This is a genomic window from Sphingomonas sp., from assembly GCF_031361285.1.
Lineage (GTDB): Bacteria > Pseudomonadota > Alphaproteobacteria > Sphingomonadales > Sphingomonadaceae > Sphingomicrobium.
The window spans coordinates 1-53,928 of the sequence record NZ_JANMCO010000064.1 but is presented as its reverse complement, the minus strand read 5'-3'; the positions used below and the strand labels follow the sequence as shown (position 1 = coordinate 53,928).

63 protein-coding genes are annotated in these 53,928 nt (G+C 64.7%); 45 read left to right on the top strand and 18 right to left on the bottom strand.

The window, feature by feature from the left end; translation table 11 throughout:
* Position 1: 1 nt before the first annotated feature.
* The 4 genes from RMO25_RS06720 to RMO25_RS06705 form a co-directional block, all read right to left on the bottom strand.
* On the bottom strand, positions 2-229 hold the full coding sequence (locus RMO25_RS06720) for a PF20097 family protein (protein ID WP_309661830.1): 228 nt from the start codon (positions 227-229) through the stop codon (positions 2-4).
* Positions 226-729: a translation initiation factor IF-3 gene (gene infC, locus RMO25_RS06715; protein ID WP_309661829.1), complete on the bottom strand. Its 504-nt coding sequence runs from the start codon at positions 727-729 to the stop codon at positions 226-228. The genes RMO25_RS06720 and infC overlap by 4 nt, the downstream gene beginning before the upstream one ends.
* A gap of 163 nt (positions 730-892) precedes the next feature.
* Complete coding sequence (gene thrS, locus RMO25_RS06710) at positions 893-2,890, bottom strand: threonine--tRNA ligase (protein ID WP_309661828.1); 1,998 nt, start codon at positions 2,888-2,890, stop codon at positions 893-895.
* Positions 2,891-2,901: 11 nt separating this feature from the next.
* On the bottom strand, positions 2,902-3,498 hold the full coding sequence (locus RMO25_RS06705) for a hypothetical protein (RefSeq protein WP_309661827.1): 597 nt from the start codon (positions 3,496-3,498) through the stop codon (positions 2,902-2,904).
* Positions 3,499-3,563: 65 nt separating this feature from the next.
* Here RMO25_RS06705 and RMO25_RS06700 point away from each other — a divergent pair, with 65 nt between their 5' ends.
* The 3 genes from RMO25_RS06700 (at position 3,564) to RMO25_RS06690 (ending at position 5,108) form a co-directional block, all read left to right on the top strand.
* On the top strand, positions 3,564-4,208 hold the full coding sequence (locus tag RMO25_RS06700) for a hypothetical protein (RefSeq protein WP_309661826.1): 645 nt from the start codon (positions 3,564-3,566) through the stop codon (positions 4,206-4,208).
* A 274-nt stretch (positions 4,209-4,482) separates the two neighbouring features.
* Positions 4,483-4,893 carry a hypothetical protein gene (locus RMO25_RS06695; RefSeq protein ID WP_309661825.1) on the top strand — a complete coding sequence of 137 codons (411 nt, stop codon included), beginning with the start codon at positions 4,483-4,485 and terminating at the stop codon, positions 4,891-4,893.
* Positions 4,893-5,108, top strand: coding sequence for a helix-turn-helix transcriptional regulator (locus tag RMO25_RS06690; RefSeq protein WP_309661824.1), 216 nt, complete (start codon positions 4,893-4,895; stop codon positions 5,106-5,108). The genes RMO25_RS06695 and RMO25_RS06690 overlap by 1 nt, the downstream gene beginning before the upstream one ends.
* A gap of 138 nt (positions 5,109-5,246) precedes the next feature.
* Here RMO25_RS06690 and RMO25_RS06685 read toward each other — a convergent pair whose 3' ends face one another.
* Positions 5,247-6,194, bottom strand: a complete 948-nt coding sequence (locus tag RMO25_RS06685; protein ID WP_309661823.1) for an aldo/keto reductase family protein — start codon at positions 6,192-6,194, stop codon at positions 5,247-5,249.
* Positions 6,195-6,330: 136 nt separating this feature from the next.
* On the bottom strand, positions 6,331-7,215 hold the full coding sequence (locus RMO25_RS06680; RefSeq protein ID WP_309661822.1) for an outer membrane beta-barrel protein: 885 nt from the start codon (positions 7,213-7,215) through the stop codon (positions 6,331-6,333).
* 159 nt (positions 7,216-7,374) lie between these two features.
* Here RMO25_RS06680 and RMO25_RS06675 point away from each other — a divergent pair, with 159 nt between their 5' ends.
* Complete coding sequence (locus RMO25_RS06675) at positions 7,375-8,127, top strand: alpha/beta hydrolase (protein ID WP_309661821.1); 753 nt, start codon at positions 7,375-7,377, stop codon at positions 8,125-8,127.
* A complete protein-coding gene (locus tag RMO25_RS06670) occupies positions 8,124-8,816 on the top strand; it encodes a hypothetical protein (RefSeq protein WP_309661820.1) in 693 nt (230 codons plus the stop codon). Before RMO25_RS06675 ends, RMO25_RS06670 begins: the two co-directional genes overlap by 4 nt.
* On the opposite strand, the gene RMO25_RS06665 is transcribed toward RMO25_RS06670, so the two are convergent.
* Positions 8,813-9,559, bottom strand: coding sequence for an SIMPL domain-containing protein (locus RMO25_RS06665; protein WP_309661819.1), 747 nt, complete (start codon positions 9,557-9,559; stop codon positions 8,813-8,815). The genes RMO25_RS06670 and RMO25_RS06665 overlap by 4 nt on opposite strands.
* Before the next feature lie 107 nt (positions 9,560-9,666).
* On the opposite strand from RMO25_RS06665, the gene RMO25_RS06660 reads away from it, so the two are divergent.
* The 4 genes from RMO25_RS06660 to RMO25_RS06645 are packed head-to-tail and all read left to right on the top strand — an operon-like array spanning position 9,667 to position 11,745.
* A complete protein-coding gene (locus tag RMO25_RS06660) occupies positions 9,667-10,080 on the top strand; it encodes a VOC family protein (protein WP_309661818.1) in 414 nt (137 codons plus the stop codon).
* On the top strand, positions 10,080-10,799 hold the full coding sequence (gloB, locus tag RMO25_RS06655) for a hydroxyacylglutathione hydrolase (protein ID WP_309661817.1): 720 nt from the start codon (positions 10,080-10,082) through the stop codon (positions 10,797-10,799). The genes RMO25_RS06660 and gloB overlap by 1 nt, the downstream gene beginning before the upstream one ends.
* Positions 10,800-10,850: 51 nt before the next feature.
* Complete coding sequence (locus tag RMO25_RS06650; protein WP_309661816.1) at positions 10,851-11,255, top strand: hypothetical protein; 405 nt, start codon at positions 10,851-10,853, stop codon at positions 11,253-11,255.
* A gap of 34 nt (positions 11,256-11,289) precedes the next feature.
* Positions 11,290-11,745: a hypothetical protein gene (locus tag RMO25_RS06645; RefSeq protein ID WP_309661815.1), complete on the top strand. Its 456-nt coding sequence runs from the start codon at positions 11,290-11,292 to the stop codon at positions 11,743-11,745.
* Here RMO25_RS06645 and RMO25_RS06640 read toward each other — a convergent pair whose 3' ends face one another.
* On the bottom strand, positions 11,746-13,491 hold the full coding sequence (locus RMO25_RS06640; RefSeq protein ID WP_309661814.1) for an AMP-dependent synthetase/ligase: 1,746 nt from the start codon (positions 13,489-13,491) through the stop codon (positions 11,746-11,748).
* A 92-nt stretch (positions 13,492-13,583) separates the two neighbouring features.
* Between RMO25_RS06640 and ggt the strand changes: the two genes are divergently transcribed.
* Positions 13,584-15,296, top strand: coding sequence for a gamma-glutamyltransferase (ggt, locus tag RMO25_RS06635; RefSeq protein ID WP_309661813.1), 1,713 nt, complete (start codon positions 13,584-13,586; stop codon positions 15,294-15,296).
* Here ggt and RMO25_RS06630 read toward each other — a convergent pair.
* The gene (locus RMO25_RS06630) at positions 15,293-16,327 is read right to left on the bottom strand and encodes a quinone-dependent dihydroorotate dehydrogenase (RefSeq protein ID WP_309661812.1); all 1,035 of its coding nucleotides are present in this window, start codon (positions 16,325-16,327) and stop codon (positions 15,293-15,295) included. The two genes, ggt and RMO25_RS06630, sit on opposite strands and share 4 nt — an antisense overlap.
* A gap of 70 nt (positions 16,328-16,397) precedes the next feature.
* Between RMO25_RS06630 and RMO25_RS06625 the strand changes: the two genes are divergently transcribed.
* Genes RMO25_RS06625 through mddA form a run of 10 tightly spaced genes read left to right on the top strand, consistent with a single transcriptional unit; the run spans position 16,398 to position 23,070 of the window.
* Positions 16,398-16,823 carry an Rrf2 family transcriptional regulator gene (locus RMO25_RS06625; protein ID WP_309661811.1) on the top strand — a complete coding sequence of 142 codons (426 nt, stop codon included), beginning with the start codon at positions 16,398-16,400 and terminating at the stop codon, positions 16,821-16,823.
* Complete coding sequence (gene sufB, locus RMO25_RS06620; RefSeq protein WP_309661810.1) at positions 16,820-18,295, top strand: Fe-S cluster assembly protein SufB; 1,476 nt, start codon at positions 16,820-16,822, stop codon at positions 18,293-18,295. Before RMO25_RS06625 ends, sufB begins: the two co-directional genes overlap by 4 nt.
* Positions 18,292-18,501 carry a hypothetical protein gene (locus tag RMO25_RS06615; RefSeq protein ID WP_309661809.1) on the top strand — a complete coding sequence of 70 codons (210 nt, stop codon included), beginning with the start codon at positions 18,292-18,294 and terminating at the stop codon, positions 18,499-18,501. Before sufB ends, RMO25_RS06615 begins: the two co-directional genes overlap by 4 nt.
* Positions 18,494-19,237, top strand: a complete 744-nt coding sequence (sufC, locus tag RMO25_RS06610) for a Fe-S cluster assembly ATPase SufC (RefSeq protein ID WP_309661808.1) — start codon at positions 18,494-18,496, stop codon at positions 19,235-19,237. Before RMO25_RS06615 ends, sufC begins: the two co-directional genes overlap by 8 nt.
* On the top strand, positions 19,234-19,968 hold the full coding sequence (locus RMO25_RS06605) for a SufD family Fe-S cluster assembly protein (RefSeq protein WP_309661807.1): 735 nt from the start codon (positions 19,234-19,236) through the stop codon (positions 19,966-19,968). The genes sufC and RMO25_RS06605 overlap by 4 nt, the downstream gene beginning before the upstream one ends.
* Positions 19,965-21,167 carry a cysteine desulfurase gene (locus RMO25_RS06600; protein WP_309661806.1) on the top strand — a complete coding sequence of 401 codons (1,203 nt, stop codon included), beginning with the start codon at positions 19,965-19,967 and terminating at the stop codon, positions 21,165-21,167. The genes RMO25_RS06605 and RMO25_RS06600 overlap by 4 nt, the downstream gene beginning before the upstream one ends.
* 1 nt (position 21,168) lies before the next feature.
* On the top strand, positions 21,169-21,624 hold the full coding sequence (locus RMO25_RS06595; RefSeq protein WP_309661805.1) for an SUF system Fe-S cluster assembly protein: 456 nt from the start codon (positions 21,169-21,171) through the stop codon (positions 21,622-21,624).
* Positions 21,621-21,980, top strand: a complete 360-nt coding sequence (locus RMO25_RS06590) for an iron-sulfur cluster assembly accessory protein (protein WP_309661804.1) — start codon at positions 21,621-21,623, stop codon at positions 21,978-21,980. Before RMO25_RS06595 ends, RMO25_RS06590 begins: the two co-directional genes overlap by 4 nt.
* A 48-nt stretch (positions 21,981-22,028) precedes the next feature.
* The gene (locus RMO25_RS06585; RefSeq protein ID WP_309661803.1) at positions 22,029-22,304 is read left to right on the top strand and encodes a hypothetical protein; all 276 of its coding nucleotides are present in this window, start codon (positions 22,029-22,031) and stop codon (positions 22,302-22,304) included.
* Positions 22,305-22,332: 28 nt separating this feature from the next.
* A complete protein-coding gene (gene mddA / locus RMO25_RS06580) occupies positions 22,333-23,070 on the top strand; it encodes a methanethiol S-methyltransferase (RefSeq protein WP_309661802.1) in 738 nt (245 codons plus the stop codon).
* 9 nt (positions 23,071-23,079) lie between these two features.
* Here mddA and RMO25_RS06575 read toward each other — a convergent pair whose 3' ends face one another.
* A complete protein-coding gene (locus RMO25_RS06575; protein ID WP_309661801.1) occupies positions 23,080-25,389 on the bottom strand; it encodes a S8 family peptidase in 2,310 nt (769 codons plus the stop codon).
* 113 nt (positions 25,390-25,502) lie between these two features.
* Between RMO25_RS06575 and RMO25_RS06570 the strand changes: the two genes are divergently transcribed.
* The 3 genes from RMO25_RS06570 to RMO25_RS06560 all read left to right on the top strand — a co-directional run bounded on the left by RMO25_RS06570 (position 25,503) and on the right by RMO25_RS06560 (position 28,086).
* Complete coding sequence (locus tag RMO25_RS06570) at positions 25,503-26,186, top strand: pyrimidine 5'-nucleotidase (protein ID WP_309661800.1); 684 nt, start codon at positions 25,503-25,505, stop codon at positions 26,184-26,186.
* A complete protein-coding gene (gene dapD, locus RMO25_RS06565) occupies positions 26,183-27,007 on the top strand; it encodes a 2,3,4,5-tetrahydropyridine-2,6-dicarboxylate N-succinyltransferase (protein ID WP_309661799.1) in 825 nt (274 codons plus the stop codon). The genes RMO25_RS06570 and dapD overlap by 4 nt, the downstream gene beginning before the upstream one ends.
* A gap of 74 nt (positions 27,008-27,081) precedes the next feature.
* A complete protein-coding gene (locus RMO25_RS06560) occupies positions 27,082-28,086 on the top strand; it encodes a DMT family transporter (RefSeq protein ID WP_309661798.1) in 1,005 nt (334 codons plus the stop codon).
* Here the strand turns inward: RMO25_RS06560 and RMO25_RS06555 are convergent.
* The gene (locus tag RMO25_RS06555) at positions 28,055-28,639 is read right to left on the bottom strand and encodes a TlpA disulfide reductase family protein (RefSeq protein WP_309661797.1); all 585 of its coding nucleotides are present in this window, start codon (positions 28,637-28,639) and stop codon (positions 28,055-28,057) included. The genes RMO25_RS06560 and RMO25_RS06555 overlap by 32 nt on opposite strands.
* A gap of 4 nt (positions 28,640-28,643) precedes the next feature.
* Between RMO25_RS06555 and argH the strand changes: the two genes are divergently transcribed.
* From argH to RMO25_RS06540, 3 genes are read left to right on the top strand one after another with little or no spacing between them, the layout of a single operon-like run.
* On the top strand, positions 28,644-30,014 hold the full coding sequence (gene argH, locus RMO25_RS06550) for an argininosuccinate lyase (protein WP_309661796.1): 1,371 nt from the start codon (positions 28,644-28,646) through the stop codon (positions 30,012-30,014).
* The gene (locus RMO25_RS06545) at positions 30,011-30,337 is read left to right on the top strand and encodes a hypothetical protein (protein WP_309661795.1); all 327 of its coding nucleotides are present in this window, start codon (positions 30,011-30,013) and stop codon (positions 30,335-30,337) included. Before argH ends, RMO25_RS06545 begins: the two co-directional genes overlap by 4 nt.
* Positions 30,334-31,194: a UTP--glucose-1-phosphate uridylyltransferase gene (locus RMO25_RS06540; RefSeq protein WP_309661794.1), complete on the top strand. Its 861-nt coding sequence runs from the start codon at positions 30,334-30,336 to the stop codon at positions 31,192-31,194. Before RMO25_RS06545 ends, RMO25_RS06540 begins: the two co-directional genes overlap by 4 nt.
* Here the strand turns inward: RMO25_RS06540 and RMO25_RS06535 are convergent.
* Together RMO25_RS06535 and RMO25_RS06530 are read right to left on the bottom strand one after the other, a co-directional pair.
* Positions 31,191-31,757: a response regulator gene (locus RMO25_RS06535; RefSeq protein WP_309661793.1), complete on the bottom strand. Its 567-nt coding sequence runs from the start codon at positions 31,755-31,757 to the stop codon at positions 31,191-31,193. The genes RMO25_RS06540 and RMO25_RS06535 overlap by 4 nt on opposite strands.
* Positions 31,758-31,811: 54 nt before the next feature.
* A complete protein-coding gene (locus tag RMO25_RS06530; protein WP_309661792.1) occupies positions 31,812-32,378 on the bottom strand; it encodes an HNH endonuclease in 567 nt (188 codons plus the stop codon).
* A gap of 203 nt (positions 32,379-32,581) precedes the next feature.
* On the opposite strand from RMO25_RS06530, the gene gluQRS reads away from it, so the two are divergent.
* The 9 genes from gluQRS to RMO25_RS06485 are packed head-to-tail and all read left to right on the top strand — an operon-like array spanning position 32,582 to position 38,884.
* Entirely contained in the window at positions 32,582-33,430 is an 849-nt protein-coding gene (gluQRS, locus tag RMO25_RS06525) for a tRNA glutamyl-Q(34) synthetase GluQRS (protein WP_309661791.1), read from the top strand.
* Between the two features lie 10 nt (positions 33,431-33,440).
* A complete protein-coding gene (locus RMO25_RS06520; protein ID WP_309661790.1) occupies positions 33,441-33,650 on the top strand; it encodes an HIG1 domain-containing protein in 210 nt (69 codons plus the stop codon).
* A gap of 2 nt (positions 33,651-33,652) precedes the next feature.
* Positions 33,653-34,222: a cob(I)yrinic acid a,c-diamide adenosyltransferase gene (locus tag RMO25_RS06515; protein WP_309661854.1), complete on the top strand. Its 570-nt coding sequence runs from the start codon at positions 33,653-33,655 to the stop codon at positions 34,220-34,222.
* Positions 34,198-35,433, top strand: a complete 1,236-nt coding sequence (egtB, locus tag RMO25_RS06510; protein WP_309661789.1) for an ergothioneine biosynthesis protein EgtB — start codon at positions 34,198-34,200, stop codon at positions 35,431-35,433. The genes RMO25_RS06515 and egtB overlap by 25 nt, the downstream gene beginning before the upstream one ends.
* Positions 35,417-36,376 carry an L-histidine N(alpha)-methyltransferase gene (egtD, locus tag RMO25_RS06505; protein ID WP_309661788.1) on the top strand — a complete coding sequence of 320 codons (960 nt, stop codon included), beginning with the start codon at positions 35,417-35,419 and terminating at the stop codon, positions 36,374-36,376. The genes egtB and egtD overlap by 17 nt, the downstream gene beginning before the upstream one ends.
* Positions 36,377-36,411: 35 nt before the next feature.
* Positions 36,412-36,714, top strand: coding sequence for a YggT family protein (locus RMO25_RS06500; protein WP_309661787.1), 303 nt, complete (start codon positions 36,412-36,414; stop codon positions 36,712-36,714).
* Entirely contained in the window at positions 36,711-37,598 is an 888-nt protein-coding gene (folD, locus tag RMO25_RS06495) for a bifunctional methylenetetrahydrofolate dehydrogenase/methenyltetrahydrofolate cyclohydrolase FolD (protein ID WP_309661786.1), read from the top strand. Before RMO25_RS06500 ends, folD begins: the two co-directional genes overlap by 4 nt.
* Positions 37,595-38,230: a hypothetical protein gene (locus RMO25_RS06490; RefSeq protein ID WP_309661785.1), complete on the top strand. Its 636-nt coding sequence runs from the start codon at positions 37,595-37,597 to the stop codon at positions 38,228-38,230. The genes folD and RMO25_RS06490 overlap by 4 nt, the downstream gene beginning before the upstream one ends.
* A 24-nt stretch (positions 38,231-38,254) precedes the next feature.
* Positions 38,255-38,884 (top strand): MarC family protein, encoded by a 630-nt coding sequence (locus RMO25_RS06485; protein WP_309661784.1) that lies wholly within the window; start codon positions 38,255-38,257, stop codon positions 38,882-38,884.
* 7 nt (positions 38,885-38,891) lie between these two features.
* Here the strand turns inward: RMO25_RS06485 and RMO25_RS06480 are convergent, their stop codons facing one another.
* The gene (locus RMO25_RS06480; protein WP_309661783.1) at positions 38,892-40,691 is read right to left on the bottom strand and encodes an AcrB/AcrD/AcrF family protein; all 1,800 of its coding nucleotides are present in this window, start codon (positions 40,689-40,691) and stop codon (positions 38,892-38,894) included.
* A gap of 85 nt (positions 40,692-40,776) precedes the next feature.
* Between RMO25_RS06480 and RMO25_RS06475 the strand changes: the two genes are divergently transcribed.
* From RMO25_RS06475 to RMO25_RS06465, 3 genes are read left to right on the top strand one after another with little or no spacing between them, the layout of a single operon-like run.
* Positions 40,777-41,187, top strand: coding sequence for a GtrA family protein (locus RMO25_RS06475; protein ID WP_309661782.1), 411 nt, complete (start codon positions 40,777-40,779; stop codon positions 41,185-41,187).
* Positions 41,184-42,134 (top strand): glycosyltransferase family 2 protein, encoded by a 951-nt coding sequence (locus RMO25_RS06470; protein WP_309661781.1) that lies wholly within the window; start codon positions 41,184-41,186, stop codon positions 42,132-42,134. Before RMO25_RS06475 ends, RMO25_RS06470 begins: the two co-directional genes overlap by 4 nt.
* Positions 42,134-42,892 (top strand): class I SAM-dependent methyltransferase, encoded by a 759-nt coding sequence (locus RMO25_RS06465; protein WP_309661780.1) that lies wholly within the window; start codon positions 42,134-42,136, stop codon positions 42,890-42,892. Before RMO25_RS06470 ends, RMO25_RS06465 begins: the two co-directional genes overlap by 1 nt.
* Here the strand turns inward: RMO25_RS06465 and RMO25_RS06460 are convergent.
* Positions 42,858-44,417, bottom strand: coding sequence for a hypothetical protein (locus RMO25_RS06460; protein ID WP_309661779.1), 1,560 nt, complete (start codon positions 44,415-44,417; stop codon positions 42,858-42,860). The two genes, RMO25_RS06465 and RMO25_RS06460, sit on opposite strands and share 35 nt — an antisense overlap.
* A 149-nt stretch (positions 44,418-44,566) precedes the next feature.
* Between RMO25_RS06460 and RMO25_RS06455 the strand changes: the two genes are divergently transcribed.
* Positions 44,567-45,229, top strand: a complete 663-nt coding sequence (locus RMO25_RS06455; protein ID WP_309661778.1) for an EF-hand domain-containing protein — start codon at positions 44,567-44,569, stop codon at positions 45,227-45,229.
* 53 nt (positions 45,230-45,282) lie between these two features.
* Here RMO25_RS06455 and RMO25_RS06450 read toward each other — a convergent pair whose 3' ends face one another.
* From RMO25_RS06450 to RMO25_RS06440, 3 genes are read right to left on the bottom strand one after another with little or no spacing between them, the layout of a single operon-like run.
* Complete coding sequence (locus tag RMO25_RS06450) at positions 45,283-46,506, bottom strand: cyclopropane-fatty-acyl-phospholipid synthase family protein (RefSeq protein ID WP_309661777.1); 1,224 nt, start codon at positions 46,504-46,506, stop codon at positions 45,283-45,285.
* A 27-nt stretch (positions 46,507-46,533) separates the two neighbouring features.
* On the bottom strand, positions 46,534-47,721 hold the full coding sequence (gene rlmN, locus RMO25_RS06445) for a 23S rRNA (adenine(2503)-C(2))-methyltransferase RlmN (protein WP_309661776.1): 1,188 nt from the start codon (positions 47,719-47,721) through the stop codon (positions 46,534-46,536).
* Positions 47,722-47,748: 27 nt separating this feature from the next.
* Positions 47,749-48,228, bottom strand: coding sequence for a hypothetical protein (locus RMO25_RS06440; RefSeq protein WP_309661775.1), 480 nt, complete (start codon positions 48,226-48,228; stop codon positions 47,749-47,751).
* Between the two features lie 132 nt (positions 48,229-48,360).
* On the opposite strand from RMO25_RS06440, the gene RMO25_RS06435 reads away from it, so the two are divergent.
* The 6 genes from RMO25_RS06435 to RMO25_RS06410 all read left to right on the top strand — a co-directional run.
* The gene (locus RMO25_RS06435; RefSeq protein ID WP_309661774.1) at positions 48,361-48,588 is read left to right on the top strand and encodes a hypothetical protein; all 228 of its coding nucleotides are present in this window, start codon (positions 48,361-48,363) and stop codon (positions 48,586-48,588) included.
* A 159-nt stretch (positions 48,589-48,747) separates the two neighbouring features.
* Positions 48,748-50,136: a glycosyl transferase family protein gene (locus RMO25_RS06430; RefSeq protein ID WP_405051855.1), complete on the top strand. Its 1,389-nt coding sequence runs from the start codon at positions 48,748-48,750 to the stop codon at positions 50,134-50,136.
* Entirely contained in the window at positions 50,133-51,263 is a 1,131-nt protein-coding gene (locus tag RMO25_RS06425; protein WP_309661773.1) for a hypothetical protein, read from the top strand. The genes RMO25_RS06430 and RMO25_RS06425 overlap by 4 nt, the downstream gene beginning before the upstream one ends.
* Positions 51,264-51,332: 69 nt before the next feature.
* A complete protein-coding gene (locus tag RMO25_RS06420; protein ID WP_309661772.1) occupies positions 51,333-52,241 on the top strand; it encodes a sulfite exporter TauE/SafE family protein in 909 nt (302 codons plus the stop codon).
* Positions 52,238-53,008, top strand: a complete 771-nt coding sequence (locus RMO25_RS06415; RefSeq protein ID WP_309661771.1) for a TIGR02186 family protein — start codon at positions 52,238-52,240, stop codon at positions 53,006-53,008. The genes RMO25_RS06420 and RMO25_RS06415 overlap by 4 nt, the downstream gene beginning before the upstream one ends.
* Before the next feature lie 63 nt (positions 53,009-53,071).
* A partial coding sequence (locus RMO25_RS06410) for an ATP-binding protein (protein ID WP_309661770.1) occupies positions 53,072-53,928 on the top strand: 857 nt, incomplete at its 3' end.

The window sequence follows — 53,928 nt, the reverse complement described above, 5'->3', positions numbered from 1 at the left end:
CTCAGCCCGCGGCGTAACTTTCGAGATAATTGCAACGCCGGCAGCGGTAAGTTGCGACCTTGATTTGGTCGAGACCGCGCAGTTTGAGACCGGTCCAGATGCTCGTTCGCGGCTGTCCCGCCACCCACTTCGGCACCGTTCTTGTGCCGTGGCCTTGGTCGATAATATAACCGGGCTCCATGCCCGCCGAACAGCGCGGGCAAGTCAACGACCGGTTGGGTTCGCTCACTTCGGCGCCAGCACCATCAGCATCTGGCGGCCTTCCATGCGGGGATGCGCTTCGACCTTGGCCAATGCTTCGGTCTGTTCCTGGACCCGGCGGAGCACTGCCATGCCCAATTCGCCGTGCGCCATCTCGCGGCCGCGGAAGCGCATCGTCACCTTGACCTTGTCGCCATCCTCGAGGAACTCGACGACCTTCTTCATCTTGGTGTCATAGTCATGATCGTCGATGTTGGGACGCATTTTGATCTCCTTGATCTCCTGCGTCTTCTGCTTCTTGCGCTGCTCGTTGGCCTTTTTCTGCGCTTCATATTTGAAGCGGCCGATATCGAGGAATTTGGCGACTGGCGGATCGGCGTTGGGAGAGATCTCGACCAGGTCGAGGCCAACTTCGGCGGCCTGCTCGGCGGCTTCGCGCGTATACATCACGCCGAGGTTCTCACCGTTTTCGTCAATCACTCGCACTTTGGGAGCGGTGATGAACTCGTTGTAGCGGGGGCCGGACATGGCCGGCGGCGTCTGCGGGCGGCGCGGATAAGGCGGGGGTATAACTTGGTCTCCAATAGAACGTTTGACGGTTGGAGTTAGGCGGTTGAACTCAAATTGGAAAGGCTGCGCGCCATTCCACGAGTCGTTTTTGCCTTAAGCTGTGTCGGAGCGACGTCAGGCGTCAGCGCAAATCGGGCGGCACGGACTCGGCGGCGATCATCACGACCGCCTCGTCGAGGCTCATCATCTGCTGCCGGTCCTCAGAGCCCAGCCGCCGCAGCGCCACCGTGCCCTCGTCGGCCTCGCGTTTGCCGACGACCAGCAGCAGCGGGACCTTTGCCAGGCTGTGCTCGCGCACTTTATAGTTGATCTTCTCGTTCCTGAGGTCGGCTTCGACTCGCAGGCCAGCGGCGCGAAGCGCTGCCGCGACGACACCCGCATATTCATCCGCATCGGAGACGATCGTTGTCACCACCGCCTGGACCGGCGCCAGCCACAGCGGGAACTTTCCGGCATAATGCTCGATCAAGATGCCGATGAAGCGCTCGAACGTGCCGATGATCGCGCGGTGGAGCATTAGCGGGTGGTGCTTGTCGCCGTCGGCGCCGACGTAGTTCGCGTCGAGCCGTTGCGGCATCTGCGGGTCAAGTTGCAGCGTCCCGCACTGCCACGTTCGCCCGATGGCATCCTGCAAATGAAATTCGAGCTTGGGACCGTAGAATGCGCCTTCACCAGGAAGCGTCTCATAATCGAGGCCGGTCTGCTTGAGCGCCGCTTCCAGGTCGGCTTCGGCGCGATCCCATTCAGCATCGGTGCCAACGCGCTGGTCGGGCCGCGTGGCCAGTTTGACCAGGTAATCGGCAAAACCAAGGTCGCGATAGACGTGGTCCAGCAGGCTGCAGAACGCCTTGGTCTCGTCGACCAATTGCTCGTGGGTGCAAAAGATATGCGCGTCGTCCTGGGTAAACTGCCGCACCCGCAAGATGCCATGGAGCGCGCCATGCGGTTCGTTGCGGTGGCAGCAGCCAAACTCTGCCAGCCTCAGCGGTAACTCACGGTATGAGGTGATACCCTGCTTGAACACTTGCAAATGGGCCGGACAGTTCATCGGTTTCAGCGCGAGCAAATCGGCCATGCCCGAAATGACCGGCATCTCGCCTTCCGTACTTGGCACTTCATCGGGGACGACGAACATGTTTTCGCGGAATTTGCCCCAGTGGCCGGAAGCGACCCACAGTTGCGAATCAATCAATTGCGGAGTCTTGATCTCGAGATAGCCGGCGGCGTCGAGGCGGCGGCGGATATAGGCTTCGAGCTGGCGCCAGATGAGATAGCCCTTGGGGTGCCAGAAGACCGAGCCCTGCGCTTCGGGCTGCAGGTGGAACAGGTCCATCTCCTGGCCGATCTTGCGATGGTCGCGCTTCTCCGCTTCCTCAAGCCGCACGAGATAAGCGTCGAGCTGCTTCTTGTTGAGCCAGGCGGTGCCGTAGATCCGGCTCAGCATCGGGTTCTTCGGGTCGCCGCGCCAATATGCGCCCGACACCCGCGTCAGCTTGAACGATTGCGGGTCGAGCTTGCCGGTCGAGGCGAGGTGCGGGCCGCGGCACAAGTCCATCCAGGCGCTGTCGCCCTGACCCGAGCGATACATGGTGATCGCCTCGCCTTCGGGCAGCTCCATAACCCACTCAGCCTTGAAGGTCTCGCCAGATTTCTCGAAGAAATCGCGGACATCGGCGCGGGTCCATTCCTCGCGGATGACGGGCTCGTCGCGCGTGACAAGGCGGCGCATCTCGTCCTCGATTCCCGGCAGGTCCTCATCGGTGAACGGGCCGCGGTTGGGCGCCGGCGCGAAATCATAATAGAAACCGTCGTCGGTCGCCGGGCCGAACGTGATCTGGGTGCCGGGAAACAGGTTCTGCACCGCTTCGGCGAGCAGATGCGCGAAGTCGTGGCGAACCAGCTCGAGCGCGTCTTTCTCGTCGCGCGAGGTGATCAGCGTAAGCACGGAGTCGCTCTCGAACGGGCGATTGAGGTCGCGCAGTTCGCCGTCGATCCGGGCCGCCAGCGCGGCCTTGGCCAATCCCGGCCCGATCGCCGCGGCAACGTCGGCCGGCGTCGAGCCCTCGGGCATGTCACGCACCGAGCCATCGGGCAAAGCGATCTTGAACATCCTGGTCATCGCCTGGCGCTCTAGCCGGGCGGGCGGGCAGCCTCAACCGCTTGCCTTGCGAGTCCCGGAATCTTGATGCCCGGCGGTGTGAAAGTAAATTCACCGGGCACGCCGATTTTGGTCGATTCCTGGGGCGAGTGCAAAGGCGTGCCTTGATAACTTAGCTGCGCGCTGGCCCAGAGTTCGCCGAGGTCGCCATCGACGAGATGGCCGTCGACAATCGCCAGCCGAACGCCGCTGATATGCGCCGCCAAAGCGAGTGTGAAGTTGAGCTCGACGCACGGACAGGACCCAATTGTCACGGCGACGACGGGCTGAAGTTCACGACTGATGTCGTGCTCGCCAAGCTTGACCAGCGACCGTTGGCCGGGCGGATGCTTGGCCGGATCGGCGAGGTCGGCGATCGGTGCGGCCTTCGCCCAGGCCCCGCCGAGAACGTCGAGCAGGTCGCAGTCGAGGGCGGACTTGATCGCCTTGTGCAGTTCGTCGCCGATGAAGCCCCAAGCGAGTTTCATGCCGCCGACCTGTTGATCGTCGCACATCCTTGCCTTGACCCGATCGGCGAGCGAATCCAGTCGGTCTGGAATCAGCGCGCTGAGGGGAATGCGGTTGGCCAACTCACACCTCCGGCGACAGGCCGCGAATGGCACTGGTGCCGCCCGCGAGGTCGAGCCTGGGAACGATGCTCAGCACGGCCCGAGTCCGCTTTATCCGGCGGGTTCGCTGCATCCGCAGGACAGTGGCCGCGGCGATGGCGACCAACGCGGCGAGCAGCCCGAGCAGCAGCGAATTGCTTGGCTGTAAGAAACCGGCCGGCGGGGCCAGCGGCGCCGGCGCTGCCGGCGCAATCGCCACGGGAGCTGGCACCGCGGATGACGAGAATCCGGGTGAGGGAACTGGCTCCGGCGTGAGCTCGATGGGGGCAGACGGCGCGTTGTTCGTCACCAGCGGCAGCGTGGCCGGTGCCGCCGGCGGTGCCAGTGGCGGCTGCGGCTTGGGCACGATCGCGGTAGCGGGGCGTGGTGCCGGAACAGCCACGGCGGGGGATGGCACGACGCTGGTTATCGGCCGTGGCGGCGACGGTGGCGGGATCGCTGCACCAGCACCGCCGCCCGTATTAACCCCCGAGGTTCCGACCGGTGTCGCGGCGGGTTGGGTGGTAGTGGCGGGCTGGGTGGTAGCGGCGGGCGTCGGCGCGGTGGCCGCAGGGCGTGGCGGCACAATCGCATGCAGCAAATCTAGCAGTAATTTATTGCGCGTCTTGGGCGAAATTCCGATCCCCACCGAGCCCGTGGCCGGCGCGGGCTTGGCGACCGATGTGCTTTGATCCTTGGTCGCGCCGGCCGCGTCCTGAGCTCGAGCCGGAGTGGCACCGGACACCAAAAGCACAGCCGTGAGCGCAACGATTGCGAGCCTCATGGTCCCCCCAGGAGCCTAAGCGCGGCGCAATCTTCCGGCCTTTTCCTCAACGCTGTCAAGTTCAAGGCCCCGTCGACCTGCGCCGGAAATCCCATCAACTTCGATAATCTGTCAATGTCGCTTGACAGTGTTAGACATGCACTGTAAAGCGTACTTTACTAACAGAGAAGGAAGCTTTACAAATGACAAAGAGCCAACCATTCCGCAGGTATAATAAGCGGGTCCTCTGGTTAAGCGTGCTTTACGCGCTGTTCCTAATTGGCGCTGTCTACGGCTTTAAGCATCACTTGCTGAGCGGCCCGGTGGCCTATGTCGCCGCAATCCTGCCGGCCTTGCCAATCATCGGCATCTTCGCCGCGATCGGCCGTTATCTGGTGGAAGAGCAGGATGAATATCTTCGCATGCTGATGGTCCGGCAGACGCTATGGGCAAGCGGCTTTGCCCTCAGCGCGGCGACTATCTGGGGTTTCCTCGAAAGTTTCGACCTCGTTGGCCATGTCGAATCCTATTACGTCGCCGTATTGTGGTTTGGCGGCCTCGGCCTTGGCGGGCTCATCAACCGGCTGACGCTGGGCGACGGGGGCCGCTGCTGATGGAAAATCGCCTCAAAGTGCTCCGCGCGATGCGCGACTGGAGCCAAAGCGACCTGGCGCAAAAGCTCGAAGTGTCGCGCCAGAGCGTCAATGCGATCGAGACCGGCCGCTACGACCCGTCGTTGCCGCTCGCCTTCCGCATCGCCGAGCTGTTCGACCTGTCAATCGAAGAGATCTTCGAATCGCCCAACCGGCACAGTTCAAAAGCCATTTGATGTCCCACCCAAGTGCAAAGGAATTCGCCATGAAGATGCGTTCCATCCTGTTCGCCGTCCTGGCTTCGTCAACCCTGCTGTGGGTTACGGTCGCGCCCCAGGATCGGGGACCCGCCCCGCAATCGCAGCACGCCTGACCTAGTTCGCCAGTGCCGCGTCGATGATTGCCTCGGCGCGCAGGAACAGCTGGGTGTCGACGATCAGCCCGGACGCGTGCGAATTCTCGATCACCTGGGCCGGGCGCGAAGCGCCGATGATCGCCGACGCGACATTGGGTTCGCGCAGCACCCAGGCGAGCGCGAATTGGGGCAAAGTCAGCCCCGCTTCCTCGGCGATGGGTTTTAGTTGCTGGACGGCGCGCAGGACTTTGGGCTGCATCAGCCGGTCCATCCAGCCGCCCATCGCCTCGCTGGCCGCGCGCGTGCCCGACGGCGGCGGCCGGTCGGGATCATATTTGCCGCTGAGCACGCCCTGGCCGAGCGGCGACCAGACGATCTGCGAGATGCCGTTGGCCGCGCACAATGGAATGACGTCGTCCTCGGGCTCGCGCCAGACCAGCGAATATTGCGGCTGGCTCGAAACGAATTTGGTGACGCCGGTCAGGTCGAGCGCCGCCTGGATGCGTTCGGCCGGCCATTCCGAAAAGCCGATGGTGCGGACCTTGCCGCTGGCCACCGCCCGAGTCAGCGCCGCCATGGTCTCTTCGAGCGGCGTGTCGTCGTCGTAACGGTGGCATTGGTAGAGATCGATGACGTCGACCTGCAACCGCTGCAATGACGCATCAAGTTGCTTTTCAATCTGCCTGGCCGACAGGCCGCGATCACTATCGCTCATCGGGAAATAAAGCTTGGTCGCGAGGATATAACTGTCGCGCGGCCGCTGTTTGAGGGCTTGCCCGAGGAATGTCTCGGCGGCGCCGCGGCCATAGACATTGGCGGTGTCGATGAAGTTGATGCCCTGTTCGAAGGCCGCATCAAGGCAAGCCAATGCGGCATCGGCTTCGACCCCAACACCATAGGTCAGCCATGACCCCAGCGAGATTTCCGAAACTTCGAGATCGCTGTCGCCAAGCTTGCGGTATTTCATCGACGTCGCCTCCTCGCCACGCGTTTAGTTGGCGCCCGGTCCGCGCTCTCCATAGACTCGTTGGCAAAGAAAATCCCGGGCGAAGCAGGTGCTTCGCCCGGGACCTTGGTTTCGCTGTTACGGTTTGATCCGTGCGTTAGCCGCGCTCTGGTTCCGGCGCCGGTGGTGGCGGCGGCGGCGGCGGCACCGGACAAGCGTCCGTCGCCAGGATCACCGAACCGTCGGCACAGGTCTGCGTCGCGGGAGGCGGCGGAGGCGGTGGCGGCGGCGGTGGCGGCGGCGGCGGTGGCGGCGGCGGTGGCGGCGCGAAGTTGTAGATCAGGCTCAGCAGCAGGCTGTGCGAACTGAACCGGTTGCTCGCATCGAAGGATGCGGTGCCGCCGCTGCCGTTGCCAACGCCGGCGAAGGTAAAGCTGTCATTGAAATTCAGCCGACCGGTGCGGAAGTAGCGATACTTCAGCCCGACATCGATGTTGTCCGACAGAGCGGTGCGAATGCCGGCGATGCCCTGGTAGGCCCAGGCGCTGTCGCTATCGCCGAATTCCTTGACGCGGGCGCGGCCGAAACCACCACCGATATAAGCGCCAAAACCCTTATCGCCAAAGTCGAGCAGCCCATTGGCCATCAACGACAGGACCGAAGCGTGACCGTTAATGCCGAAATCATTGCTGGTGAACGCCGTGCCGGCGCCGGCGTTAAGCGCCGTCAGGAAAACCGGATTGACGGTGATGCTCTTGGCCTTGGCACGCTTGTAGCCACCCTCGGCCTCGAGCCGGAAGATGCCGAAATCGTAACCGGCGATGACATCGACGTCATAGCCGTTCTTGAACTTGACGCGGGCAAAGTCGCTCGGGGCAATGTCAGTCACGAGCGGGTTGGTAAAATCGACCGAACCGTCAATGTTCTGGCTCTTGGGGAACAGCACGCCCCCCTCGACACCGACATAGCCGGCGTGGTCTGCAGCAACCGCCGGCGTGGCGATGGCCGCCGCGGCAACGGCCGCGAGTAGATATTGGCGCATGTAATAAATTCCTTTTAAGCGCTTGATTGGCGCACTCCCAACTTTCCGAGCCGAGGAAAGTTTCAGCATTGGAATGGGTTCGCGGGAATCGACGGGACGACTGATGCAAAAACCACACACTGCCCGTATCGGCTGCCGCGCCTTGAGTCGTGCCTCCCAGTGACCACTGGCCACGGCGACATTTGTCATTTCGGCTGGGGCGACAACCAACTCGCTTATCGCCGGCGACCGGGTACCGCGCCGACACTGGTTTTTCTGCCCGGCTACGCGTCGGACATGGACGGCGCCAAGGCAATCGCTCTCGACGCCATGGCCGAACATCGCGGCTGTGCGATGTTGCGCTTCGATTATTCCGGAACCGGTGCCTCCAGCGGCGCCTTTGAGAATGGCACATTGGCCGGCTGGCTTGATGAGGCGCTGGCTTTGGTTGACCAATTTGCCGATGGACCGGTCATCGCAATCGGCTCGTCGATGGGGGCGTGGATCGCTCTTCACCTTGCCCTCAGGCGACCAGACCGAATGCAAGCCTTGGTTGGAATTGCCGCCGCGCCGGATTTTACCGACTGGGGTTTTACTGCCGAACAAAAAAAGGAAGTGCAGGAGCATGGCCAGATCGCGCGGCCGAACCCCTATGGCGCGGAGCCGCAGGTGACGACGCGCGCCTTATGGGAGTCGGGCCAAGCGCTGCGGCTGCTGCGGGCGCCGATCGCCATCGATTGCCCAGTGCGACTGATCCATGGCGATGCCGACCGCGACGTGCCAATTGCCGTTGCAAACCGGCTGATGCGGCAGCTGCGTTCAGCCGATGTCCAGCTTAACATCCTCAAGGACGGCGGCCATCGCCTATCGGAACCGCGCGAGATCGCCGCGATCGTGCGGACCGTCGAAGCCCTGCTGGAGCCTGATGCATGATCCTGTTGATTGCCGCCGCGCTGGCCGCCTCGGCGCCTGCCCCGGTAGCGGCCGCCCAATGCCCCGATGTCGTCACGCCCGATGCCTTCGTCTGCCGGGCGATGGAAGCCAATAAAGACGGCCACCCTGACGAAGCGGCAACAGCATTTGAACAAGCGGCGGTGGCGACCGACGACAAGGATCCCGCCAAGTCGCGCTTGCTGGCCGCCGCCGGCAACATGTGGATCGCCGCCGGCCAGCCGGGCAAGGCGGCGCTGGCGCTCGACCGGGCGCTCGCCGGCGCCGGCCTTGAAGCGGAGCAACGGGGCGAGGCCTTGCTCGACCGGGCCCGGGCGGCCGAAGCGCAGAACGACCTCAAAACCGCCCGCGCCAAGCTTACCGAAGCCGCGGCGACGGTTTTTGACGATCCATTCTACTGGTATTTCTCGGCCGCGGTGGCGATCCGCGAGCTCGACAAGGCCACCGCCCAATTGGCGATCGGCAAGGCGTTGAGCCTGGCGCCGGCCGACCCCAACATCCTGTTCGAAGCCGGCCATGTCGCGCATTTCGTCGGCGACGACACCAAGGCGCGCGAGTATTGGACCCGCGCCGCAGCCACCGACCCCACCGGCCCGGCCGGCAAGGAAGCGAGCAACGCGCTCGCCATCCTGCCGGCCCCACTGACCGAAAAGCTGACGCCGGCGCCCTAGCCGAGGTCGTAATCGATCGTCGTCACCACTCGGACCTTTTGGAACGGCGAACTGCCGCCCGACGAACTGCAATCTTCGCAGTCGTCACCATCGCGCCCGCCAACCGAGAAATAGCCCTGGCTGGCGGTCTTGATCTTGCCGACCGGCGTGCCGCTGTCGCGAGCAAATTCCTGGGCGCTGCGGCGAGCGTTCTGGTTGGCTTCAGCGATCATCGCGGGCTTGAGCGCGTTAAGCCCGGTGTAGGTGTAACTGACGCTGCCTCCAGAAAGCTCAACCTCGTCACGCAGCAATTCGGCCTGGCGAGCGAAGGCCGCACGCGCTTTCATGACGTCCTTGGTGCGCAACTGAAGCGAGCGGCTGACGATCAACCGCTGCGGCCCAACCGGCTTGCCATTGGTGTCGGTCGGCTGTTCGCGGCGCAGGCCAACATCGCTGTCGGTGATGTCCTCGGGCCTGAAGCCGGCGCGCTGGAAAAAGGCGCGCACGGCCCGCGCCTGCTGATCCACCGATTGCTGAACCGGTCCAAACTCGGTTCCCTGGTGGGAGAAGCCGACCGACCAGGTCGCGAGATCGGCGGTGACATTGCGCTCGGAAACCCCGCGGACGGTGACCGACCGGTGCTGCACCATCTTTGACCGGCGGAGCCCGTCACCGAGCGCGAAACCGCTGGTCGTCAGTCCAATCGAGAAAATCGCCACCGCGCCCAAAAGGACGGCGCGGCTGTTCTGCAGCTTCTGGATCATGGAATATTACCCTGCGTTCGTCGTATTGCTGACGACCACCGGGCACAATCGCCGGTTACGGTCGTCGACGAACCGTGCAATAATAGCGACGAGTTGAGTGAGGTAAAATGAAATTTTTGCATGCGATGCTGCGCGTCTCCGATCCGCAGGCGACTGTTGCATTTTTTCAACTGCTGGGGGTCGAGGAGCGACGGCGCCGCGACGTGCCGCAAGGCCGTTTCACGCTCATTTTCCTCGCCGTGCCGGGTGATGTCGGCGAGGTCGAGCTGACCCATAATTGGGATGAGGTCGGCTATGCTGGCGGGCGCAATTTCGGCCATCTCGCCTACGAGGTCGACGACATTTACGGTCTGTGTCAGCGGCTGATGGACGCCGGCGTCACCATCAACCGCCCGCCGCGCGACGGCCACATGGCGTTCGTCCGCTCGCCCGACGGGATCTCGATCGAGCTGCTGCAAAAAGACGGCGCGCTAGACCCGGCCGAACCCTGGCTGTCGATGCCCAATACGGGAGAATGGTGATGCTTGAGATCGTCCCAGTCCCCGCCTTCACCGACAATTACATCTGGCTGGTCCACGATCCAGTGTGCGGCGAGACGGCGATCGTCGATCCCGGCGACGCCGCTCCGGCCCTGGCGGAAACCGAGCGGCGCGGCTGGACCGTCACTCAGGTCTGGAACACGCACCACCATTGGGATCACACCGGCGGCAATCGGGCGATCAAGGAGGCGACCGGTTGCATAGTTTCCGGGCCTGCCGCGGAAGACATCAAGGTCCGCGATGTCGCGCTGGCGGACGGCAACCCACTGCGGATCGGCGCCCACGACGGACGCGTAATCGAAATTCCCGGGCACACGCTGGGCCATATCGCGCTGGTGTTCGACGATGCCCGTATCGCCTTCGTTGGCGACACCTTGTTCGCGATGGGCTGCGGGCGGCTGTTCGAAGGGACCGCGCAGCAAATGCACGATTCGTTGCAGCGGCTGGCGGCACTTCCAGAAGATACGGCGCTCTATTGCGGGCATGAATACACGCTCGCCAACGCGCGGTTCGCGGCCCATGCCGAGCCTGATAATCCGGCAATCGCGGCGCGGCTGAAGGAGGTCGAGCAACTGCGCTCCGAAGGGCGGGTCACGCTGCCCACCACGGTCGCTCAGGAGCGCGCCACGAACCCGTTCGTGCGAGCATCGAGCTGGCAGGACTTCGCGGCGCTACGAGCGGAGAAAGACAGCTTTCGTTAATCTCGCCGAGCGCTCATGATCGAGGACAATTCACATCAACGGAGATTTGCGATGCGCGGCATGTCTATCCTTCTCGCCGCGGCGGCGATTGGCTCTTGCGCGCCCGTTGAACCGGTCGCACGCACGCCGCAGGCCGAAGCCCATCTCGCGACGCTTTTGAGTGGCCGAGTAGCCGGCCCGCCGGTGTCCTGCCTGCCCGACTACCGCTCCAACGACATGGTGGTGATCGACGACAGCACCATCCTGTTCCGCGCCGGCCGGACTACGTACCGCAACGATTTGCAGGGCGGGTCCTGCTCACGTCTTGGCAGCGGCAATTACGCGCTACTGACCCGGCGGACCGGCGGCATCGGCCTGTGCCGGGGCGACATCGCCGAGGTCAAAGACCTGACGAACGGCATCACTGTCGGCAGTTGCGTGATGGGGAATTTCGTCCCCTACACCAAACCCCGCTAGCCGCGGGCGGCCCGCCGCGCCGGCCAGCGATGATTTGATTCCCCAGGCGCCCTTGCCCGCGATCGGGATTGATGCGATTCGACCATCGCCGGATGGGCTGGGGGACAATGTGAACTGGAAATTTTTGGCGTTAGGCGCCGTTGCGGCGGGCTTCGGATCGATCAGCTATGCTTTGGATAGTCCGGCCAAGGCACTCGAAAAGGAAATCGGCGGGTGGGTGCCGGGCGTTCCGCAGCGATGCATCGACATGCGATTCATCACTGGTTCGCGAGCGCTTGGTGATTCCATGCTGTTCAAAGTTCACTCGTCGATCAAATACCAAACGCCGACGCCTGGATGTCCGCCCGAAAGGCTGGGCCGGACGCTCGTTACGAATCCGAGCCACAATAACTTGTGCAAGGGCGATACTGTCGGGCTGGTAGATTTGGAAACCGGGATCGACGACGGCGCTTGCCAAGTCGGAGAATTCACCCCTTACAGGCGCAAATAGTCAGCGTTTGTAAAGCGCGTCGAGGCGCTCGCCATAAACCTGCTTGAGCACGTGGCGGCGGATCTTCATTGACGGGGTCAGCTGCTCGTTTTCGATCGTGAATTGGCCGTCGGCAATGACGAAGCGGCGCACCTTTTCGACGATCGACAGCTCGGCATTGACCCGGTCGACCGCTTTTCCCAGCACCTGCTGCACATTGGCCTCGCCGGCAAATTCCGGATCGGGGACCAGCAGCGCGACGAGGTGCGGGCGGCGGTCGCCGACCACCATCGCCTGGGCGATTTCCGGCTGCAGCGTCAGCATCCCCTCGACCCGCTGGGGCGAGACATTGTCCCCCTTGTCGTTGACGATCAGGTCCTTCTTGCGGTCGGTGATGACGATCCGGCCCTTGTCGTCGAGGTGGCCGACGTCGCCGGTCGCCAGCCAGCCGTCCTGCAAAACCCGCGCGGTTTCTTCGGGATTGCGCCAATAACCGTGCATCACCAGCTCGCCGCGGACCATGATTTCGCCATCGTCGGCGATGCGCACTTCGGCGCCTTTGACCGGCGGCCCGACGGTGTCCATGCGGATGCCGACGCTTGGCCGGTTGCAGCTGATCACCGGTCCGGCTTCGGTCTGGCCGTAGCCCTGCAGCAGGGTCAGACCGAGCGAGTGGAAAAACAGCCCGACCTCCGGCGTCAGCGGCGCGCCGCCGGAGACCATGGCTTTGATCCGGCCACCAAATTTCCCACGAACCTTGCGTCGAAGAGTCAGAGATAAAATCCCCCGCATCGGCAGATCCCACGGGTTGAACTTGCCCGCATAGCGCGCCGATCCGATCGATAACGCCCGCTTTAAGAGATGTTCGGACAGCCCGCCCTTTTCGATATTCTTGAGGATCCGCGTGCGCAGCATTTCGAACAGGCGCGGCACCACCACCATGATCGTCGGGCGGACGTCCTCGATATTGGCGGCGAGCTTTTCGAGGCTTTCGGCATAATAGATTTGCGCCCCCAGCCCGATCGGAAAATGCTGCCCGCCCGAATGTTCATAGGCGTGGCTGGCGGGGAGGAACGACAGGAACACTTCGTCGCCCCAGCCGAAATCGCTCGAGATGATATCGGCACAGCCGGCGACGTTGGTGAGGATCGCGCCATGGTGCTGCTGGACGCCGCGCGGCGCGCCGCCGGTGCCGCTGGTATAGATGATGCAGGCGAGATCCTCGCGCTTCACCGTCTTCAGCCGATGCGCGAGCGCGGGGATATCCGGCGCGCCGGCGATCAATTCATCCCAATGATGATAAGTCGCTTCGTCGGTCACCTGGCCGGTGCGGATATCGTCCATGCCGACGATGTGGTGACAATCGGACGCGAACAGCACCGCCGGCACCAGCGTCTTGGCCAGTTTCTGGTTGGAGACGATGACCGCTTTGGCGCCCGAGTTGCCGAGGATGTGCGCGTGATCGCGGGTGGTGTTGGTGGCGTAGGTCGGCACCGTCACGCCGCCGGCGGCCATGATGCCCAAATCGGCGATCAGCCATTCGGGCCGATTCTCGCTGACCAGCATCACCCGGTCGCCAGGCTCGATACCGATCCGCATCAGGCTTTCAGCCAGCGCCGCAACTTGCCGCGCGGCTTCGCGCCAACTGATCGGCAGCCACTGGTCGTCGGGCTTGGCCCACAGGAACGGACTGTCGCCCTTTTCCGCCGCGCGGTTCAGAAACATCGACACGAGGTTGGGAAAATGTTCGAGCTGGCGCGCCGTCATGTCTGCTTCTTAGCCGATCGATCCGCCAGCGCCAGACTCGCGGGCGCGATGGCGTGGACGAGGCTTAGGGCTTGCGCTAATCGCCACGGCCGATGCGCCTGATCCAAAAGCTTTTCCTGGTTGTCGCCGGAGCCTCGCTGGCGAGCTGCGCAGCAACCGCCGAGCCGGCCGCTGTCGGCCAGCAGTCCGCCAACGAGCCGTTCGTCATCGCCGCGAATCCGCTGGCGGCCGCGGCCGGGCTCGACATCCTGAAACGCGGCGGCAGCGCCGCCGACGCGGCGGTTGCGGTGCAGGCGATGCTGTCGCTGGTCGAGCCGCAAAGCTCCGGCGTCGGCGGCGGCGCCTTCATGACATTTTACGACGCGCGTACGCGCAAAGTGGTGGTTTACGACGGTCGCGAAGTCGCGCCGGCCCAGGCGACGCCAGCAATGTTCGTCGGCGCCGACGGCAACGCCTTGCCGTTCAACGCGGCGGTGCTGAGCGGTTGCGCCACCGGAGTTCCCGGAGCCGTAAAAATGCTGGCGCTGGCCCAGCACGAACATGGCGCCTTGCCTTGGGCGAGTCTGTTCGGCGCCGCCCAGCGGACCGCCAGCGAGGGCTTCATCGTCAGCCCGCGCCTGGGCAAATTCATCAACGCCGATTATGCCGAGAATAGCGCGCCCGACGTGCGCGCTTATTTCGCCAAAAGCGGCGGGACGTTGCTCCAGGCCGGCGATCGCCTGCGCAATCCGGCTTATGCCGAATTCCTCGGCCGTCTTGCCGCGCAGGGCCCGTCTGCGCTCTACGCCGGTTCAACCGCGGCGAAGATCGTTGCCCGGACCCGCGCAGGGCCGCTCGGCGGGTCGATGATGATGGCCGATCTGGCCAATTACCAGCCGATCAAGCGCGAGGCCTTGTGCCGGCCGTATCGCACCTATGTGGTCTGCGCGCCGCCGCCGCCGGCGAGCGCCGTCGGGCTGCTGGAACTCTTGGGCATTCTCCAGCAAACCGACATCGCCGCACGCGGGCCGACCGATCCGCAAGCCTGGTACCTGTTCGCCGAAGCCAGCCGGCTGATGTACGCCGACCGCGACCGCTACGTCGGCGATCCGGCGTTCGTTTCGGTGCCCGTCGCCGGACTGCTCGATCCAGCCTATGTCGCCAGCCGGGCGCGGCTGATCGGGACGCAAGCCGGACCGCCGCCGCTGGCCGGCACGCCCGCCGGTGCAACCACTGGCGCCAAGGACAAGACTCTTGAGCCGACCGGCACGTCGCACTTCATCGTCCGCGATGCCGCCGGCAATGTCGTGTCGATGACGACGACGGTCGAATCGCTGTTCGGCACCGGGCGGATGGTCGATGGCTTTTTCCTCAACAACCAGCTGACCGATTTCGCTTTCCTGCCGCGCGATTTGCAGGGCCGCCCGGTGGCCAATGCCGTCGCGCCGGGCAAGCGCCCGCGATCGTCGATGACGCCGGCCATATTGCTGACAGCAGATGGCCATTTCGCCGGTGCGTTCGGATCGGCCGGAGGCAACGCCATCCTTGCTTATGTCGCCAAATCGATGGTCGCGGCGATCGACTGGAACCTGCCGGTGCAGCAGGCGCTCGCCCAGCCGAACCTGGTTGCGCGGGGCGCCAATTTCAACGGCGAAGTGACCAAGTTCTCGCCCGAGATTCGGGCCGCGTTGCGGGCGCGCGGGATCGACCTGAAGCCCGGCCAGGGCGAAGATTCGGGGGTCCAGGGCGTGATGATCCGCGACGGGCGGGTCGACGGCGGGGCCGACCCCAGACGCGAAGGCGTCATACTGGCCCTGCCGCGTTAGGCTTCGCTGCCGACTGCTTCGGCGATGTTGGCGAAACCGGCGCGCTGGAGCCGCTGCGCGAGGCCACGGGCGATGCGGCGAGCGATGCCGGGACCCTCGTAGACCATCGCGGTGTAGAGCTGGACGAGGCTGGCGCCGGCGCGAATCCGGTCCCAGGCGTCGTCCGCGCTGGCGATGCCGCCGACGCCGATCAGCGGAATGTCGCCGCCGCTTGCCGCGCGGAATTTGCGCAGGGTGTCGAGTGCGAGAGTCTTAAGTGGCTCACCGGAAAGGCCGCCAGATTCCCCGGAATACTTCGATTTGAGCGGTGGGCGCGAGCTGGTGGTGTTGGCGACGATGAGCGCGTCGATGCCATGATCAAGTGCGGCGCGAACGATCCGCGCCGGGTCGCCATCGCCGAGGTCGGGCGCGACCTTGAGGAAGATCGGCGGGCCGCCGACCAGCCGCGCCCCGCGCACCGCCGTCAGCAGTTCCTCGAGCGCGCCTTCGTCCTGCAAACCGCGCAGCCCCGGCGTGTTGGGCGACGAGACGTTGATCGTCAGGTAGCGCGCGACCGAAGCCATCGCGCTGACACCGGCGACAAAATCGGCGATCCTGTCCGAACCGTCCTTATTGGCGCCGACGTTGACGCCGATGACGCCGCCGTGGCTGCAGCGCTGCAACCGCTCGAACGCCGCGACCTGGCCGCGATTGTTGAAGCCCAGCCGGTTGATCACCGCGCGGTCCGATTGCAGCCGGAACAGGCGCGGCTTCGGATTGCCGGCCTGCGGGCGCGGGGTGACCGTGCCGACTTCGACGAAACCAAAGCCGAGGCCGAGCATTTCCGCGGGCACCTCGGCATCCTTGTCGAACCCGGCGGCGAGACCGACCGGCGACGGAAAGTTGAGGCCGGCGACGGTTGATTTAAGCGAATCGGGAAAGCGCGGCGGGTGGCGCGTCGGCATCAGCTTCAGGGCCGCGATTGTCGCCCGATGGGCGGCCTCCGCATCGAGCGCGAAGGCAAGAGGACGGAAAAGTCGGTAAAGCGCCATCGGTCAAAGTGCCTAGACGGTTGCAGTTTTGCCGCCAAGCGCCTAAATCGGACTGGAAAGCTCCGATTAGATGCGCCTGACCCACCTTGCCGACTATGCGGTCGTGCTGATGACCGCCGCCGCCCGGCGTGAATCCGAGAGCGGGGGCGAGGCTGTACGCTTGTCGTCGGCCGGCCTGGCCCAGGAGACCGGCGTGCCATTGCCGACCGCGCAGAAATTGATGGGTCAGCTAGCCGGTGCCGGCCTGCTGACCAGCGTCCGCGGCGCCGGCGGCGGCTTCATGCTCGCCCGGCCGGTGACCGCGATCAGCCTCGCCGACATCGTCGAAGCGGTCGAAGGCCCGATCGCCATGACCATGTGCAGCGGCGGCGACGGTCCGTCCGAATGTGCGCTGGATGCCAATTGCCGGGTCAAGCCGCACATGGGGATCGTCAGCAGCGCGGTGCGCGGGGCGCTGGGCGCGGTGAGCCTACAATCGCTGGCGAGCGAACGATGATTGACACGCTGCGCAACCGCGAGGCGCATGAGGCCGTCGACAAGCTGTCCACCTATGAGTGGGGCTTCACCTCGGACATCGAACAGACCTTTGCGCCCAAAGGCCTCAACGAGGACACCGTCCGCTTCATCTCGGCCAAGAAGAACGAGCCGACATGGATGCTCGAGTGGCGGCTGAAGGCTTATCGCGCCTGGCTGGAGATGAAGGAGGTCAGCTGGGCCAAGCTCGACCTGCCCAAGATCGATTATCAGGACGCATTTTATTACGCCGAGCCGACGGCCAAGCCCAAGCTCGGCAGCCTCGACGAGGTCGACCCCGAAATCCTGCGGGTTTACGCCAAGCTCGGCATCCCGATCGAGGAGCAGAAGGTGCTCGCCGGGGTCGAGGGCGCGCGCAAAGTCGCGGTCGACGCGGTGTTCGACAGCGTCTCGGTCGCGACCACATTTCGCGAGGAATTGAAGCGCGCGGGGGTCATCTTCCTCAGCATTTCCGAGGCGATCCGCGAGCATCCCGACCTCATCAAGCAATATCTCGGCAGCGTCGTGCCGCAGCGCGACAATTATTTTGCCTGCCTCAACGCCGCGGTCTTTTCCGACGGCACGTTCGTCTATGTCCCCGAGGGCGTCCGCTGTCCGATGGAATTGTCGACTTACTTCCGCATCAACGCCGAGAATACCGGCCAGTTCGAGCGCACCCTGATCGTCGCCGACAAGGGCAGCTACGTCTCCTACCTCGAAGGCTGCACCGCGCCGATGCGCGACGAGAACCAGCTCCACGCGGCGGTGGTCGAAATCTTCGCCCACGAGGATGCCGAGGTAAAATATTCGACCGTCCAGAACTGGTATCCCGGCGACGCCGAGGGCAAGGGCGGGATCCTCAACTTCGTCACCAAGCGGGCGTTGTGCTCGGGCGCGCGATCGAAGGTCAGCTGGACCCAGGTCGAGACCGGCAGCGCGATCACCTGGAAATATCCAAGCTGCATTTTGAAGGGCGACGGCAGCGTCGGCGAATTTTATTCGGTCGCGCTGACCAACAACCGCCAGCAGGCCGACACCGGGACCAAGATGATTCACATCGGCGCCAACACGCGCTCGACGATTGTGTCGAAGGGGATCAGCGCGGGCCGCAGCAACAACACCTATCGCGGACTGGTGCGGGTGCTGCCGCGGGCCGAGAATGTGCGTAATTTTACCCAGTGCGATTCGCTGCTGCTCGGTGACCAGTGCGGCGCGCACACCGTGCCCTACATCGAGGTCAAGAACCCGACCGCGCAGATCGAGCATGAAGCGACCACGAGTAAGATCAGCGATGACCAATTGTTCTACGCGATGAGCCGGGGTCTGGATGCGGAAAGCGCGGTGGCGCTGATCGTCAACGGCTTCGCCCGCGAAGTGCTGAAACAGCTCCCGATGGAGTTCGCCGTGGAGGCGCAGAAGCTGCTGGGGATTTCGCTTGAGGGGAGCGTGGGATGACGAAGGCCGAGTTGGCAGAGATGCTGGAGCGCTTCGTTGGTGATGCGCCTGATTGCAGCAAGTGGGAATTCGACGACTTCACGTCGGTCAAACAGAGTCCAGAATTAGAGCCCTACCGCCAACGCCTGCTGGAAGTCTGGGGCGGCGGCTGGAACGATATCGGCGAAGTGCGGAATGTCATTCGAGACCTCAGAACTCATGCTTAAGATCACCGACCTCCACGCGACTGTCGCCGGCAAGGCGATCCTCAACGGCGTCACACTCTCCGTTCCTGCGGGCGAGGTGCATGCGATCATGGGGCCGAACGGGTCGGGCAAGTCGACGCTGGCTTATGTACTGGCGGGGCGGCCGGGGTATGCGGTGAGCGAGGGCGGCGCGACGTTTGACGGCGCCGACTTGCTGGCGATGGCCCCGCACGAACGCGCTGCCGCCGGGCTGTTCCTCGGCTTCCAATATCCGGTCGAAATTCCGGGCGTGTCGATGCTGCAATTCCTGCGCGAGAGCCTGAATGCGCAGCGGCGGGCGCGCGGCGAGGCGGAGTTGTCGGGAGCCGAGTTCATCCGCCTGGCGAAGGCGCAGGCGGCGGCGCTCGGCATGGACGCCGAGATGCTCAAGCGGCCGGTCAATGTCGGTTTCTCGGGCGGCGAGAAGAAGCGCGCCGAGATGGTCCAGATGGGGATCATGAACCCAAGGCTGGCGATCCTCGACGAGACCGACAGCGGGCTCGACATCGACGCGCTGAAAAGCGTTGGCGCGGGCATCAACCGGATCATGCGCGCACCCGACAAGGCGGTGCTGCTGATCACCCACTATCAGCGGCTGCTCGATTATGTGAAGCCGGACCGGGTGCATGTGCTCGATCGCGGTCGCATTGCCCGCAGCGGTGGCCCCGAGCTGGCGCTTGAACTCGAGCGCGAAGGCTATGCGGAGGCGACCGCATGACCGCGCTCCCGACCCGCAAGCTCGAGGCGTATCGCTACGCCGACATCGATGCTTTGGCGTCGGTGTGGAGCGCGCTGGCGCCGCCCGAACGGATCGACATTACTGCGCAGCAAGAGCTGCAGCAAATCTGGATGCCGAACAGCGAAGCGGTGCAAGTGCGTCGTGCGGAAATTACGATTGCCGAAGGCGGCAGCGCGCGGATTTTCGTGCTTAACACGGCGAGCGAATATGGGCGGATCGAGCTTGGCGTGACGCTCGCCGACGACGCGGATTTCACTTTGTTCGGAGCCAACATCGGCGGCGGTTTGGCCAACCTCGAGATTGTCACCACCGTGCGCCATTTGGGCGAGCGCGGGCGCAGCCGGCAGACGGTGCGGTCGGTGCTCGGCGGCAAGGCGGTCGGCACCTATCTGGGCAAGGTCGAGGTCGCGCGCGATGCGCAGAAGACCGACGCCGGGCAATCGGTCAAAGCCATGCTGCTCGACCGCGGCGCGACGGCCAATTGCAAGCCCGAGCTCGAGATTTTCGCCGACGATGTGCAATGCGCGCACGGCGCGTCGGTGGGGGAACTGGACGCCGACCAACTTTTCTACGCGATGTCGCGCGGGCTCGACCCGGCGGGCGCGCGGGCGTTGCTGCTCGAAGGGTTCATCATGGGCCTGTGGGATGACGCGCCCGACGGCGACGCGATTCGCGATGCATCGCGCGCGGCGCTGAGAGCAATCGCATGAACATCGCGACCCGCATCAATTCGTCGCTCGACGTGCGCGACCAGTTTCCGGCGATTGAGAACTGGCATTATCTCGACAGCGCCGCGACCGCGCAGAAACCGCAAGCGGTGATCGACGCGATCACTACAGCTTACGCGCGCGATTACGCGACAGTGCATCGCGGGATTTACCAGCGATCGTCGGACATGACGGCGGCGTACGAAGCGGCGCGCGCCGGTGTGGCGGGACTGATCGGCGGCAAGACAGAAGAGATCATATTCACGCGGGGCGCGACCGAGGCGATCAATTTGGTCGCGCGCGTGCTGCCCAAAGAGGGCCGGAAACGGGTGCTGCTGTCGGCGCTTGAGCATCACAGCAATATCGTCCCGTGGCAGCTGGCTGGATATGCGGTCGACGTCTGCCCGCTGACCGCCGATGGACGGATCGATCTCGACGCGGCGGCGGAGCTGGTGTCCGACCAGCATCGCGTCGTCGCCTACGCGCATGTGTCGAATGCGCTGGGCTCGATTCTCGACGCCAAACGCGCGGCCGAGATCGCGCATTCGAAGGGCGCATTGTTGCTGCTCGACGGGTGCCAGGCGGTGCCGCGCATTCCAGTCGATGTCGCCGCGATTGGCTGCGATTATTACGCTTTTTCCGGCCACAAGCTGTACGGCCCGACCGGCATCGGCTGCCTGTGGGGCCGGGCCGAGCTGCTCGACGCGATGCCGCCGTGGCACGGCGGCGGCGCGATGATCGAGAATGTTACGTTTGAGCGCACCACCTACGCCCCGCCGCCGCAGCGGTTCGAGGCCGGCACGCCGCACATTGTTGGCGCGATCGGGCTGCACGCGGCGGTCCAGTGGGTCGAGCAACTGTCGCTCGACGCGATCCATGCGCACGAATGCGCGCTGGTTGTGGAGTGCCGCGCGGCGTTGGCGGCGATCCCCGGCGTTACCCTCTATGGGCCCGAGGACTCGGCCGGGATCGTCAGTTTCAACGTCGATGGGGTGCATGCGCACGATGTCGCCACCATATTGGACGATGCGGGCGTCGCGGTCCGCGCCGGGCACCATTGCGCGCAGCCGCTGATGGCGGTGCTCGGGGTCGACGCAACTGCTCGCGCCAGCTTCGCCGCGCACAGCGATTCGTCGGACATCGCGGCGCTGGTCGGCGGCATCGAGCAAGTGAAACGGATTTTTCGGCCAGAGAGCAAATGACGTGAACAAGGAACGCAAGATCGTAACCGAGGAAGTCGACGCTGTCGCGCCACCACCGCGCGCTCGGGTGACGCCCGAATTCGAGCGCAAGCGCGACTATCTCGCCGGCTTCCTCAGCGGCGAGAAGGCAGCCGAGCCTGAGCATGGCGCGGGCGGCGATTTGCAGGCGTCGGTGGTCGAGGCGCTGAAGTCGATCTACGACCCCGAGATCCCGGTCGATATCTACGAGCTCGGGTTGATTTACGACGTCGCCATCGACGCCGACGGCGATGCGGTGGTGACGATGACGCTGACCACGCCGCACTGCCCGGTCGCCGAATCGCTGCCCAACGAAGTTGAGCTCAGGGTGCTATCGGTGCCCGGCATCCGTGATGCCGAGGTCAAATTGGTGTGGGACCCGCCGTGGGACCCGTCGCGGATGAGCGACGAGGCCAGATTAGAATTGGGAATGCTGTGAACAAGGAAGTGAACGTCCGCGCCCGCCCGGCGGCGATCGTGCTGACCGCAGCCGCCGAAGCGCGCATCGCCGAGCTGATGGACCGCGCGCCCGAAGGTGCGATCGGGGTCAAGCTGTCGACTCCGCGCCGGGGCTGCTCGGGCCTGGCTTATTCGGTCGATTATGTGACCGAGGCAGTGCCGTTCGACGAGAAAATCGCCACGCCCGGCGGCGCTTTCTACGTCGATGGCGGCTCGGTGCTGTACCTGATCGGGTCGACCATGGACTGGGTCGAAGACGACTTCGCTGCCGGCTTCACCTTCGCCAACCCCAACGCCAAGGGCGCGTGCGGCTGCGGCGAGAGCTTCACCATTTGAATTAGCCGGCCTGAATCTGTTATTGGAGCATGCGAAGGAGTTCGAACCATGCGCCTCCTGCTGCTCGCCGCCGCCGCACTGATTGCCGTGCCATCCGCCGCCGCCGAACCGGTCAAGGCACCGCCGGCATCGCCCAAGGCCAACTGCCCGCGCACGACCAGCTATTACGCCAGCAAGGACTCGACTTATCGCGGCGATCGGATCACGCCGAAGAAGCTGGCCGAGCTGCCACCGGGAATCGGGTTCATGGCCGTGTACCGGACGGTCAATGGCTGCGAAGCGCCCATGACAATGGTAGAATATCGAGCCGGCCGGAGACGGTAGTTCTGCAGCCGAACAGAGGGAATATGAGATGTCACGTGCAGCGACGTTATTGTTTGCGATTTTTGCCTATGCGGTGTTCTTCGCCACCTTCCTTTATCTCATCTGCTTCGTCGGCAGTTTTCCGATCGCCCCGCTGACGGTGGATAATGGGCCGGCGGCGCCCGTGGCGGTGGCGGTCGTCACCGACCTTGTCCTGATCGCCTTGTTCGGGATCCAGCACAGTGTGATGGCGCGCCAGGGGTTCAAGAAGGCGTGGACGCGGATCGTGCCGCAGCAGGCCGAACGCAGCGTCTACGTGCTGATCGCCAGCCTGACGCTGGTCATCCTGTTCCTGTTCTGGCGGCCAATTGAAGGGACCGTGTGGGACGCGACCGGGTCGGCGATTGAAATGCTGCTGTGGCTCGGTTTCGCGGTGGGCTGGGGCATCGTCCTGATGAGCACCTTCCTGCTCAACCATTTCGAACTGTTCGGGCTGCAGCAGGCGTGGTTGCACCTCCAGGGCCGGACCGCCGCCGAGCCGCAAATGCGCAAGCCCTTATTCTACAAATGGATCAGGCACCCGCTCTACAGCGGTTTCTTCCTGGCCTTCTGGTCGACGCCGACGATGACCTATGGCCATTTGCTGCTCGCCGCCGGGATGTCGGTCTATATGCTGATCGCCATCCGTTACGAGGAACGCGATCTGGTCGGCCTGTTCGGCAGCGACTACGAAAATTATCGCCATGAGGCGGGCATGCTGACGCCTAAAATGCGGCGGCGCGCCTGATCGGCCGGCCTAGAAGCCCAGCGTAAAGCGGATCGCGGCGCCATAGTCGTCGTCGGCGGTGGCGAAATGCCCGGGCTGGCGGCGGACGAACAGATTGCCGCCGACCCAGCCATTGTCGCCGAGTAGGTTCGCGCCATAGCTCAGCTCGGCGTCGACCTCGCGCCCATGTGGCACGAGCGAATAAGTGACCAGGCTATTGGTCGCGGTTTGGGTGCGGTAATCATAAGCGGTCGGCAGCAGCATCGCGAAGCCACCGCGCTCAATCCGCAGCGGCTGGGACAGCCGGAACCCGAGGCGATCTCCAGCGCCCAGCAAGCCGAGCTTGGTGAGGTCGAACCCGTAAGCGCCGGTTTGAAACTGGCCACCGGCGAAGCTGGTCCAGCCGCGGCGCCCCGACAGGCTGGCGCTCCAGCCGTTGCCGAACCGGCGGCGCGCTTCGACGTCGAGGAACACAGTATTCGCGCCGCCGCCGCCAAGGGCGTTACCCATGCGACCGCCGAGCAAGGTCTGCTTTTCGGCCAAATTGCTGATGCCGGCCGAGAGCCAGGTTTTGCCGAAGGCCCGGTCGACCGCAATGCTGGTCCAGCGATAGGGCGAGCCGGTCGCGCTGGTCTTGACCGCCTGCCACACGCTGCCGGACTCGCCGGAAATGGTCAGGCCAACCGCGCCGAGGTTGCGGCGCAGCGCCATGCTGCCATCGCGCTTGGCCGAGAAGCCAGGGTCGCCGGCGATGTCCCTGGCAATCAGGAAAGCGCCGGCCTGGGCACCGGACAGGCGCCGCTCCATCGCTTTGGCACCTTCCGAGAAACCGAGCGCGATCGCGGTATTGGGGCCGAGCCGGGCGATGGCCGATCCGGCGATCAGGCGCGACTGGCGCGCGTCGTCGGGGCCGACACCCAGCCGGCTCAAAGCGAACCCCTGCGGCAAGTCGCGGCGCTCACTGACGGTCATGGCAATGCTGATCGGGCCGGCGGACGAAATGGCGACGCGAATGCCGCCCTGCAGGGCGCGCTCGAGCGGCTTCGCCTGCTCGGCCGTGCGCAAGGTCTTGGCGAGGTCGACCGCATAGGCCCGCGAATAGCCGTCGAGGATGATCGCGCCCATCGGCGTGTTGGGATCGCCATCGGCGCCGCCGTCCCCGGCCGCGGCCGGCAAGTCACCGTTCGTGGCGCTGACCGGGGTCTGGCTGCCGGCCAGGCTGGTGGTGCCGATCGGCTGGAACGCGCTGGCAATGTTCAGCCGCCCGCGACCGAAGATCGAGTCGATTCCCGGGGCACCGAGATCGTCGGCGGTTCGGAATAAAATATCGGCGATCTGGGCGCCGGTCAGGTTGGGAAAGGCTTGCGCCAGCAGCGCCACGGCGCCGCTGATGGTCGGCGCGGAGAAGCTGGTCCCCGACCAGATGAATTGCGCGCCAGTATTGTCAGGGGCCCGGTCATCAAGGCCGCGCGCGGCGAGGAAATTGTTCGCCCCCGTACCGGCCTTGTTGGAAAAGCTGGAAAGCTGGTTGATGTCGATGGACGTTCCCGTATCGACGCCGACCGAACCGGCAATGATGACGTTGGCGCCGAAATTCTGCGCGGGGATAAGGGCGAACGGATCGGGATTGTCGCCAAGCGAGGTCGCACCGTCATTGCCGGCGGAAATTACCACCACGATGCCGGCGTTGACCGCGCGACCGATGGCCAGCATCAAGCCGCTTCCCGGGGAACTGCCGCCAAGCGACATGTTGATGACGCGGGCGCCGGCCAGGCGGGCGGCATCGATCCCAGCGGCGATCGCGGAATCGAAGAAACTGCAGCCACCGGTGGCGGACGTATCGGCGCAGGTGCCGGGCTCGTCGGCGCGCAAGCTGATAATCGTCGCGTCGAAGGCGACACCCATGGTGTTGGAATTGTTGCGCGCCGCAGCCGCGATGGCGCTGACCGCCGTGCCGTGGCCGCCTTCGTCGCTGACCCCGCGATTGCCGGCGACATCCGCACTGGCGGGGTCGATCCGACCGGCGAACTCAGCCAGAGCGGGATTGATGCCGGTATCGATGATGCCGATCTTGATGCCCTGGCCGGTCGCGCCATTCTGATAAGCGACGATGGCATTGGCGGCCACCGACGAGGCCGACGCCCGATATTCGGCCGTGTTGTAATCGATCGGCGTGGGTGTCGGAGTGGGCGTCGGTGTTGGGGTGGGAGTCGGCGTTGGTGTTGGCGTCGGTGCGATCGGTGCGGGGATCGGCGACGGACCGCCGCCGCCGCCGCAGGCCGACAGGCCAAACGCCAGCACAACCACACACGCGGTCGACGCCAGATGCCTTTTATCCATGCCCGAACTCCGCTCAAGCTGCTGAAAATCCACAGCTTCCCCAAATCAACTTATGCTTTCCGAAACCTTTCAATTTGCTGAAGGGCGAGTTTCTAGTAGCGCTTCCGCCAATCATGAATTCCCCCGTATCCAAGGCCTTTGGCCACATCCACGACTGGATCTTCGATCTCGACAATTGCCTGTATCCCGCCTCGACCGGGCTATTCGCACTGATCGACGAGCGCATGGGCGCCTATATCCAGCGGCTGCTGGACTGCGACGCAAGTGAGGCAAGGCGCGTCCAGAAGGCGCACTTTCATGAGCATGGTACCACGCTCGCCGGGCTGATGAAATCGCACGCCGTCGACCCCGACCATTTTCTCGACGACGTCCACGCCATTCCGCTCGACCGGGTCAGCACCGATCACGCGCTTGGCGACGCGCTGTCGCGGCTGCCCGGCCGGCGCTTCGTATTTACTAACGGCGATGCGCCTTATGCCCGGCGGGTGCTCGAGGCGATCGGCGTTGGATCGCACTTCGACGATCTCCATGACATCCACGCCAGCGAACTCAGGCCCAAACCCGACCCGCACGGCTATGCCTTGTTATGCGATCGGTTCGGCATCGATCCCGAGCACGCTTTGCTGGTTGACGACATGGCGCAGAATCTCAAACCGGCCAAACAACTCGGCATGACCACGGTGTGGGTCGACAACGGCTCCGAGCGCGGCAATCACGGCGCCGACGACAGCTTTATCGACTATCGCATTGGCAACGTGGCCGAGTGGCTGCATTCAATTCTGGGGGACCCATCATGAATGAGGCGATCGAAGCAACCATCGACGCCGCCTGGCTGGAGCGCGAATCGATTGGCCCGACGACCCGCGGCGACGCGCGCAAAGCGGTCGACGCCGCGATCTCGGCGCTCGACAGCGGCAGCGCCCGCATCGCCGAACGAATCGACGGCCAGTGGGTGGTCCACCAGTGGCTGAAGAAAGCGGTCCTGCTGTCGTTCCGTTTGAACCCGATGGCGCTGATCGGCGGCGGCCCCGGCGGCGCCCATTGGTGGGACAAGGTGCCATCGAAGTTCGCCGGCTGGGGCGAAGCGGAATTCGCGGCCGCAGGCTTTCGCGCGGTCCCCGGTGCAATCGTTCGCCGCGGCGCCTACATTGCGCCGGGCGCGGTGCTGATGCCAAGCTTCGTCAACATCGGCGCCCGGGTCGGTGAAGGGACGATGATCGACACCTGGGCGACGGTCGGCAGCTGCGCGCAGATCGGCCGCAATGTCCATATTTCGGGCGGCACCGGAATCGGCGGCGTGCTCGAACCGCTGCAGGCGGGGCCGGTGATCATCGAGGACGATTGCTTCATCGGCGCCCGATCCGAAGTGGCCGAAGGCGTCGTCGTTGAACAAGGCGCGGTGATTTCGATGGGCGTGTTCATCGGCGCCTCGACCAAGATCGTCGACCGCCTGTCGGGCGAGGTCATGTACGGCCGCGTCCCGGCCTATGCGGTGGTCGTCCCGGGTACCTTGCCGGCCAAGGATGGCGGGCCGTCGCTGGCCTGCGCGGTGATCGTCAAACGGGTCGATGAAAAGACCAGGTCCAAGACCAGCATCAATGAGCTGCTGCGGGACTGATCAATAAGCCCAGCTTATTGGCAGGATACGCGGATTTGTTGGCGAGCGAACGCACGTCCGAATAAATTGACCGCATGACCGCGATCGACCCCATTTTTAACCGCAATGCGCGGGAAGCGGCCAAGGCGCCGGCTGTTTACCCAACGGCGATGATCCGCACCGAGATGAATGGGCGCGACTGGGCGATCCTGGGCACGCTGGCTATGATCTGGGGCGGCGCCTTCTTCTTGATCAATGTCGCCGTGCGCTATGTGCCGCCCACGACTTATGTCCTGATGCGGCTGACGATTGCCGCCGCGGCGATGTGGGCAATCCTGGCGTGGCGCCGCGAGACCCTCGCTTTGCCGCGCGAGGCGTGGGGGGCGATTGTCCTCCTCGCGCTGCTCAACAATGCGCTGCCATTCACCTTGTTTGGCTGGGCACAGACGCACATCGCCAGTGGACTCGCCTCGATTCTCAACGCGACGACGCCAATCTGGGGCGTGATTGTCGCGCAATTGTTCACCGCCGACGAAAAAATCACGCCTCGCAAGCTGGCCGGGGTCACAATTGGATTCGGCGGGGTCGCGCTGATGATTGGCCCCGGCCTGCTTGGCAGCCTTGGCAGCGGCGCGTTGGCCGAGCTCGCCTGTGTTGTGGCCGCGCTCGCTTATGCCCTGGCCGGAGTATGGGCACGCCGGTTCAAGACAATGGGGGTGTCGCCGTTCAGCGTCACCACCGGCCAGTTGACGGTCGGCGCCGTGATGATGCTGCCAGTGGCGCTGATCGGCGATCGCCCGTGGACGATGACGCCGCCGCCGCTACAGGCGTGGGCGGCCATCGCCGCCTTGGCAATTTTCTGCACCGCGTTCGGCTATGTGCTCTATTTTCGCCTGATCGATCGCGCCGGCGCGACCAATGCCTTGCTGGTGACGTTGCTGGTCCCGCCCACCGCGATCTTGCTCGGCGTATTGTTCCTCGGCGAGGTGATCTCGCCGCTCGATTTCGCCGGCCTGGGGCTGATCGCGATCGGCCTCGCCGCGATCGACGGGCGCGTGCTCGGCCTGCTTAGCCGGCGCCGGCTTCGGCCAGCAGTTTAGTCGCTTCAGCGCTCGTCCAGTCGAGGTCGCCGACGTAGCGCCACACTTCGCGACCCTGGCGGTCGTAGAGAATGGTGGTCGGCATGATTTGCACGCCAAGCGCGCCGGACAGCGCCATTTCGGGATCCTGATAAGCGCCGAGCCCGTCAATCTTGTGCGCGGCGAGGAACGCCACGACCGACGCGTGCGGGCCGATGTCCTGGCTGACCGCGATCACCCCGAGCTGGCCGTCCTGGAGATGCGCATCGGATAGTTTCTCGAGCGTCGGCAATTCCTTGATGCACGGCCCGCACCAGCTGGCCCACAGATTGACCAGCACCGGCACGCCCTTGAAATCGGCGATGCTGATGTCGCCGCCGTCGGGATTCTTGAAGCTAACTTTGGGCGCGAGCTTGCCGGCATTGTCGCGATGGACGCCCTTGTCGTCGACGGTGCTTTGGTCCTCGGCCTGGGCCGCTTGCTTGCCTTGCTGGGGTGCGGGCTTTTGCCTATCGCACGCAGCAAGCCCGAAAAGCGCAAGGAAGAGCAGGATCAGCCGCAAGACAATTTCCAATCCAATGTGGGGCGGGCGCTTTGGCGGCGGCCCGGCCGAGGTGATGCGTGCGATAAATAGCTCGATCGCTACCGACAAGCGGATTTGGCGCGAGGACGTCGCCGCCAGCCGTGCCCACGCCGCGATGCTCGGCACGCAAGGGATTATTTCGGCCGACGATGCGGCGGCAATCGACCAGGGCCTCGCCGCCATCGCCGACGAATTTGCCAGCCGCGGCGTCGCCGAGGATTCGGCGCTCGAAGACATTCACATGCACGTCGAACATCGGCTGGCCGAGCTGATTGGACCGGCGGCCGGGCGGCTGCATACCGCGCGGTCGCGCAACGACCAGGTCGCCACCAGCTTCAAAATGTTTGTCCGCGGTGCGATTGACGATGTCGTGGCGGCAATCGACCATTGCGAAGCCGCAATCCTCGACCGCGCCGAGGAGCATGCGGCGACCATCATGCCGGGGTTCACGCACCTGCAATCGGCGCAGCCGGTGACGCTGGGCCATCATTTGATGGCGTACCGCGAGATGCTGGTCCGCGACCGCAGCCGTTTTGCCGATGCCCGGGCGCGGCTCAACCAATGCCCGCTCGGCGCGGCGGCGCTGGCCGGCACCAGCTTCCCGATCGACCGCGACGCAACCTCAACCGCCTTGGGTTTCGACGGCCTGACAGCGAACAGCGTGGATTCGGTGTCCGACCGCGATTTCGTCGTCGATTACCTCGCTGCCGCGGCGCTGTGTTCGGTGCATCTGTCGCGGCTGGCCGAGGAAGTCATCATCTGGGCGTCGCAGCCATTCGGCTTTGTCGTCCTGCCCGACGCCTGGTCGACCGGATCGTCGATCATGCCCAACAAGCGCAACCCCGACGCCGCCGAGCTGGTTCGCGGCCACAGCGCGCGGATTGTCGGCGACCTGGTTGCGCTGCTGGTGCTGCTGAAAGGCCTGCCATTGGCCTACGCCAAGGATTTGCAGGACGATAAAGCGCCCTTGCTCGACGCGCATGATTTGCTGATGATCTCGCTGGCGGCGATGGCCGGGATGGTGGCGGACCTGCAGTTCGACGCGGCGCGAATGCGGGCGGTTGCGGCGGCCGGCCATGCGACCGCGACCGACCTCGCCGATTGGCTCGCGGCAAGCGGGATCCCGTTTCGCGAGGCCCATCACATCGTCGGGCGGGCGGTCGCGGCGGCCGAAGCCAAAGGGGTCAACCTCGATCAGCTCAGTCTGTCGGAGTTCCAGGCGATCGACCCGCGCATCGGCGCGGAAGCGCTCGAGCGGTTGACGGTCGAGAGCAGCGTGGCGTCGCGCAGCTCGGCTGGCGGAACGGCGCCCGAGCGGGTAATCGCAGCGGTCGCGGCGGCCCGTGCCGCTCGGAGAGATCGATGAGGTTCGCGCGGTTCGCTTTGATTGCGGGAGGTTGCCTGATCGCCGGCGCGTGCGGCCAGATGGCGCCCCTCCAGCCGGCGCCGGGTCAGCGCTTGCCGGTCAAGCCGATGCTCGCCAGCGCCACTCCGACCGCCGAGCAATTGCTAACCCCGCCGACCAACGCCAGGCCCACGCGGGTCGACGAACTGATCAAGCGGTCCGAACCGCGCAAGGTCGATCGTTTCGACCTGCCGCCGCCCGATGGCGGCGCTGCCCCGGTGTTGCCGGAAGCCGGCCAATCGACGACCAATGCCGAACAAACCGGCGTCTCGACACCGCCATGAGCAATCGCGTCCGCAAGGCCGTTTTTCCGGTCGCTGGCCTCGGCACCCGCCTGCTGCCGGCGACCAAGACCATGCCCAAGGAAATGCTGACGATCGTTGACCGGCCGCTGATCCAATATGCGGTCGACGAAGCGCGCGAAGCCGGAATCGAGCAGATGATTTTCGTCACCGGGCGCGGCAAGGCGGCCCTGGTCGACTATTTCGACATGGCGTTCGAGCTGGAAACGACGATGCGGGACGCGGGCAAGAGCCTCGACGCGCTGGCATCCGCCCGCACCGACTATGGCGAGATCGTCGCGGTTCGCCAGCAAGAACCGCTGGGGCTGGGCCATGCAGTCTGGTGTGCACGCCACATCGTCGGCGACGAGCCGTTCGCGGTCCTGCTGCCCGATGATCTGATGGCCGGCACGCCGGGCGCGCTCAAACAAATGGTCGACGCGTGGGAGCAGGTCGGCGGCAACATGCTGTGCACCGAGGAAGTGCCGGCCGAAAAAACCAAAAGCTATGGCGTGATCGCGCCGGGCCGCGTCGACGGCGATCTGACCGAAGTCCTCGGGCTGGTCGAGAAGCCCGATCCCCAGGACGCGCCGTCGCGATTGGGCGTGATCGGCCGCTACATCCTCCAGCCGCAAGTCATGCAGGTGCTCGACGCCGGGACACGCGGGGCCGGCGGCGAAATCCAGCTGACCGATGCGCTGGCGAAGGTGATCGGCACGCAGCCGTTCAACGCCTTGAAAGTCAATGCGGTGCGCCACGACTGCGGCGACAAATTGGGCTTCGTCCTGGCCAATCTGGCGCTGGCGCTGGAGCGGCCGGACCTTGGGCCGCAGGTGCGTGAGTATCTCGCCAGCCTTTAGGCCGGGCGCGGCCCGAGCAGGGATTCGAGGCGCCGGCGTTCGGTCTCGCTCGCTAGCCAGCGATCGCGCATATCGCCAAGCTCGATCGCCCGGGTGACGACGCGCGCGTCAAGCGCGGCATTGTCATCGCGCAACGCCTGCAAGGATTGGGTGCGCGCGATCCGTCGCTCGATACGGGCGAACAGCACTTCGAAGTGGAACGGCTTCAAGATCACGTCGTCGGCCCCGGCCTCATAGGCCTGGACCGCGCCGTTGGGCCTGGATTTGCCGGTAATCAACATCACCGGCAAGTCGCGCCATTGAGCCTGGCCGCGGATTACGCGGGCCAGTTCGGCGCCGCTGATGCCCGCCATATACAGTTCGGCAACGACTACATCGACCGGTTGGCGGAGAAGCTCGGCGATCGCCGCGCGGCCATTATCGGCGGCGATAGCCCGATAGCCGGCCTCGCTTAGCCGCCGCACCAGCACCGCCAGATTGCGCTTGTTGGGATCGACCACCAGCACCCGCGTCACATGACGCTGGTTGTCGGATTGCAAGCCGTCGCTGAGCGCCTGGGTCATGACCGGACCCGTAACGAAAGATGGTTAACGCGGCGCTAAGACCGGCGCACAACCCTACGGTTCCAGTTCGACGTCCCAGTACAGATAGTCGCGCCAGCTTTGGTGGAGGTAATTGGGCGGGAAGCTCTTGCCGTGATCCTGCAATTGCCAGCTGGTCGGCCGGATCGGTTCGCGTGCGAAATGCATGTGGGCCTGGCCCGGCGTGCGCCCGCCTTTGCGCAAATTGCACGGCGCGCAGGCGGTCGCGACATTCTCCCAGGTCGTCCGGCCGCCTTGCGCGCGGGGGATGACATGGTCGAAGGTCAGCTCCCTGCCCGACCCGCAATAGACGCAGTGGAAACGGTCGCGAAGGAAGAGATTGAACCGGGTGAAGGCCGGAAACTGGCTGGGACGGACGAATTGGCGCAGCGCGATCACCGACGGCAGCTTCAAGGCAATCGTCGGGCTGTGCACTTCGCGCTCGTAATGGGCAACGACATCGACCCGCTCGAGGAACATCGCTTTGACCGCCGTCTGCCACGGCCACAGGCTCAGCGGATAATAAGACAGCGGTGTATAATCGGCATTGAGCACCAGCGCCGGGCAACTGTCGGGATGGCGGATGATCTCCGAGTGATACATGACGCGGGCAATGGCCTTTCTTGTGTCCGCCCGCTTCGAACACCACCTCCGGCCCTGTCGCACCCAAGCAGGAGAGGGCGCGTCACAGGCCCGTCTTCCCTTATGTCCAGCCGGATGCCAGCCCGGCGTGACAGACACATGACAGCACTTTCCCTTGGCGCCGGTCAAGAGTCGATTAAGTCACAGTGCTGATGGCGCCTGCGATGACCACCACCCGTTTCGCCCCGTCGCCGACCGGGCGGCTGCACCTTGGTCATGCGTATAGCGCGGCGGTCGGGAAAGATCGGGCTCGGCAGAGCGGCGGGCGTTTCCTGCTGCGGATCGAGGATCTCGACCCGACCCGCAGCCGGCCCGAGTTCGTGGCCGGGATTGAGGACGACTTGCGCTGGCTCGGCCTCGATTGGGACGGCGCGCCGCTGGTGCAGTCGCAGCGCACCGAGCTTTACGCGGCCGCCCTGGAGCGGCTGCAGGACCGCGGCCTGGTCTACCCGTGCTTTTGCACGCGCGCCGACATCGCCGCCTCGCTGACCGCCCCCCACGGCGACGCGGGTCCTTCTTATCCCGGCACTTGTTGCGGCCTCGCCGACGATCCGGCGCGTCGGGGAACGACGCCGCATAGCTGGCGGCTCGATGGCAGCAAGGCGCTGGCGATCGCCGGCCTGCCGTCATGGATCGAGGAGGACGGCCGTAGCTTCACCGCCAAAACCGACGAGATCGGCGACGCCATCCTCGCCCGCAAGGACGCGCCGGCAAGCTATCACTTGTCGTGCGTCGTCGACGATGCGGATAGCGGTGTGACCCTGGTCGTACGCGGCGCCGACTTGCGCCCTGCCACCCCGATCCAGCGACTGCTGCAGGAACTCCTCGGGCTGCCCGCCCCGATTTATCTCCATCATCCATTGATAACCCACGCCGACGGGCATCGGCTCGCCAAGCGCGACCTTGCCCCGACGCTGGCCGCGATGCGCGAGGCGGGAGTTGACGGAAGAACCTTGGCCCGTGACCTGGTGACCGGCTTTGTCCCGTCTGGCTTTCGGCTGCAGCAAGCTTAAATAGGCAAGCATGAGCAACACACTCCTCGTCATCCTGCTGGTCGGCGCCATGGCCGCGACGGCCTATGTCCTGGTGCGCGGCATCATCGCCATGGCGTCGGGCAAGGACGTCACTGGCGAAGCGCAGCAGAATTGGATGCGCAAGCGGGTGCTGTTCCAGGCGGTGGCGATCGTGATTATCGCGCTGATCCTGATTCTCGCCAGCGCTTCGAAGAGCTGATCCTGGTCAAGCTCAACAATATCTACACCCGGACCGGCGATGCGGGCGAAACCGGGCTGGTCGATGGCTCGCGCATCCTCAAGGACCATCCCCGGGCGCAGGCAATCGGCGATGTCGATGAGTTGAACAGCGCCATCGGGCTGGCGCTCGTCCACGTCACGTCGGACGAGGCGCGGGCGATGCTCGGCCGGGTGCAGAACGAATTGTTCGACCTCGGCGCCGATATCGCCACCCCCGGCGAGGAGTTTGTCCCTTCGGAAATGGTTTTGCGGGTCGTTCAGTCGCAAGTCGACCGCCTGGAAGCCGAGATCGACGCGATGAACACGCAACTGGCGCCGCTGCGCAGTTTCATATTGCCCGGCGGCGGCGAGGCAGCGGCGCGCGTTCACCTCGCCCGCACCGTCGCGCGGCGCGCCGAGCGATCGGTGGTGACCGCGTCGCGCCACGATCCCATCAATCCCCTGGCGCGGATTTACTTGAACCGCTTGTCGGACCATCTGTTCGTGCTTGGGCGGCACCTCGCCAAGGACGGAGGCGGCGACATCTTGTGGCAACCCGGCGCAACCCGGTAACTGGTGTTTCGCTCGCCGAGCGATTGCTCGCAACGCGCGCGCTGACGCTCGACCTCGCCGCGCCGCTGTCCGATGCCGATGCGGCGATCCAGCCATTCCCCGACGCATCGCCGGCCAAATGGCACCTCGCCCACACCAATTGGTTCTTCGAGACTTTCGTGCTGCGCGATCATGTCGCGGGCTACCAAAGGTTCGACGAGCGCTTCCCCTATCTGTTCAACAGCTATTACGAAGGCGAAGGCGAGCGGCACTCACGGGTAAAGCGCGGGATGATCAGCCGCCCGTCACTGGACGAGGTGCGCAATTGGCGAGCGCACGTCGACGAGGCGCTAAAGCGAGCACTGCCAAATCTGCCAGTGGACGCGCTCGCCTTGGTCGAACTGGGCATCAACCATGAGCAGCAGCACCAGGAGCTGTTGCTGACCGATATCCTCGCGACCTTCGCCGAGAATCCGCTCGAGCCAGCCTATGGCGCCTTAGCGGCTGCGGTCTGTCAGGCCGCCGAACCATTGAGCTTCCTTCCTGGACGCACCGGCATCGTCGAGATCGGTGCCGACGACGATGGCTTTGCCTTCGATTCCGAGCGGCCTCGGCACCCCGAATTGCTTTACGCCCATGCGATCGCATCGCGGCCGGTGACCAATCGCGAATGGGCCGAATTCGTCGCCGACGGCGGCTATGCGACGCCAACCTTGTGGCTGTCCGACGGCTGGGACTGGGTCCGGCGCGAGGGCATTGCCGGGCCGCTGTATTGGCGCGGTGAAGGCAGCGAATTCACGCTTGGCGGGCGGCGCGATGTCGATCCCGCGGCGCCGGTCGCCCACGTCAGCGGCTATGAAGCGGACGCCTTTGCGCGCTGGGCGGGGGCGCGGCTGCCGACCGAGGGCGAGTGGGAGAGCTTTGCCGCCACCGCCGATCACAATCTTGGCAACCAGCTCGACCAGGCCGGGACTGTCGTGCCACAGCCGCCGGGCGACATTTTCGGCGACGTCTGGGAATGGACCCAGAGCAGCTTCTCGCCCTACCCCGGCTTCAAGCCGGCTGCCGGCGCGGTCGGCGAATATAATGGCAAGTTCATGAGCGGACAGCTGGTACTCAAAGGCGCCAGTTGCGCGACGCCCCGCGGTCACAGCCGCGCGTCTTACCGCAATTTCTTCCCGCCCGATGCGCGGTGGCAATTCACGGGAGTACGCCTTGCTCGCGACGCTTGATGCCCAGACACAGGCGTTCCGCGACGACGTGCTGGCGGGGCTGGCGGCGGCGATCCCGGCGATTCCGGCGCGGTGGCTGTATGACCGGGCCGGATCCGAGCTGTTCGACGCCATAACCAAGTTGCCGTCATATTATCCGACCCGAACCGAAACGGCCTTGTTGACGTCAATCATGCCCGAAGTGGCGGCGCTGATTCCAACCGGCACGGCAGTGGTCGAGTTTGGCGCCGGTTCCGCGACCAAGACGCCCATCCTGCTCGATGCCATCCACCCCGCGGCCTATGTCCCGGTGGATATATCAGGCGACTATCTCGAGGACAGCGCGGCGCAATTGAGCGCCGGCTTTCCCGGCCTGCCGGTAATCCCCGTCACCGCCGACTTCACGCGCCCGTTTGCGTTTCCGGCGCTGGTCGCCGACCTGCCCAAGCTCGGCTTCTTTCCCGGCTCGACCATCGGCAATTTCGTGCCGCGCAGCGCGACCGACCTGCTGCGGCATTTCCGCGAATTGCTCGGTACCGGCGCGCTGCTGCTGATCGGCATGGACCGGGTGAAACCGGTCGAGCGCCTGATTGCCGCCTATGACGATCCGGACGGAGTAACGGCGCGGTTCAACCTGAACCTGATCGAACGGATCAACCGCGAGCTCGACGGCAGTATTCCGCCCGACGCGTTCCGGCACGAAGCCCGCTGGAACGACATCTTGTCGCGCATTGAAATGCATCTGGTGGCGACCCGCGATGTCGCGTTCAGCGTCGCCGGCCAGCCGTTCGCGTTGCACCAGGGCCAGTCGATTCACAGCGAGAACAGCCACAAATACGGTCGCCGCGGCGGGCGCGTGCTGCTGCTGGCTGGCGGCTGGACCCCGCTTGCCGAGTGGACCGACCCGGCCGGCGATTTCGCCGTCATCCTTGCCGAGGCCCAGCCCAACCGCTCCGCCCCCTGATTGCTCCGGACGCGGCGCGCGGCTAAGCGGCACGGATGACCATCGCAATCTTCGACATTCTGCGTTACCTGCTGACGATATTATGGTGGCTGATCATCATCCAGGTCGTGCTGAGCTGGTTGTTCGCCTTCAATGTGCTCAATACCAGTTCGCGCGGCGTGCTGGCGCTCAGCCACGCGCTCGAACGGATCACGGCGCCGCTCTATCGGCCGATCCGGCGCCTGCTCCCGGACTTTAACGGCCTCGACTTCTCGCCGTTGATCGTGCTGATCCTGATCCAGGTCCTGCAGATGCTGCTCGACGGCGCTGAACGCAGCCTCGTTTATTCGACAACATGACCGCACGGCGGATCGACGGAAAGGCCTCTGCCGCCGCGATCAGGGAGCGTGTTGCCCAGTCGGCCGCCGAATTTGCGGATCGCATTGGCCGCCCGCCTGGCCTGGCCACCGTGCTGGTTGGCGAAGATCCGGCCAGCGCCGTTTATGTCCGGATGAAGGGCAAAGCGACCGCCGAGGCGAGCATGGCAAGCTTTGCGCATGTTCTGCCGGCGACGATTTCCGAAGCCGAGCTGCTCGACCTGGTCGGCGCGCTCAACGATGACGAGCGGGTCGACGGGATCCTCGTCCAGCTGCCGCTGCCCAAGGCCATCGACACCGAGAAGGTGATCGCCGCGATCGACCCGGCCAAGGACGTCGACGGCTTTCACCCGCTCAATCAGGGGCGCCTGTTCGCCGGCCTTGAGGGGCTGGTCGCCTGCACCCCGCTCGGCTGCCTGCATTTGCTGAAAGCGGAGCTCGGCAGCCTCGCCGGCCTCGACGCGGTGGTGATCGGCCGCTCCAACATCGTCGGCAAGCCGATGGCGATGCTGTTGCTGAGCGAAAACGCGACGGTGACGATGGCCCATTCGAAGAGCCGCGACCTCGCCGCCATCGTCCGTCGCGCCGACATCGTTGTGGCTGCGGTTGGCCGTCCGGAAATGGTTCGCGGCGACTGGATCAAGCCCGGCGCGACGGTCATCGACGTCGGCATCAACCGGATCCCAACCGACGACGGCAAAGGCCGCTTGGTCGGCGATGTCGCGTTCGACGAGGCGGCCGCTGTCGCGGGCGCGATCACGCCGGTGCCGGGCGGCGTTGGGCCGATGACCATCGCCATGCTAATGCGCAACACACTGGTCGCCGCGCATCGCCGCGCCGGCTTCGCTGAGCCGGAGGATTTATGATTTTTGCACTCCTGCTTGCGGCCACCGCGCCGACCGCCGTCGATGCCGAGCGAGCGTTTGCCCGGGATGCGCAACGCCACGGCCAATGGACAGCGTTCCGCAAATATGCCGATCCCAGCGCGGTCATGTTCACGCCGCAAGCGGTGTGGGTGCAGGATTTTCTGAAGGGTCGCAAGGATCCGCCGGCCGCGCTCAAATGGTCGCCGGCCGAAAGCTATGTTTCGTGCGACGGGCGGACGGCGATCAACAAGGGTCCGTGGACCGGCGCGTCGGGCAAAGGACACGGCTATTTCACCACGGTGTGGATGCGCAAGGGCCGGTCGTGGAGCTGGATTTATGACGGCGGCGACGCTCTTGCCACGCCAATGCCAGCGCGCGCCCACCCGATCGTTCGGCGCGCCAGCTGCGCGCGTGGGAGCGCCGTCCGGGCGCTTGCCAGACGGGCGGTCAGTGCGGCGCAGGTCGCGGGCAAGCCGCCGGGCGATGCCGGAACCGGTCGTTCGGCCGACGGCACGCTGTCGTTTCAATGGAAAGTCGACCCCAAGGGTGCGCGACATTTTCAGGCCCAGCTGTGGACCGGTCGGCATTATCAAACCGTGCTCGAACAGCAGATCGCCGCGCCAGCCGAATGATCCCAATACAATGAAAATAGCCCGATGATCGAGCTGTTCGGGTCGGCGCTGGTCACCTTCCTGGTGATCATCGATCCGCCCGGCTGCGCGCCGATTTTTGCCAGCCTGACCCGCGGCGCCTCGGCCGCTCACCGCCGGTCCATGGCGATCCGTTCGTCGGCGATCGCCTGGGGCGTATTGATGTTCTTCGCGCTGCTTGGCCGCCCGATGCTCCATGCGCTGGGTATCAGCCTCGCCAGTTTCCGCATCGCCGGCGGCGTAATGTTGTTCATGATTGCCCTGGACATGGTGTTCGAACGCCGCACCCAGCGCCGCGAAGTCCGCGCCCAATCGATCGAGGGTACCCCCGGCGCCGACGATATCTCGGTCTTCCCGATGGCCATCCCGATGATCAGCGGGCCCGGCTCGATCGCCAGCGCAATGCTGTGGGTGTCGCGCGCCGATGACGTTGGCCAAGTGTTGACGGTGCTGGCCGCCATCACCGTGGTGATCCTGATGACGCTGGTTATCCTGCTGGCCGCGGGACCGCTGATGCGGCTGATCGGCGAGCGGATCGAAGCAATGATCACCCGCATCCTCGGGGTCATCCTGGCCGCGCTCGCGGCGCAATTCGTGGTCGATGGGTTAAAGCAAAGCTTTTCCGCCCTCGGGTGATGGCGCGTTAGCCGACCACTCGCCACATCTTGAACGGCGAGTTGGCGGGCAGCGTGATCGGCGCCAGCCAGGCCGGCACCTTGCCTTGCTCCAGCTGGGCGTAAAAGCCCTTCGGCGCTTCGGACATGAAGATCGTCGTCGTCGAGCCGTTGGGGCAGGTCAGCAAAAAGTTGGAATGATATTTGGCTATGATCGCATGGGCCTGCGGCTCGCTGCCGCGGAAGGCGTTCATCACGTCGGCGATCTGCTGGCCGTTGCGATGGTAGGGGCCGGTCACCGAATCATGGTGCGTGATGGTGATCACCCGCGGCCCCAAATCGACGAAGGTAAAAACCATCCCCTTGGGCTGCAGCGCCACGGGTCGGAATGCGGCCATGGTGTTGCACAGTTGGTTGGCCTTGCCGATGGCGATTTCACGCGGGGTCGATTTTTTGCCCGGGACCGCCTGCATGGCGAACGGAACGAGCGCGCCGAGGCCGAGCAAGGCGATGCCAACCGTCGCAAGGGTGCGAAGGATGAGGGTGTTCAGCCGCTGCGCCATGGGCGCCAGCAGCCACACGATCACGATGGCGCCACCGACGTTCAGCATCTGCGCCGCCGGCGCGGTGCGGGTCTGCCAGGCGAGGAGCAACGTCGCCGCCAGCGCCGGCGCCGCCGCGGCCAGGGTCCGCCTGAGCAGATTGCGGTCTTCGCGATTGCTCCAGGCGAGCAATCCCCAGCCAAAAACGCCGACCAGCGGCAAGGCCAGCAACATGGTCGCGGTCTGCCAGCCATGGGTAAACACCGGCCGCGCTTCACGCACATGGCTCAACCAGAGGCGCTCGACTTCGGGCGACACGCCTTCGAGCCGCGCCAGGCAGTGGGGCCACATCAGCGCGTGAAACACAGCGATAATCACCGCCGCACCCGCCGCCAACGCCAGGCGCCGCTTCCAGTCGGCCGGGGAGAGCCAGGCGAGCCCGAACAGCAACGCTCCGCCAAGCAGCGCGTCCGACAGCCAGACCGGCGACAATGCGTCGCACACGGCCAATCGGTTGGCGTAGGAGGCAAACAAAAGGAAACCGAGCGCCGTGCCGCCGGCCAGCGTCACTGCGTAAGCCGATAACCGCCGCTTTTCGTCGCGATCGTCGATCCAGAACAGCACCGTCGCCGCCCCGGCCAGCGCCAGATAAATCAGCAGCTCAAGCCCGATCGACAGCGACAGCGCGGTGGCGATGCCCAGCGTCGCCCCGCCGCGCGCGCGCTTGGGATCGGCGAGCCCGGCGACTGCCAAGCTGAGCAACGCCAGCTGCCAGCCGTGGTGGTCGATCCGCGTCGGCATGAACATGCCGTTGGTCGACCCGGCGCTGACCAAGGCGATGAAGGCGAGAATGAATGCCGCCGGGTGAATCAGGCGGCGCGCCGTCAGCGCAACCCCGAACAGCATCAGCAAATAAGGCAGCATCGGCGCGACGGCGACGGCGATGCGCTCGGCCCCGGCGCCGCCGAATATCGGCCGCAATAGCAGGATCAGTGCGGCGAGCGGCAAATCGACCAGCCGCGACCAGTGAATGTTGGCGCCGAACGGCGGGTTCAGCCGGTATTGCCGAAGATCGTACCAGCCCTGCCCGTGGAGCAAGGCGCGCACCTGGCTGATGCGCATATTGTCGTCGGTGTCGAGCAGGTCGAACGTCTGAATCTGGTGCCAGCGATTGAACACGAACCAAGCGCACAGGAGCAGCCAGGCGAGGACCGTCACCGACTTCCAATGACGGTCGAGCAGCCGCAATACCGGCTCGACGTCGACCTGATCCTTGCGCTCGCTCACCTTTCGCGCTCTAGCTGCTCGCCTTCAAAGGGCAAGCGGCGGCCGGCAAATCTTCGGTCGCGACAGCCATAGATACGAAGGCGCGATGTTCTCGACCATGTCCCCCGAACGCCGCGCGGTTGTCACCCAGGCCGCGCGCTACGCATTCGCCGGAATGGCGATCACGCTGCTGGTTGCCGGCAGCTATTGGGCTATCGCCGAATTCCTCCACGTGGATCCGATGCTGTCCTTGTTGGCGGTGTTCATCTTTTTCACTTTCGTCAGTTTTTTCACCCATGGTGCCTTCAGCTTTCGCGGCCATGGCGACCGGGACCGCCAGCATATTCGCCTGGCGCGATTCATGATCGTCAACCTCATCGGCCTGGCGACCAACCAATTCTTCGTCTGGCTGCTGGTGAAGCATTGGCACGGCCCTAACTGGTGGCCCGTCATCCCGATCATCTTCGTCACGCCGGCCTTGACCTTTGTGCTCCATCGCCGATGGGTATTCGGATGAGCGCGACGATCCTTTCGGTAATCTGCCCGGTAAAAAATGAGCAGGAAGCGATCGCGCCGTTCGTCGAGCGGCTGCGAACCGTCCTCGAAGGGCTCGACGATCCCGGGGCAAAAAGCTTCGAAATCCTGTTCATCGACGACGGCAGCACCGATATGACGCTGACCGAAATTCGCCGCGCTAACCAGGCCGACGCTCGCGTTCGCGCAATCTCTTTCTCACGCAATTTCGGCAAAGAGGCAGCGCTGTCGGCGGGTCTCGATCATGCGCGCGGCGCCGCGGTGATCCCGCTCGACGTCGATTTGCAGGACCCGCCCGAAGTTCTTCGTGACATGATTGCCAAATGGCGAGAAGGCTTTGAAATCGTCTATGGAGTCCGCAGCAACCGCGACAGCGACAGCCTGCCCAAGCGGTTGACGGCGGATCTTTATTACCGCGCCCATAATTGGCTCAGCGAGGATAAGATCCCCGAGCATGCCGGGGATTTTCGGCTGCTCGACCGCAAGGTGGTCGACGTCATTCGGACGATGCCGGAACGAAATCGCTTCATGAAAGGCCTGTTCGCCTGGGCTGGTTTTCGCCAGGCCTCGGTCCCTTACACGCGCGCGGCGCGCAAAGTCGGAACGACCAAGTTCAGTTACTGGAAGCTGTGGACCTTCGCGCTGGACGGCATCACGTCGGCATCGACGGTGCCGCTGCGGGTGTGGAGCTATCTCGGCGGCGTCGTGGCCCTGTTCGCGCTCGGCTACGCGCTGGTCGTGATCGTGCGCACTTTGGTGTTCGGCGTCCAGGTCCCCGGCTACGCGTCGATGATGGTTGCCGTGCTGTTCCTCGGCGGACTGCAGCTGCTGTCGCTCGGAGTGCTCGGCGAATATGTCGGGCGAATCCTGGTCGAGAGCAAACGCCGACCGCTGTATGTGGTGCGCGACGAAATTGGAGGCGAGGGCTGATGGACGCGCAGGTCTACATGCGCATGGCCGAGCTCGACGAACGCCATTGGTGGTTTGTCGCCCGGCGCCAGATATTGCGCTCGCTGATCGAGCGGGAGATCCGGCCGCCCAAGGATGCGCGCATCCTCGAGATCGGCTGCGGCACCGGCCACAATCTTGGCATGCTCGGCGAGTTTGGCGCACTCGAAGCGACCGAGCTCGACGCGGGTGCGCGTCAGCTTGCAACCTCCCGGCTGGGCCGGCCAGTCGCCGCCGCCGCGCTCCCCGACCTGTCGATGTTCGCGGCCAGCAGTTTCGACCTAATCGCGTTGCTCGATGTGCTCGAGCATGTCGAAAACGACGCCTCGGCGCTGGCCGCCATCCGGTCGCGGCTGAAGGTCGGGGGCAAGCTGCTGGTCACCGTTCCCGCGAACCGGTGGATGTGGAGCGCTCACGACGCGGCGCACCACCATCATCGGCGCTACACGAAGCGGGAGCTTGGGGCGGTCGCGACCAACGCCGGTTTCCGGATTGACCTATTGTCTCATTTCAACACTTTGCTGTTCCCGCCGATCGCCGCCGCGCGACTGGCGGGCAAGCTCATCGGCCGCGAAAGCGCCGACGACTCCATTCCCCCGGAGCCGGTCAACGGGCTCCTGCAGCGCATATTCGGATTTGAGGCGCCATTGGTCGGGCGCGTCCCGCTGCCGTTCGGCGTGTCGCTGGTGGCGATCCTCACGCGTCCTAGGGCTGGGGCGGAGGGAGCCGGTAAAGAGTAGAGTTGCTAGCGCTCCAGACCGGCTGAATGCCTTGCACCAGCCGCGGATCGAAGGGTGGAAAATCGATCAGCCACAGATAGTCGAACTTGCCGGGCGGGATCGCTCGGAGCGCGGTGACGGAGTCCCAATATATTCGGCCGGTACATCGTGGGACGCGGACGATCTGCGACGGATCCGAAGTGAACGGGCGCGCCTCGAGATATCGCAGGCTGAGCAGGTTGAGACCCGCCGTCACCCATTGGTCATTCGAGAAGCCCTGACGGCGGACTATGGTCATCGCACCCAGATGCGTGTTGCGCGGCAAACTCCATGCGTCGCCGCAACCATCATGAACCAGGCTCAGTACCCGCGCGCCCATCGGTACCTGATCGAGCGCCCGCAGCTTGGCCTCCTGGTCGTGTGCGGAAATACCCAGGCTGACCGTGTTGCCGGCAATGCGCGCAATGAAGAATGCCAGTCCGAGTACCGCGATCGCGTCGGCCAACGGCCGCCGTGTCTCGCCTCGGAACCGGATCGCCAGGAGCAGGACGGCGATCACATAAGGGATCATTCGCATATCGGCGTAGGCGGAGCTGAACACCAAATAGGGAAGCAGCAAGAACCCGACAAACAGGACCAGCGCCGAAAACACCAAATTGCGCGAGAAGGTCAGCTGCCGCTGCCGCAGCGATTCAATCATCACCAGGATCGTGATGGTGACCGCCCCGACGTCGAACCATTTCCACCGATCCCGCAACGAGGCGAAGAAGAACTTCCACTTGAGCTCAAAGTCGAACCAATGCCCGGTCCTCCCGCCATGGATGCTGCTGCGCCAGGCGAGAACGAACAACAACGGCAGCGCCATGACCGACGCGTGCAGCGCGGCGTTGATGCCGGAGCGGAACCAGCCGTTGCCACTGTCGTGCTGGCGCACCGCTTCGCCCGAGAAACACAGCAAGCCGAGCACGCCCCAGCCGAACGTGTGGGTGAAGAACACGATTAGCGAAATCGGCACGAACAGGATCGCCCGAAGTTTCAACCGACCGAGGCGGGCGAGGCGCAGCCACAGCCCGAAGGCGAGAAACGCGAAAGCGATCGACAGCGCGAAATTGACAAAGCCGAACATCAACGGGTGGCTGTAGGCAAAGGGCAAAGCGAACAATGCCGTCGGCGGAATGCGTCCATGCACTTCGCGCGCTACCCACAAGAATCCGGCAACGGTCAGCGGCGGGATGACCAGCACAATGAGCTTGACCGCCAGTTCGAGCCCGAAAATCTTGCTCAGCGGAATGACCAGTATGTCGACGCCGAGATTGCCGATCGCCGCCCAGTGGAACCCGTAATATTGCTCGAGCCAGGGCGATGTGGCGAGGGCGAGTTCGACGCGATAGCGGCCCATGTGCCCCATCAGATCGACCAGCGGCGGGATCGACGGATAAAGCAGCGGCACCGCCGAGATGAGGATCAATAGAGCGACGAACGGCCGGGTTTCCCACCACGGTCGGTTGATCGTTCCGGACTCGCTGGTCGGTGCTTGATCAGGCATGTGGTGCTGAAGGTCCCCGTTCGCGAACCCCCCTAGCCATCGCCGCGACTTTGTCCATCAGCCGCCGATATTCGGGCCAAACTCCATTCAAGCGCGATACAGCTTGGCGCGCTTAGCTATCCGACAGATTTCCACGAAGGAGTGATCGGATGAACAAGTATCTCTTGGGCGGCGCTATCGCCGCTTCGTTGGTCGCAATCGCGCCGGCTATCGCTCAAACCCCGGCCCCGGCCCCAGTCGCGCCGATGGTCCATAATCAAGCGTGGCACGGCCGGCCTTCGGTCCAGACGCGGGCGGAAGTTGCGGCGCATGTCCGCACGATGTTCGATCGCCTCGACAGCAATCGCGACGGATCGGTTACCAAGGCCGAGGCCGCCGCCGCGAAGGGCCAATTTGCTGAACGACATAGGCACGGCGGCGGCGTTGGCGGCCAAATGGCCGACCGGGGGGCGATGTTCGACCGGCTGGACGCCAACCACGACGGTTCGATCAGCCGGGCCGAGTTCGATGCCGCGCACGCCCAGCACCAGCAATACATGGCGTCGCGCGACCAGAATGGCGACGGCCGGCCCAATGGCTCCTCGATGGGCGGCGGGCGTCGCATGGGCGGCGGCCATGGTATGGGCGGTATGGGCGGACGCATGTTCGCGCTTGCCGATAGCAACCGCGACGGTCGCGTGACGCTTCAGGAAGCGACCAATGCGGCGCTGCGCCATTTCGACACGGCAGACGTGAACCGAGACGGTCAATTGAGCCCCGAGGAGCGGATGCAAATGCACCAGCGGATGCGGGCCGAGCACAAGCCCAGCTAACGATCCGCGCACTTTCTTGGAAGAGGCCTGGCGCGTAACCGCCGGGCCTTTTTCTATGGCGTCGCTGTGCGGTACCGCGCTTCCGCCGCGGCCATGTAATCGCGGGTGATTGGCACGGCGGTGCGGTCGCGGATGTACTGCACCTGGTAATTGCACGCGGCGCCGCTTTCGAACATCACGATCCCGCCGGCGAGATAATATTCCCACATGCGGAAGAAGCGCTCGTCGTACATCGCGACGATTTCACCCCGCGCCGCGTTCGCTTGGTCGAGCCAGTGACGCAATGTATAGGCATAATGCAGCCGCAGCGTTTCGACATCGCTGGCGATCAGCCGCACCTGCTCGCTCGCCGCGGTCATCTGACTGAGCGACGGCAGATGATAGCCGGGGAATATCCATTTGTCGGTGAACGGGTCGGGCGGGCCGGACTTGCCGAGCTTGCCGATGGTGTGCAGCAGCATCACCCCGTCGGGCTTGAGCAAGTCATGGCAGGTGGCGAAAAATTCCTCGTAATGGGCGGCGCCGACATGTTCGAACATCCCGACCGAGACGATCCGGTCGAACGTCCCCGTGAGCGCGCGATAGTCGATGAGCTCGAACTTCACATGCTCGGCGACGCCGGCATCGGCAGCGCGCTGGCGGGCGATTTCGAGCTGGCGCTCGGACAAGGTGATGCCGAGCACGTCGACCTTGGCCACCTGGTGCAGATAAAGCGCCGTCCCGCCCCAGCCGCAGCCGATGTCGAGGACACGCTGGCCAGGCTGGAGATTGAGCTTGGCGGCGATGTGCGCCTTCTTGTCGGCTTGCGCCTGGTCGAGGCTGTTGGCCGGATCGGTGAAGTAAGCGCAGCTGTATTGGCGGTCGTCGTCGAGGAACAGTTCGTACAGTTCGTCCCGAAGATCGTAGTGATGGGCGACATTGCTGCGGGCACGGCGCGGATCGTTGCGCCGGAGCATCGCGATGAAGTCTTTGACCTTACCCTTGGACAGTGCTTTCCGGCCCTGCCCGCCATCTTCCCAGCGGTTTGACCCGACCACCAGCTCGAGCAGGTCGAGGATCGTGCCGTTCTCGATCACCAGGCGGCCGTCCATATAGGCTTCGCCGAAACCGAGGCGCGGATTGCGGACGATATCGAACGCGACGCGGCGGTCGTTGAAGCGGACGATCAGCGCGGGACCATGGCCCGGACCGTGCGTCGCGCGTTCTCCGTCGGGCAGGATCAAGGTGATCGTGCCGCGGGTCAGGAGTTTTCCGATAAGCGCGCCAATCAGCGACATGAGCGTCTCATATTTGTCAAAGGAAGATCAGGCGGGGGCGACGACAGCTTCGCGCGGCTTGCGCTGACGTTCCGACGCGGTCTTCAATTGCCCGCAAGCGGCGTCGATGTCGCGGCCGCGCGGGGTGCGGACCGGGGCCGAAATCCCGGCTTCGAAGACGATGTTGGAAAACGCCCGAATGCGCTCCGGCGCCGAACATTCGTAGGCCGCGCCCGGCCACGGATTGAACGGGATCAGATTGACCTTGGCCGGCAGGTCGTACTTGCGGATCAAGCGCACCAGCTCACGCGCGTCGGCGTCGCTGTCATTCTTGTCCTTGAGCATCACATATTCGAAGGTGATCCGCCGGGCGTTGTTGGCGCCGGGATAAGCGGCGCACGCCTCGAGCAATTGCTCGATCCCGTACTTGCGGTTCAACGGCACAATCTCGTCGCGGATTTCCTTGCGCACCGAGTGCAGCGACACCGCCAGATTGACCCCGATCTCGGCCCCCGCGCGAGCCATCATCGGCACCACGCCACTGGTCGACAGCGTGATCCGGCGCTTGGACAGGCCGAGCCCGTCGCCGTCCATGACGATCTTGAGCGCGTCGCGGACATTGTTGAAATTGTACAAGGGCTCACCCATGCCCATCATGACGATGTTGGTCAGCATCCGCCCTTCGGGCCGCGACGGCCATTCGCTCAAGGCATCGCGGGCCAGCATCACCTGACCGACGATTTCCGAAGATTCCAAATTGCGCACCAGTCGCATCGTCCCGGTGTGGCAGAAGGTGCAATTCAAAGTGCAACCGACCTGGCTGGAAACACACAGCGTGCCGCGATCGGCATCGGGGATGAAGACCATCTCATAGTCGTTGCCGTCGTGCGTGCGCAGCAGCCATTTGCGGGTGCCGTCCGACGACACCTGGGCTTCGATGACTTCGGGGCGCGAGATAACGAACCGTTCGGCAAACCAAGGTTGCTGGACCTTGGCGATGTCGGTCATGGCGGCGAAGTCGCTGACGCCACGGTTGTAGATCCAGTGCCACAATTGCTTGGCGCGCAGCTTTGCTTGCTTGGCCTCGAGCCCCTCCGTTTCAAGGGCGTTACGGATCGCATCCTTCGACATCCCGATCAGTTCAACGCGCCCGTCGGCGCGAGGCGCGAGTGGACGGGCGACAGGCACGGGGTCGATCAAGCCGGGGATCGGCATCAAGGCGGTGGCAACGGTCATGGCAAGTGGCCCATCTAGGGCGTTTCGCTAGATTTTGCCAGCGCAGCCGGCAGCAGCGGCATCGATTGCGGTCGGCGCGCCATCGAGCAGGTAGCGGTCGGCGAACCGCCCGCCGGCGCCATCGCGGGATTCGATCCGCATCGCCGTCGCGGCGCGCGTCGCGTCGATGATCGCCGCTTCCTGCAATGGACCCAGGCTCCAGGCCCAGTCGCCACGCGCAACCAACAGAAACGGCCGCTCGCCGATCGTCAGCATGACGCTCGACCCGGCCCGCGGGATGCGGCTCAGGCGGACATGGAATTGGCCGTCCATCGACCGGCCCGAGCCGAAGCTGAAGCCGGCGCGAGCTTCCGGTTGGCGCCGCGCCGCCGGCAGCAGCGGTCGCGCCACCGCTTCGCACCGATTGCCGAATTTGATCGCCGCCCAGCTGCCTTGCGCCGCCAGGGTTTGCCCCGCAACAGCCCTAGCGGGTGACGGCCCGAGCGCGCTCAAACCTATTGCGATCAAAGCTGTCGAGCGAGCACTCATCGATCCTTGATAGCGCAAGACGAAGTCAAGCCACCAGCACCGTGAATGCTAGACATAGTATTGGCTTGAGCTAGGCTCGCGACGCCGAATCGCCCGATGTAGGGGCGAAGAATGAATCGAATTCAATATATTGTGACGACGTTTCAGGACCGATGGTTCGTCATGCTGCAGGGGAAACGGCATGGTCCTTATGTCAGCCAGAAAGCCGCCATCGAGGACGCAATCCGGGGTGCCCAGACCGTCCCCAACTCGCAAGTTCTGGTCGAGACCAGCGACGATCAGGTGCGCGTCGAATGGACCCACGGCAACGATCCCGAACGCTATGCGCAACGACGGTAGCGAGGGGAAATTATTCAATTTTCTTTAACTTTGATATTACTACTTGATTATTAACATAGATTACGCCAATGTACCCTGCTCGGTAATTTAGTTTCGCTGCCTGGAGGCCGCCCTAATGACCCGAGAATTGCCAAGCCTTTTCAGGCTCTACGCGCCGCAATAGCGGCGCGCGCTCGACATGGATGGAGCCGAACTCCTGACGCGGGTTGCGGCCGAGCTGGCGCTCTTCGCGGCATTGGTTTCCTGATTTTTGCGGCCAACGATCTCGCCGTCGATGTCATCTATTTCGCCCGCCGAATGTGGCGCCTGACGGCGGTTTACAGCCGTTTCCCGCGGGCGTTTGCAAGCGATATGGCATCGCCCGGCAAACCGGGTTTCATCGCCATCCTGGTCCCGGCATGGGATGAAGCGGCGGTTATCGCCTCGATGCTGCGGGCAACGCTGCGCCGCATCGATCATCCAAACTACCAGATATTCGTCGGTTTTTACCGCAATGACCCGGCGACCGCCGCAGCCATCGCCAGTGTGACCGATGTGCGCATCGCGCCGGTGCTGGTCGAAGCCGATGGGCCGACGACTAAGGCCGATTGCCTCAACCACCTCTACGAAGCGCTGACGAACTACGAGCAAACGACACGCCAAGCGGCCAGGGCGATCGTGCTCCACGACGCCGAGGATCTCGTCCACCCTCTCGAGCTGGCGCTGTTCGACCGGCTGATCGACCGCGCCGGCGTCATCCAGCTTCCGGTCTTGCCGCTGATCGACCGCAGCTCGCAGTGGATCAGCGGCCATTATTGCGACGAGTTCGCCGAGGCCCACGCCAAGGAGATGGTGGTGCGCGAGGCGGTCGGCGCGTCAATCCCGCTCGCCGGTGTCGGCTGCGCGATCGCCCGCGAACCCCTCGCGCGAATCGCCGCCATGCACGATGGCAAGCCGTTCGTCGGCGGCAGCATGACCGAGGATTATGAGCTTGGCTTGCGGGTCGGCGCGCTGGGCTTGAAAACCATGTTCGTGCGCATTCCCGCCACCCCCGGCGATCGGTCGGTGGTGGCCAGCCGCGGTCACTTTCCCTCGAGCTTGAACGTCGCCGTGCGGCAAAAGGCCCGCTGGCTGGGCGGCATTGCCTTGGTCGGCTGGGACCGGCTTGGCTGGCGGGGCGGGCTTGGCGAGCGCTGGATGCGGATGCGCGATCGCCGCGGCCCGCTTGCCGCGTTGCTGCTGATCGCGGCCTATGGAGCGGCTTTGCTATGGTCGCAGCTATGGCTGGCCGAGGCGCTTGGCGCCCCGGTCCAAGCGCGGCTTAATCCGACCCTGGTGATCTTGTTGCAAATCAACGCCTGGTTGCTCGCCTGGCGGATTCTGATGCGCGCGAGCTTCACCACCGCCGCCTACGGCTGGGTCCAGGGCCTGCTGTCGGTGCCGCGCATGGTCGTCGGCAATGTCATTGCCGTGCTGGCTGCCGGGCGGGCGATTTCCCTGCACCTTAGCGGCGGCCCGCGGCGCTGGGACAAGACCGTCCACATTTTCCCCACCGAGCTTGCGCAATGAGCGCCTCGCTACGCTTTCTGGCGCTGGCCGTGATCGGCTGGACCACGTTGCGCGCGGCCACGCTCGGCATATTGCCAGGGACCGAAGCCTTTACCCTTGGGCGCGACGCAGCGCCGCCGCGCGCGATGGCCACGGCGGACGTTCCAGTCATCGTGCCAACCGAATTTCCGGCGATCGAGCCGGCCGGCACGGAGATGCTGCCGGCAGCGGCGACCGCAACGACCGGCGCTCTGTCGGTCGCGGCGCTGCGGCCGATTGCCGTCCCTTATTATTATTATCCGGTGAGCACCCCCGGGGGGGCGCCGTTTGTTCAAGCGTCGCTCCCTGCTCCCCGGCGCGGTCGGCTCACGGACATCACCCCCGAGCCGGCCGCGGTGTTCTACGCGCCGATCCCGCAGCTTGATGATTGGCCATTGTCGCGCATGGCCTCGGCATCGATGCCGGCGCGGCGTTCGTCGACCACCGCACCCCAGCAAAGCCAGCCACAGGCGCTGCTAAAGGCGCGCCTCGACCGGTTGCAGCTGTCCGCCTGGGCGCTGCTGCGCGGCCGCCCGGGCCCGGCGTCGCTGTCCACGGGCGGAACCCTGGGCGGCAGCCAGGCGGGGGCTCGGCTGACCTATTATGTCACGCCGATGTTCGCCGCGACGTTGCGCAGCAGCACGCTGGTCGGCGGCGCCCGCGGCGGAGAAATTGGCGCCGGCCTGCGCGTCACGCCGTTCAGGTCGATCCCGATTTCGCTGACCGCCGAGCGCCGTCAGGCCATTGGCAGCACTGGCGGCGGGCGATCGGCCTTCGCCATGTTCCTGGAAGGCGGCGTTTATCATCGTCCCATCGTTTGGGGACTCGAGCTCGACGTTTACGCTCAGGCCGGCGTCGTCGGCGCCCGGCGCCGCGACCTGTTCGCCGACGGTGGCTTCACACTGATGCGACCATTGTTCGGGCGCTATTCGGCTGGTTTTGGCATGTGGGGCGGCGTCCAGCCGGGCATTTATCGCGTCGACGTCGGGCCGCGGGTGTCGATGCGCGTTCGCAACACTATGCGCGTCCACCTCGACTGGCGGCAGCGGCTTGCCGGCAATGCCGAGCCGGGGTCCGGCCCCGCCCTTACGCTTGCCGCCGACTTTTAAAGCCGGACTCCCCAACTTGCCCTAGCTTGGCCTTGCCTATGCTTTGCGGCTAGGCATTCGCCTAAGCCTATGGACATTTACCTTCCGATCGCCGGCCAGTCGGTCAACGCGCTGTTCATTGTCGCGCTGGGATTGTTGGTCGGCGTGCTGTCGGGGATGTTCGGCGTCGGCGGCGGTTTCCTGACCACGCCGCTGCTGATCTTTTACGGCATCCCGCCGACCGTCGCCGTGGCGTCCGCCGCGACCCAGATCACCGGCGCCAGTGTATCGGGCGCAATGGTCCACTGGCGCCGCGGTGGCGTCGATTTGAAAATGAGCCTGGTGATGATCGTCGGCGGGCTGTTCGGGTCGCTGACCGGTGCCGGCCTGTTTCGCATGCTCCAGGCGACCGGCCAGATCGACCTGGTGATCGGCTCGCTCTACGTCGTCCTGCTCGGTGGCATCGGTGGGTTGATGCTCAAGGATGCGCTGATCGCGCTGGGCTACGTCCCCGCCCCGCAGACGGAAGCACGGCCCCGCCACAACCGCTGGGTCGCCTCGCTGCCGTTGCGCTGGCGATTCTATACATCGGGCCTCTACGTATCGCCGCTGGCGCCGCTGGCGCTCGGCTTCGTCGCCGGCGTCCTGACCTTGCTGCTCGGCATTGGCGGCGGCTTCATCCTCGTCCCGGCGATGATCTATCTGCTCGGCATGGCGGCGCGCGTCGTCATCGGCACCAGCCTGGTGATGATCCTCGCGGTCAGCGCCGCGGCGACCTTCATCCACGCCGTCACCACCCAGTCGGTCGACATCGTGCTGGCGGCGCTGCTGCTGGTCGGCGGGGTCATCGGCGCGCAATATGGCGCGCTGTTGACGACGCGGCTCAAGCCCGACCTGCTGCGCCTCGCGCTTGGCGTGATCATCCTGCTGGTCGCCCTGCGCATGGCGCTCGGCCTGGCTTGGCGACCCGACGAAATCTATACGATCGAATATCTGTGAGCGGGCGCCTGCCATCGCTCGGCATCGCGGCGCTGTCGCTGATTGCCGCGACCTATCCAGCGGCGCCGGTCCTGGTCCCCGACATTTCCTCGCGCAAGGTCGAGATCCGCTACAGCTTCACCGGCGCCCAGCTGCTGCTGTTCGGCGCCATCCTTTATCCCGGCGGGCGGGCGCCGGCGCGTCCGGCCGACATCGTCGTCGTGCTGCGCGGGCCGGTGCAGCCGATCGTCGTCCGCGAAAAGCAAAAGATCGCCGGCATCTGGATGAACGCTGATTCCAATCGCTTTCGTTCGGCCCCGTCATTCTATGCGGTGGCGTCGTCGCGGCCGATCAAGCAATTGGTCGATGAACGCACCGCCGCAATTTATGAAATGGGCCTGCAGAACCTGCAATTGTCGCCTAGCGGGGGGGCGCTGCCCGACAAGGAGCGGCGCTTCGAAGCCGGCCTGCTTGAGCTTCGCCGCCGCCAGGGCTTGTACGCCGAACATTCCAATGGCGTCGAAATTAATCAGGGCGTGCTGTACCGCGCCACCATCGCCATCCCGAGCCAGGTGCCGGTTGGAACCTACACCGCGGAAACCTTCCTGGTCGACCGCGGCCGGGTGCTCGCGGCGGCCACGCGTGAGATCGAAATCGGCAAGTCGGGGTTCGAGCGTTATGTCGCGCTCGCCGCGCGCCGCCATGCGGTCCTCTACGGACTGATTTCCGTGCTTCTGTCGTTGGCGCTCGGCTATGCTGCCGCGATGCTGTTCAAGCGGCGTTTCTAAGGCAAATTTTAACCGCTTGGCTTTACCACTGCCCTCGACGTTAAACCGTAGGGCCGCGCACGCATGAATGATCAGCCAAATCTGAAGCAATTCCTCGACGAAATGGGCAGCTTCACCGAACAGGATGGCGCTGCCAGCCGGTCTGCTGCGTCCGGCAAGGCGTTGCCGCCGATTGGGCATGTCGTCGAAATCGCCGGCTCGGGATCGCAAGTGCGCCTCGACCCGGCGGTGCTGAATACACTCTCTTCGCACGCCGATCTCTCGGTGGCGATGTCCGGCCAGGTCGGCAGCCAGGTCAAGATGAATGTCGGTTCGAGCTGGCTGATCGCCAACGTCCGGACGATGCGCGCCGACGACACGTCCGACATCGTCGCCCATGTCGATTTCCTTGGTGAAGGCAATCGCGATTCCGCCGGCAAGCTGAGCAATTTCCGCCGCGGTGTCACCAAATTCCCGATCCCGGGGGCGCAGGTCCATCCGGTCACGTCGGATGATCTTCGGTCGGTGTTCGCCGCCGACGATCGCGCCCATATCGAGATCGGCACGGTTTATCCGACGGACGATATCCGCGGCGCTTTGTACATCGACCCGATGCTGTCGAAGCATTTCGCGGTTGTCGGCAGCACCGGTACCGGTAAATCGACCGCGGTTGCGCTGATCCTGCACCGGATTTCCGAGCTGTCGCCCGAAGGTCACATCGTCATGATCGACCCGCACGGCGAATATAGCGCCGCGTTCAAGGGTTGCGGCGAGCTGTTCAACGTCGAGAATCTGCAACTGCCTTATTGGCTGATGAACTTCGAGGAACATTGCGAAGTCCTGCTGACCACCCAAGGCGCCGAGCGCGAGCGCGACAGCGACATCCTCGCCAAGCTACTGCTGGCAGCCCGGACCAAGGGCAAGAATATGGAGCAGCTCGG

Excerpts from the sequence above, each read along its gene's own strand:
- infC (WP_309661829.1), bottom strand. The coding sequence starts at position 729 with ATGTCCGGCCCCCGCTACAACGAGTTCATCACCGCTCCCAAAGTGCGA.
- thrS (WP_309661828.1), bottom strand. The coding sequence starts at position 2,890 with ATGACCAGGATGTTCAAGATCGCTTTGCCCGATGGCTCGGTGCGTGAC.
- RMO25_RS06700 (WP_309661826.1), top strand. The coding sequence starts at position 3,564 with ATGCTCAGCACGGCCCGAGTCCGCTTTATCCGGCGGGTTCGCTGCATC.
- RMO25_RS06695 (WP_309661825.1), top strand. The coding sequence starts at position 4,483 with ATGACAAAGAGCCAACCATTCCGCAGGTATAATAAGCGGGTCCTCTGG.
- RMO25_RS06690 (WP_309661824.1), top strand. The coding sequence starts at position 4,893 with ATGGAAAATCGCCTCAAAGTGCTCCGCGCGATGCGCGACTGGAGCCAA.
- RMO25_RS06685 (WP_309661823.1), bottom strand. The coding sequence starts at position 6,194 with ATGAAATACCGCAAGCTTGGCGACAGCGATCTCGAAGTTTCGGAAATC.
- RMO25_RS06680 (WP_309661822.1), bottom strand. The coding sequence starts at position 7,215 with ATGCGCCAATATCTACTCGCGGCCGTTGCCGCGGCGGCCATCGCCACG.
- RMO25_RS06670 (WP_309661820.1), top strand. The coding sequence starts at position 8,124 with ATGATCCTGTTGATTGCCGCCGCGCTGGCCGCCTCGGCGCCTGCCCCG.
- RMO25_RS06665 (WP_309661819.1), bottom strand. The coding sequence starts at position 9,559 with ATGATCCAGAAGCTGCAGAACAGCCGCGCCGTCCTTTTGGGCGCGGTG.
- RMO25_RS06660 (WP_309661818.1), top strand. The coding sequence starts at position 9,667 with ATGAAATTTTTGCATGCGATGCTGCGCGTCTCCGATCCGCAGGCGACT.
- gloB (WP_309661817.1), top strand. The coding sequence starts at position 10,080 with ATGCTTGAGATCGTCCCAGTCCCCGCCTTCACCGACAATTACATCTGG.
- RMO25_RS06650 (WP_309661816.1), top strand. The coding sequence starts at position 10,851 with ATGCGCGGCATGTCTATCCTTCTCGCCGCGGCGGCGATTGGCTCTTGC.
- RMO25_RS06640 (WP_309661814.1), bottom strand. The coding sequence starts at position 13,491 with ATGACGGCGCGCCAGCTCGAACATTTTCCCAACCTCGTGTCGATGTTT.
- ggt (WP_309661813.1), top strand. The coding sequence starts at position 13,584 with ATGCGCCTGATCCAAAAGCTTTTCCTGGTTGTCGCCGGAGCCTCGCTG.
- RMO25_RS06630 (WP_309661812.1), bottom strand. The coding sequence starts at position 16,327 with ATGGCGCTTTACCGACTTTTCCGTCCTCTTGCCTTCGCGCTCGATGCG.
- RMO25_RS06625 (WP_309661811.1), top strand. The coding sequence starts at position 16,398 with ATGCGCCTGACCCACCTTGCCGACTATGCGGTCGTGCTGATGACCGCC.
- sufB (WP_309661810.1), top strand. The coding sequence starts at position 16,820 with ATGATTGACACGCTGCGCAACCGCGAGGCGCATGAGGCCGTCGACAAG.
- RMO25_RS06615 (WP_309661809.1), top strand. The coding sequence starts at position 18,292 with ATGACGAAGGCCGAGTTGGCAGAGATGCTGGAGCGCTTCGTTGGTGAT.
- sufC (WP_309661808.1), top strand. The coding sequence starts at position 18,494 with ATGCTTAAGATCACCGACCTCCACGCGACTGTCGCCGGCAAGGCGATC.
- RMO25_RS06605 (WP_309661807.1), top strand. The coding sequence starts at position 19,234 with ATGACCGCGCTCCCGACCCGCAAGCTCGAGGCGTATCGCTACGCCGAC.
- RMO25_RS06600 (WP_309661806.1), top strand. The coding sequence starts at position 19,965 with ATGAACATCGCGACCCGCATCAATTCGTCGCTCGACGTGCGCGACCAG.
- RMO25_RS06585 (WP_309661803.1), top strand. The coding sequence starts at position 22,029 with ATGCGCCTCCTGCTGCTCGCCGCCGCCGCACTGATTGCCGTGCCATCC.
- mddA (WP_309661802.1), top strand. The coding sequence starts at position 22,333 with ATGTCACGTGCAGCGACGTTATTGTTTGCGATTTTTGCCTATGCGGTG.
- RMO25_RS06575 (WP_309661801.1), bottom strand. The coding sequence starts at position 25,389 with ATGGATAAAAGGCATCTGGCGTCGACCGCGTGTGTGGTTGTGCTGGCG.
- RMO25_RS06570 (WP_309661800.1), top strand. The coding sequence starts at position 25,503 with ATGAATTCCCCCGTATCCAAGGCCTTTGGCCACATCCACGACTGGATC.
- dapD (WP_309661799.1), top strand. The coding sequence starts at position 26,183 with ATGAATGAGGCGATCGAAGCAACCATCGACGCCGCCTGGCTGGAGCGC.
- RMO25_RS06560 (WP_309661798.1), top strand. The coding sequence starts at position 27,082 with ATGACCGCGATCGACCCCATTTTTAACCGCAATGCGCGGGAAGCGGCC.
- argH (WP_309661796.1), top strand. The coding sequence starts at position 28,644 with ATGTGGGGCGGGCGCTTTGGCGGCGGCCCGGCCGAGGTGATGCGTGCG.
- RMO25_RS06545 (WP_309661795.1), top strand. The coding sequence starts at position 30,011 with ATGAGGTTCGCGCGGTTCGCTTTGATTGCGGGAGGTTGCCTGATCGCC.
- RMO25_RS06540 (WP_309661794.1), top strand. The coding sequence starts at position 30,334 with ATGAGCAATCGCGTCCGCAAGGCCGTTTTTCCGGTCGCTGGCCTCGGC.
- RMO25_RS06535 (WP_309661793.1), bottom strand. The coding sequence starts at position 31,757 with ATGACCCAGGCGCTCAGCGACGGCTTGCAATCCGACAACCAGCGTCAT.
- RMO25_RS06530 (WP_309661792.1), bottom strand. The coding sequence starts at position 32,378 with ATGTATCACTCGGAGATCATCCGCCATCCCGACAGTTGCCCGGCGCTG.
- gluQRS (WP_309661791.1), top strand. The coding sequence starts at position 32,582 with ATGACCACCACCCGTTTCGCCCCGTCGCCGACCGGGCGGCTGCACCTT.
- RMO25_RS06520 (WP_309661790.1), top strand. The coding sequence starts at position 33,441 with ATGAGCAACACACTCCTCGTCATCCTGCTGGTCGGCGCCATGGCCGCG.
- RMO25_RS06500 (WP_309661787.1), top strand. The coding sequence starts at position 36,412 with ATGACCATCGCAATCTTCGACATTCTGCGTTACCTGCTGACGATATTA.
- folD (WP_309661786.1), top strand. The coding sequence starts at position 36,711 with ATGACCGCACGGCGGATCGACGGAAAGGCCTCTGCCGCCGCGATCAGG.
- RMO25_RS06490 (WP_309661785.1), top strand. The coding sequence starts at position 37,595 with ATGATTTTTGCACTCCTGCTTGCGGCCACCGCGCCGACCGCCGTCGAT.
- RMO25_RS06485 (WP_309661784.1), top strand. The coding sequence starts at position 38,255 with ATGATCGAGCTGTTCGGGTCGGCGCTGGTCACCTTCCTGGTGATCATC.
- RMO25_RS06475 (WP_309661782.1), top strand. The coding sequence starts at position 40,777 with ATGTTCTCGACCATGTCCCCCGAACGCCGCGCGGTTGTCACCCAGGCC.
- RMO25_RS06470 (WP_309661781.1), top strand. The coding sequence starts at position 41,184 with ATGAGCGCGACGATCCTTTCGGTAATCTGCCCGGTAAAAAATGAGCAG.
- RMO25_RS06465 (WP_309661780.1), top strand. The coding sequence starts at position 42,134 with ATGGACGCGCAGGTCTACATGCGCATGGCCGAGCTCGACGAACGCCAT.
- RMO25_RS06460 (WP_309661779.1), bottom strand. The coding sequence starts at position 44,417 with ATGCCTGATCAAGCACCGACCAGCGAGTCCGGAACGATCAACCGACCG.
- RMO25_RS06455 (WP_309661778.1), top strand. The coding sequence starts at position 44,567 with ATGAACAAGTATCTCTTGGGCGGCGCTATCGCCGCTTCGTTGGTCGCA.
- RMO25_RS06450 (WP_309661777.1), bottom strand. The coding sequence starts at position 46,506 with ATGTCGCTGATTGGCGCGCTTATCGGAAAACTCCTGACCCGCGGCACG.
- rlmN (WP_309661776.1), bottom strand. The coding sequence starts at position 47,721 with ATGACCGTTGCCACCGCCTTGATGCCGATCCCCGGCTTGATCGACCCC.
- RMO25_RS06435 (WP_309661774.1), top strand. The coding sequence starts at position 48,361 with ATGAATCGAATTCAATATATTGTGACGACGTTTCAGGACCGATGGTTC.
- RMO25_RS06425 (WP_309661773.1), top strand. The coding sequence starts at position 50,133 with ATGAGCGCCTCGCTACGCTTTCTGGCGCTGGCCGTGATCGGCTGGACC.
- RMO25_RS06420 (WP_309661772.1), top strand. The coding sequence starts at position 51,333 with ATGGACATTTACCTTCCGATCGCCGGCCAGTCGGTCAACGCGCTGTTC.